At 65.1% G+C, this 57671-nt stretch carries 45 protein-coding genes, 1 tRNA gene, 4 pseudogenes and 1 other annotated feature (1 of these 51 cut by a window edge); of the genes and pseudogenes, 17 read left to right on the top strand and 33 right to left on the bottom strand.

From position 1 onward, the window contains the following. Positions 1-477: 477 nt before the first annotated feature. Positions 478-864: pseudogene (locus BMX37_RS05355) on the bottom strand (IS6 family transposase); the annotation flags it as partial. An 859-nt stretch (positions 865-1723) separates the two neighbouring features. On the opposite strand from BMX37_RS05355, the gene BMX37_RS05350 reads away from it, so the two are divergent. From BMX37_RS05350 to BMX37_RS05340, 3 genes are all read left to right on the top strand, one after another. Continuing rightward, on the top strand, positions 1724-2110 hold the full coding sequence (locus tag BMX37_RS05350; protein ID WP_170841854.1) for a type II secretion system protein N: 387 nt from the start codon (positions 1724-1726) through the stop codon (positions 2108-2110). 91 nt (positions 2111-2201) lie between these two features. Beyond that, positions 2202-3197: a glycosyl hydrolase family 18 protein gene (locus tag BMX37_RS05345; RefSeq protein ID WP_093664453.1), complete on the top strand. Its 996-nt coding sequence runs from the start codon at positions 2202-2204 to the stop codon at positions 3195-3197. A gap of 94 nt (positions 3198-3291) precedes the next feature. Next, complete coding sequence (locus tag BMX37_RS05340) at positions 3292-6081, top strand: TonB-dependent receptor (RefSeq protein WP_212611395.1); 2790 nt, start codon at positions 3292-3294, stop codon at positions 6079-6081. 147 nt (positions 6082-6228) lie between these two features. Here the strand turns inward: BMX37_RS05340 and nagA are convergent, their stop codons facing one another. The 6 genes from nagA to BMX37_RS05310 form a co-directional block, all read right to left on the bottom strand. Beyond that, complete coding sequence (nagA, locus tag BMX37_RS05335; RefSeq protein ID WP_093664452.1) at positions 6229-7389, bottom strand: N-acetylglucosamine-6-phosphate deacetylase; 1161 nt, start codon at positions 7387-7389, stop codon at positions 6229-6231. Next, complete coding sequence (locus BMX37_RS05330; protein WP_244501403.1) at positions 7386-8420, bottom strand: SIS domain-containing protein; 1035 nt, start codon at positions 8418-8420, stop codon at positions 7386-7388. The genes nagA and BMX37_RS05330 overlap by 4 nt, the downstream gene beginning before the upstream one ends. Then, positions 8404-9321 carry a glucosamine kinase nucleotide-binding domain-containing protein gene (locus BMX37_RS05325; RefSeq protein WP_093664451.1) on the bottom strand — a complete coding sequence of 306 codons (918 nt, stop codon included), beginning with the start codon at positions 9319-9321 and terminating at the stop codon, positions 8404-8406. Before BMX37_RS05325 ends, BMX37_RS05330 begins: the two co-directional genes overlap by 17 nt. Then, positions 9318-10592 (bottom strand): sugar MFS transporter, encoded by a 1275-nt coding sequence (locus BMX37_RS05320; protein WP_093664450.1) that lies wholly within the window; start codon positions 10590-10592, stop codon positions 9318-9320. Before BMX37_RS05320 ends, BMX37_RS05325 begins: the two co-directional genes overlap by 4 nt. Before the next feature lie 86 nt (positions 10593-10678). Next, complete coding sequence (locus BMX37_RS05315; RefSeq protein ID WP_212611394.1) at positions 10679-11824, bottom strand: acyltransferase family protein; 1146 nt, start codon at positions 11822-11824, stop codon at positions 10679-10681. A 287-nt stretch (positions 11825-12111) separates the two neighbouring features. Continuing rightward, positions 12112-12846, bottom strand: coding sequence for a GntR family transcriptional regulator (locus tag BMX37_RS05310; protein ID WP_244501430.1), 735 nt, complete (start codon positions 12844-12846; stop codon positions 12112-12114). Between BMX37_RS05310 and BMX37_RS05305 the strand changes: the two genes are divergently transcribed. Next, positions 12754-15792 carry a family 20 glycosylhydrolase gene (locus BMX37_RS05305; RefSeq protein WP_244501402.1) on the top strand — a complete coding sequence of 1013 codons (3039 nt, stop codon included), beginning with the start codon at positions 12754-12756 and terminating at the stop codon, positions 15790-15792. The genes BMX37_RS05310 and BMX37_RS05305 overlap by 93 nt on opposite strands. Beyond that, complete coding sequence (locus BMX37_RS05300; RefSeq protein ID WP_093664447.1) at positions 15789-16898, top strand: lactonase family protein; 1110 nt, start codon at positions 15789-15791, stop codon at positions 16896-16898. Before BMX37_RS05305 ends, BMX37_RS05300 begins: the two co-directional genes overlap by 4 nt. A gap of 615 nt (positions 16899-17513) precedes the next feature. Here the strand turns inward: BMX37_RS05300 and BMX37_RS05295 are convergent. After that, positions 17514-18542 (bottom strand): cupin-like domain-containing protein, encoded by a 1029-nt coding sequence (locus tag BMX37_RS05295; RefSeq protein ID WP_093664446.1) that lies wholly within the window; start codon positions 18540-18542, stop codon positions 17514-17516. 235 nt (positions 18543-18777) lie between these two features. Between BMX37_RS05295 and BMX37_RS05290 the strand changes: the two genes are divergently transcribed. Together BMX37_RS05290 and BMX37_RS18440 are read left to right on the top strand one after the other, a co-directional pair. Next, the gene (locus BMX37_RS05290) at positions 18778-19824 is read left to right on the top strand and encodes a glycosyl hydrolase family 18 protein (protein ID WP_170841853.1); all 1047 of its coding nucleotides are present in this window, start codon (positions 18778-18780) and stop codon (positions 19822-19824) included. 214 nt (positions 19825-20038) lie between these two features. Continuing rightward, entirely contained in the window at positions 20039-20281 is a 243-nt protein-coding gene (locus BMX37_RS18440; protein WP_139198024.1) for a hypothetical protein, read from the top strand. Here BMX37_RS18440 and BMX37_RS05285 read toward each other — a convergent pair. Then, a complete protein-coding gene (locus BMX37_RS05285) occupies positions 20268-21746 on the bottom strand; it encodes a tryptophan halogenase family protein (RefSeq protein WP_093664444.1) in 1479 nt (492 codons plus the stop codon). The genes BMX37_RS18440 and BMX37_RS05285 overlap by 14 nt on opposite strands. Before the next feature lie 150 nt (positions 21747-21896). Between BMX37_RS05285 and BMX37_RS05280 the strand changes: the two are divergent. Further along, positions 21897-22127, top strand: a pseudogene (locus BMX37_RS05280) (IS110 family transposase); the annotation flags it as partial. A 323-nt stretch (positions 22128-22450) separates the two neighbouring features. Next, positions 22451-24391 (top strand): energy transducer TonB, encoded by a 1941-nt coding sequence (locus tag BMX37_RS05275; protein ID WP_093664443.1) that lies wholly within the window; start codon positions 22451-22453, stop codon positions 24389-24391. Between the two features lie 149 nt (positions 24392-24540). Here BMX37_RS05275 and BMX37_RS05270 read toward each other — a convergent pair. The 4 genes and pseudogenes from BMX37_RS05270 to BMX37_RS05255 form a co-directional block, all read right to left on the bottom strand. Further along, positions 24541-25700, bottom strand: a pseudogene (locus tag BMX37_RS05270) (IS3 family transposase). Between the two features lie 698 nt (positions 25701-26398). Then, a complete protein-coding gene (locus BMX37_RS19110) occupies positions 26399-26704 on the bottom strand; it encodes a ParB/Srx family N-terminal domain-containing protein (protein ID WP_244501400.1) in 306 nt (101 codons plus the stop codon). Between the two features lie 61 nt (positions 26705-26765). Then, a complete protein-coding gene (locus BMX37_RS05260) occupies positions 26766-27191 on the bottom strand; it encodes a hypothetical protein (RefSeq protein WP_139198022.1) in 426 nt (141 codons plus the stop codon). A 444-nt stretch (positions 27192-27635) separates the two neighbouring features. Continuing rightward, positions 27636-27725: transfer RNA gene (locus tag BMX37_RS05255), tRNA-Ser, on the bottom strand. A 154-nt stretch (positions 27726-27879) separates the two neighbouring features. Between BMX37_RS05255 and BMX37_RS05250 the strand changes: the two genes are divergently transcribed. Beyond that, on the top strand, positions 27880-28626 hold the full coding sequence (locus tag BMX37_RS05250; protein ID WP_093664441.1) for a DUF1134 domain-containing protein: 747 nt from the start codon (positions 27880-27882) through the stop codon (positions 28624-28626). 15 nt (positions 28627-28641) lie between these two features. Here BMX37_RS05250 and BMX37_RS05245 read toward each other — a convergent pair whose 3' ends face one another. Beyond that, the gene (locus BMX37_RS05245) at positions 28642-29964 is read right to left on the bottom strand and encodes a dihydroorotase (protein WP_093664440.1); all 1323 of its coding nucleotides are present in this window, start codon (positions 29962-29964) and stop codon (positions 28642-28644) included. Positions 29965-30031: 67 nt separating this feature from the next. Between BMX37_RS05245 and ygfZ the strand changes: the two genes are divergently transcribed. Then, complete coding sequence (gene ygfZ / locus BMX37_RS05240) at positions 30032-30772, top strand: CAF17-like 4Fe-4S cluster assembly/insertion protein YgfZ (protein WP_093664792.1); 741 nt, start codon at positions 30032-30034, stop codon at positions 30770-30772. Positions 30773-31218: 446 nt separating this feature from the next. Here the strand turns inward: ygfZ and BMX37_RS05235 are convergent, their stop codons facing one another. The 13 genes and pseudogenes from BMX37_RS05235 to BMX37_RS05180 form a co-directional block, all read right to left on the bottom strand. After that, the gene (locus tag BMX37_RS05235) at positions 31219-32325 is read right to left on the bottom strand and encodes an OmpA family protein (RefSeq protein WP_093664790.1); all 1107 of its coding nucleotides are present in this window, start codon (positions 32323-32325) and stop codon (positions 31219-31221) included. A gap of 114 nt (positions 32326-32439) precedes the next feature. Continuing rightward, complete coding sequence (locus tag BMX37_RS05230; RefSeq protein WP_093664439.1) at positions 32440-32940, bottom strand: DUF2793 domain-containing protein; 501 nt, start codon at positions 32938-32940, stop codon at positions 32440-32442. After that, positions 32937-34454, bottom strand: coding sequence for a GTA baseplate fiber-binding domain-containing protein (locus tag BMX37_RS05225; RefSeq protein WP_170841852.1), 1518 nt, complete (start codon positions 34452-34454; stop codon positions 32937-32939). Before BMX37_RS05225 ends, BMX37_RS05230 begins: the two co-directional genes overlap by 4 nt. A gap of 69 nt (positions 34455-34523) precedes the next feature. Next, positions 34524-35006 carry a terminase large subunit domain-containing protein gene (locus BMX37_RS05220; RefSeq protein ID WP_093664437.1) on the bottom strand — a complete coding sequence of 161 codons (483 nt, stop codon included), beginning with the start codon at positions 35004-35006 and terminating at the stop codon, positions 34524-34526. After that, on the bottom strand, positions 35003-35377 hold the full coding sequence (locus BMX37_RS05215) for a hypothetical protein (protein ID WP_139198020.1): 375 nt from the start codon (positions 35375-35377) through the stop codon (positions 35003-35005). Before BMX37_RS05215 ends, BMX37_RS05220 begins: the two co-directional genes overlap by 4 nt. A gap of 571 nt (positions 35378-35948) precedes the next feature. Further along, positions 35949-36224 carry a hypothetical protein gene (locus tag BMX37_RS05210; RefSeq protein ID WP_244501399.1) on the bottom strand — a complete coding sequence of 92 codons (276 nt, stop codon included), beginning with the start codon at positions 36222-36224 and terminating at the stop codon, positions 35949-35951. Positions 36225-36263: 39 nt separating this feature from the next. Next, a complete protein-coding gene (locus BMX37_RS05205) occupies positions 36264-37373 on the bottom strand; it encodes an ABC transporter permease (protein ID WP_093664435.1) in 1110 nt (369 codons plus the stop codon). After that, positions 37370-38542: an ABC transporter permease gene (locus BMX37_RS05200; protein WP_093664434.1), complete on the bottom strand. Its 1173-nt coding sequence runs from the start codon at positions 38540-38542 to the stop codon at positions 37370-37372. Before BMX37_RS05200 ends, BMX37_RS05205 begins: the two co-directional genes overlap by 4 nt. Beyond that, positions 38539-39549 (bottom strand): HlyD family secretion protein, encoded by a 1011-nt coding sequence (locus BMX37_RS05195; RefSeq protein WP_093664433.1) that lies wholly within the window; start codon positions 39547-39549, stop codon positions 38539-38541. Before BMX37_RS05195 ends, BMX37_RS05200 begins: the two co-directional genes overlap by 4 nt. Then, positions 39546-41135, bottom strand: coding sequence for a TolC family protein (locus tag BMX37_RS05190; RefSeq protein ID WP_244501398.1), 1590 nt, complete (start codon positions 41133-41135; stop codon positions 39546-39548). Before BMX37_RS05190 ends, BMX37_RS05195 begins: the two co-directional genes overlap by 4 nt. A 234-nt stretch (positions 41136-41369) precedes the next feature. Next, the gene (locus BMX37_RS05185; RefSeq protein WP_093664432.1) at positions 41370-42380 is read right to left on the bottom strand and encodes a sugar kinase; all 1011 of its coding nucleotides are present in this window, start codon (positions 42378-42380) and stop codon (positions 41370-41372) included. Positions 42381-42924: 544 nt separating this feature from the next. Further along, a pseudogene (locus tag BMX37_RS19105) lies at positions 42925-43049 on the bottom strand (RNA polymerase sigma factor SigJ); the annotation flags it as partial. 283 nt (positions 43050-43332) lie between these two features. Beyond that, entirely contained in the window at positions 43333-43944 is a 612-nt protein-coding gene (locus BMX37_RS05180; RefSeq protein ID WP_093664431.1) for an FMN-dependent NADH-azoreductase, read from the bottom strand. A gap of 90 nt (positions 43945-44034) precedes the next feature. Between BMX37_RS05180 and BMX37_RS05175 the strand changes: the two genes are divergently transcribed. Continuing rightward, a complete protein-coding gene (locus BMX37_RS05175) occupies positions 44035-44412 on the top strand; it encodes a winged helix-turn-helix transcriptional regulator (protein WP_093664430.1) in 378 nt (125 codons plus the stop codon). 58 nt (positions 44413-44470) lie between these two features. Next, positions 44471-45124, top strand: a complete 654-nt coding sequence (locus BMX37_RS05170) for a Rossmann-fold NAD(P)-binding domain-containing protein (protein WP_093664786.1) — start codon at positions 44471-44473, stop codon at positions 45122-45124. Between the two features lie 99 nt (positions 45125-45223). Here the strand turns inward: BMX37_RS05170 and BMX37_RS05165 are convergent, their stop codons facing one another. From BMX37_RS05165 to BMX37_RS05145, 5 genes are all read right to left on the bottom strand, one after another. Further along, on the bottom strand, positions 45224-46708 hold the full coding sequence (locus tag BMX37_RS05165) for a SulP family inorganic anion transporter (protein WP_093664429.1): 1485 nt from the start codon (positions 46706-46708) through the stop codon (positions 45224-45226). A gap of 66 nt (positions 46709-46774) precedes the next feature. After that, positions 46775-46830 (bottom strand) — a sequence feature (sul1 is cis-regulatory element that is thought to sense ions involved in sulfur or methionine metabolism; They are found in Alphaproteobacteria). Between the two features lie 170 nt (positions 46831-47000). Next, positions 47001-48185 carry a histidine-type phosphatase gene (locus tag BMX37_RS05160; protein WP_139198018.1) on the bottom strand — a complete coding sequence of 395 codons (1185 nt, stop codon included), beginning with the start codon at positions 48183-48185 and terminating at the stop codon, positions 47001-47003. Between the two features lie 26 nt (positions 48186-48211). Next, on the bottom strand, positions 48212-49300 hold the full coding sequence (locus BMX37_RS05155; RefSeq protein ID WP_093664427.1) for a Ca2+-dependent phosphoinositide-specific phospholipase C: 1089 nt from the start codon (positions 49298-49300) through the stop codon (positions 48212-48214). Further along, a complete protein-coding gene (locus BMX37_RS05150) occupies positions 49300-51891 on the bottom strand; it encodes a TonB-dependent receptor (protein WP_244501397.1) in 2592 nt (863 codons plus the stop codon). The genes BMX37_RS05155 and BMX37_RS05150 overlap by 1 nt, the downstream gene beginning before the upstream one ends. Positions 51892-52244: 353 nt before the next feature. Further along, a complete protein-coding gene (locus BMX37_RS05145) occupies positions 52245-52979 on the bottom strand; it encodes an SDR family NAD(P)-dependent oxidoreductase (protein ID WP_093664425.1) in 735 nt (244 codons plus the stop codon). A gap of 75 nt (positions 52980-53054) precedes the next feature. Between BMX37_RS05145 and BMX37_RS05140 the strand changes: the two genes are divergently transcribed. The 4 genes from BMX37_RS05140 (at position 53055) to BMX37_RS05125 (ending at position 57277) form a co-directional block, all read left to right on the top strand. Next, positions 53055-53465: a winged helix-turn-helix transcriptional regulator gene (locus BMX37_RS05140; RefSeq protein ID WP_093664424.1), complete on the top strand. Its 411-nt coding sequence runs from the start codon at positions 53055-53057 to the stop codon at positions 53463-53465. Between the two features lie 349 nt (positions 53466-53814). After that, positions 53815-55998 carry a TonB-dependent receptor gene (locus tag BMX37_RS05135; RefSeq protein ID WP_093664423.1) on the top strand — a complete coding sequence of 728 codons (2184 nt, stop codon included), beginning with the start codon at positions 53815-53817 and terminating at the stop codon, positions 55996-55998. Continuing rightward, positions 55998-57101, top strand: a complete 1104-nt coding sequence (locus BMX37_RS05130) for a PepSY-associated TM helix domain-containing protein (protein ID WP_093664422.1) — start codon at positions 55998-56000, stop codon at positions 57099-57101. The genes BMX37_RS05135 and BMX37_RS05130 overlap by 1 nt, the downstream gene beginning before the upstream one ends. Beyond that, positions 57098-57277, top strand: a complete 180-nt coding sequence (locus BMX37_RS05125) for a hypothetical protein (RefSeq protein WP_244501396.1) — start codon at positions 57098-57100, stop codon at positions 57275-57277. Before BMX37_RS05130 ends, BMX37_RS05125 begins: the two co-directional genes overlap by 4 nt. Before the next feature lie 32 nt (positions 57278-57309). Here the strand turns inward: BMX37_RS05125 and BMX37_RS05120 are convergent, their stop codons facing one another. Beyond that, positions 57310-57671: the 3' portion of an Lrp/AsnC family transcriptional regulator gene (locus BMX37_RS05120; RefSeq protein WP_093664420.1), read on the bottom strand. It continues 79 nt past the right edge of the window; only the last 362 of its 441 coding nucleotides appear in the window; its start codon lies beyond the right edge, outside the window; the stop codon is at positions 57310-57312.

Genomic DNA, 57671 nt, shown 5'->3' with positions numbered 1-57671 from the left:
GCGGAGCGCACGGGCACTATTCAGGGCGCGCATCATCCCGCCGCAATTGCCGAACATGCGCCGACACCCGCTGCATCGCTGCGCCTGCCCGGAGCGGGCGTGAGATGGGTCAGGGCTCTCCCCGCCGGGGCCGCTTTGGCGTGAGTCTCGCGAGCGTGCGCGGCAGGGTTGGAACATCTTCTTGCCGGCTTTCTTGGACAGCATAATTGGCACCGCCTTCGCCGGCCGAAAAGAGAGATTGAGGTTGGCGAAGTCCGCTTCCGGTCGGGCTAGCCGGACTAGCCGGCAACGTCAGCAATCCACCAATCTCGACGGCTCGCGATCGGCTAGGCGACTCCCGAGCGAATTCAGGCCGCTAATGCCCACAGCAGCGCCCGAAAGCGGCCAGGGCTTTCACCACCATGACGCATGTCCGCGTGTCATCAGTATTCATCGCACCCAGCCACTCGGGATCGGTGTCATGGAAGCCCAGTTGACTGTCAGTGCTGCTGCCTTGTCGCGGGTTCTGGTGACGAAGCTCTCAAGGATCTCGCCCTCGTGGTCCACTGCTCGCCACAGGTAGACCATTTCACCATTCACCTTCACGTACATTTCGTCCAGCTGCCAGCGCCATTGGCGAAAGCCCCGCATCCGGCTCACCCGCTGGCGGCGTATATCGAGGGCAAACAGCGGACCGAACCTGTTCCACCAGTGGCGCACCGTCTCGTGGCAGATGTCGATGCCGCGCTCCAACAGCAGGTCCTCGACGTTCCTCAAGCTGAGCGGAAAGCGCACATACATCATGACCACCAGCCGGATCACCTCGGGCGAGGAGTTGAAGCGACGAAACGGATCTGGCGGCAGTGCCCGTGATTTGCGGCTCATCACCGCACGCTATCAGCACCTGCCGCTCCTGCCACGTTGGTTTGACAGGTCCGCCCCGACACATCGCCGTCTTCGGCGCAATCAGGCAGCTGGGGCCGACACTATGCCGGCCCTCCGGTGCCGGCTTGCACGTTTGGGAGATCGCGCACCTTAAGGCGGAAACATCGACGAGGAGCGCATGCCAATCGCGCGTGGCTCAGCAGTCTGCCGTCACCGCTGCGGCCAGTGGAAAACGTGTTGATATTGCGTGGCATGCAGAGCAGCGACCGCGAATACTTCCTGGAGACAGTGACGGAAGATGGACGCGCGAGACGCTCCGTGTAGACCGCCAGATTCTTGCAGCCGCCGCGCGGAATGCCATGCACCCGGATGTTGTTGGCGGTGACGCCGGCGGACGAGTCAGCGCACACACCAGGGATGCTGCATCGCCTCCGTCAGATTGCCGATTGCGCGCAGGTGCAGGCCCTCGTCGCTCAGCGTGACAACACGGGGTCACGGGCATGACCATTCGATTGCCGCCCCGCGACGGCATTACTACCGCTTTTCTCCGTATCGGCTCTCACAAACGCAACGTTCAGTAGTCACGCATCGGTATTGACCGGTTATGTCCTTTGCATTACCAAGGGTTCAGGAGGATCGGACACGATGAAGAGGACATCTTCATTCCCTGCGGGTGTTGTGCACCGTGATCCTGCTGCGACATTACCCAATCCGGTATCCGGCAAGCCGGACCTCGTCGTCCTAGCGGCCATCCTGGGGATTTCGGTGATTGGGCTCGTCGCCAGTCATGCACGTCCGCAGCGGCAGGACTGGTTTCAGTGGTATTAAGGTGGTTACATTGGCTGCCCCTGCGCACCCAATGACTGTGGAACAAACGTCTCCCGCCGCTGTCACTCCCCATCTGAAGCTGTTCGGTGTCATCAACACCTCGGCTGGCGGTCGCGCGTTCATCGGCTTCACCGGGGACGACCAGCATGTCTACGAGAACGGCGATCGCATCTCCGCAGGATCGTTCCTTGCCGAGGTTCGGCCTGATCGCGTCAGGATTTCCCATGCCGGATGGTCGGAGTGGCTGTCACTTGCCGGGAACCCTGATGCTTCCCCGCTCCGCCCGCGCGATCCGGAGTCGCTGCGTCGGGAATCGGAGAGCCGGAACGCCGGTGCGCTTCCCTATTCGCAGGGGGTACGACATGGCCGGCTGCGTGCAGGATCGCCGAGCGTGATCTCCTCACACGAAGCTAGGTGAACGTTCAGCGGTCGAACCCGCACATCAGGCACAGGCGAGCGGTTGGTAGCCGGTTGCAGAGCAAGACTACGTCCAACCAGGAGAGAAGATCATGAAAAAAGCGGTTCTTCTGTTGATGGCATTGTCCCTGCCCGCGACTGCGCTGGCAGCACCTACCAAGCTTGCTTACTATACGGGAACCAAGTCAAACACATCGCTGCAGAACAACGCGGCGAAAATCGCAACGCTTGCGACCGACTCATATGCAATCGACGCGAGCGGCGCGATCACCGGGTCGGTACCGGCAAATGTACGATCAACCGCCAACGCAAACGGCATCGCGCTGTATCCGGTCATCTCGAACTTCGGCACTTCCGATTTCGATCCCGCGATCGCACATGCCGTGCTGAAGACCGGAACGGCTCAGACCAATGCGATCAACAACATGGTCGCGCTGTCGCAGCAAGGCGGGGCGGCCGGGGTGAACCTGGATTTCGAGGCGGTAACGAACACCGATCGATCGCTGCTGTCGGCCTTCGTTCGGAAGCTGGCCAATGCCCTACACGCCAAATCGCGCAAGCTGATCGTGTCCGTGCCCGCGACCTCCTCCAACGACCCAAACGACTCCTGGACAGGCGCCTTCGACTATTCGGCGATCGGTGCGGCCTGCGACCTAGTGCAGGTCATGACCTACGATCAGAACGGTCCCTGGTCGCTCGATGGACCCGTCGCGGGGCTGAACTGGGTCAAGGCGGCGATCGGCTATGCGGAAACGGTGATGCCGAAATCCAAGATCAGCATGGGCGTCGCCGCCTATGGCTATGACTGGAACCTGACGGACTCGACAGGCGTGCAAGTCGACTGGAAGGACTTGCCCGGACTGATCGCCTCCACCGGCGCGACACCGGCATGGGACACGGCCTCGTCCAGCCCAAAATTCTACTACCAGGCCGGCGGCAAGGAGCATGTCGTCTGGTACGAGAACGCGCGCAGCATGAAGCTGAAGGCGCAATATGCGGCAGGCGAGAACGTCGCCAGCGTGTCGATCTGGTCGCTTGGACAGGAGGACGCCTCGTTCTGGTCCACTCTCGCCAGCGGCGGACTGTAAGCCAAGAACTGACCTACGGCGCTGCCGTTCATGCACCGGGCACACGGGCAGGACGACAGGGCATGCATACCAACACAAGAGGGGGGTTAAGGGGATGACGCACCCGCATATCAAGTTCAGCACATCGTTGATGGCGCTGGTCGCCGGGCTGTCCTGGTCGTCGATAGTGTCGGCGCAACAAGTGCCCGATACGGCGCCGGTGCCGGAAACCGGACAGGCGATGTCCTCTGACCAGGCGAACCCACCGTCGCCCGGCCCCGGGGCCACAGACGGCGAGGATATCGTCGTGACGGCAACGAAGCGCGAGACCCGCCTGCTCGACACGCCGATCGCGATCACGGCGCTCAGTCAGGCCAGCCTTGATGAAAAGGGCATCCGCACGGCGCGCGACCTGAAGGGCAACGTGCCCAACCTGCAATTGGGCGCAACGGCGGACTCAGGCAGCTTCTTCAGTCTGCGCGGCGTATCTTCGACGGACTCGACCGAGGTGTCGGAAGCATCCGTCGCGCTGCACCTCGATGGCTTCTACTCACCCCGGCCGCAGAGCGCGCTTGCATTGATCTACGACGTAGAGCGGGTAGAGGTACTACGCGGCCCGCAGGGCACGCTGTTCGGGATGAACTCGCCAGGCGGCACGATCAACATCATTCCCGCGCGCCCTGTGTTCGGCGAATATTCCGGCAAGGGCGAAGCGGAAATCGGCAACTACCGATCGCGCCAAATCCGTGCCGCGCTGAACTTCGGCCTGAGCGATCGGCTGGCGCTGCGCATATCCGGCTTTGTGTCTAAACATGACGGCATGCTGCGCCAAGGGCGGGACACGACAGATGCGTCCTACACGCCGTCGGACAAGCTGCTGGCCGAAACCAACGAGGACGGGACGCCGCTCGTCGGCGTGGTCGCGGTTCCCAAGGACGGGATTCCCGATGTCGATCAACGGCGCAATCGAGAGGTGGGCCGGTCCGATTGGTACAACAATGCGGACACCAGCGGCATTCGCGGCATCGTGCGGTGGAAGCCGGTCGACGAGGTCGAGACCAGCCTGCTTGTTTCGCATTTCGAGAACAACGGCGCCGGAGACATCAACTTCACCGATTGCCGCCAGGCGGAAGGCACGGTGAACGCATGTCGCCACCCGCTGCGTTATGTAAACATCAACGTTCCGGGTTCGCTGCACCTGACAATCGACACTTATCAACTGAAGATGTCGGGCGACGTTTCCGATCACATGGTGCTGGAATATCGCGGTGGCATCCAGCTGGAACGCCGGCGCCAGCGTGTCGACAACGATGCCGGCAATGGCCCGGCCGCAGAATGGTCGTCGATCGGCAATCCAGGGCCTCAGGTCTTCGCAGACGGTACGCTGAATGCCCCGGCCATCACCAACTACTACGCTGTCGCGGACGATAGCACCAACACCGATTCCAGCCGGTACTTCAGCCAGACGCAGGAGTTGCAGCTGAAATCGACGGGGGCGGGATCGTTCCAATACGTCGTCGGCGCGTTCCTCCTCCATGAGAACAAACGTATCCGTTACGATCAGGATTCGGTGGAGAGCAAATCGTTCGGCTTGCTGGGCGACGGAACTTTCCAGCCGGACGGACTGCCCTATTCCACCCGCTACAACCAGCAGAAGCGGACCACTACGTCCCGGGCGCTTTTCGCACAGGTAGACTGGCGCGTCATACCAAAGCTCGGCATCACCGCGGGATATCGGCAGACGTGGGACAAGAAGGGGGACCTCAACGGGCTGACCTATTATACCGGTGACGACCGCAACCTTTGGTATCGCGGGCTCTACACGCCGACACCGGGTGCGATCCGCGCTCATCAATCGAACAACCTGCAACCCGGCATGGGTATCGATGCCCCGCTGGGCGTCACCGTGCCGTTGCAAAGCGACCCGACCGACACCACGCGCAGCTGGAAGAACGGATCCTTCCGACTGGGCATGCAATATCACGCCAGCCCCGACGACATGATCTATGGATCGGTATCCAGTGGCTACAAGATGGGCGGCTTCTACGAGCTCAACGATACCTGCAACAACGGCTGTTTCTCACCGCTCGCCTACGACCCGGAATATGTCACCGCCTACGAGCTGGGGTACAAGGCGAAGGCATTGGACGGTGCCCTGCAATTCTCGCTGGCAGGGTTCCTGACCAAATATCGCGACATACAACAGACAGGTGAATTCTTCGTCGGCGTCGATCAGCGGCAGTTCTACCGCGACGCGAACGGTCAGCTGACCATTCCCAACGTTAATTTCGGGAAGGACATTTCCGCTTACACCACGGTCAACCTGACCAATGCCGACATCAAGGGCGTGGAACTGGAGTTCACCGCCCAGCCATGGGCACATGGCACGTTCAGCGGCTTTGCCACTTACCTGGATGCGAAAGTGACCAAAAGCGGACGCTTCATCGACAACTACGCCCGGGACGCCCGCGCGATCTATGGTCAGACCCCGCTAAACGTCATCGACGAGAACGGTATCACCACCCAGCGCTTCGGCGACCAGACGCTGCTCGGCAAGCGTCTACCCTTCGCGCCGCGGTTCTCGATCTCAATGAACTACCGGCATGAGATTGATCTCGGCCGCGTGCAACTGTCGCCCTTCGTGTCAGCCCGCTACCAATCGCGGATGTGGCTCGACATCCAGAATTATTCGGGCGCGCATCTCGGGCAGTACCAGGACCGGTATGCAAAGGTCGACGCCAGTGTCCGGGCCTCGATCGATGACGAGCGCTATTTCGTGGAAGCGTTCGGCGAGAACCTGACCGACATCGCCACCAAGGGGTTCAGCAACGTCTCATACGGAAAGGTTGTCGCCTATTACGATACGCCGCGCACCTATGGCGTGAGGATCGGGGCGCGTTTCTGACGGAGTTCGTGAGGCCGGGTGGGGCTGTCTGCGATGGCTCCGTCACGGATCAGAATGATGCGACACGGACGCGGCAGGCGGGAAGTCCGCCTTGCCGCGTTATTCCTTTTCGTGAACCGGGCTGCCGTATTGCGCCGAAGCGGGTCGCTACGCCGCCACCGCATGCGATGCGAGCGGATTCCCGTGTTGCCACACACCCTTTGGCATGCCTTCGCGCCCCAGCCACACAAGATCTGCCACACGGCCAACGGCGATACCGCCCGTGACATGGTCCAGGCCCAGAAACCGGGCGGGCGCGCCGGATGCCATCACGGACGCATCCGCCATGCCGATGCCCGTCATGTTGATGATGTTGCGCAGCGCGGAGGTCATGTCGAGGTCGCATCCGGCCAGCGTACCGTCGCTGGACATGCAGATGCCGTCGCGGGCCTCGATGCGCTCGCCGTTCAGCACGAACGACTTGGTCGCACTGCCGACGGTTGGCATGGCGTCGCTGACCAACATGAAACGGTCCAGCGGCCGCGAACGCAACGCGATGCGCAGCACGGGTGCGTCGACATGGTGGCCGTCCGCGATCAGCCCGCAAAAGCTGGTCTGGTCGTCCAGCGCAGCTCCCACCACGCCCGGCGCGCGATGCCGCAGGGGTGACATGGCGTTGAACAGATGGGTGAATCCGGTGACCCCCGCGTCCAGGGCAGCGCGCATGGTACGGTAGTCGGCATCGGTATGCCCGGCGGACACGATGACACCCGCCCCGGCCAGTGCGGCGATGTCGGCCGGGGTGCACATTTCCGGCGCGAGCGTCACCATCAAGCGCCCGCGTCGCAGCCCGCTGAGCAGCGCAATGCTGTCCCGGTTCAGTTGCACGAACTTCGCCGGATCGTGAATGCCCTTGCGGGTCTCCGCGAGAAAAGGGCCTTCGACATGGATGCCCAACACGCCCGGGATGCGCTCCTCGATCGCCCGCTCCACCGCGCGCATTGCCGCATCCACGACTTCCAGATCGTCGGAGATCAGCGTCGGCAAGAAACCGGTCGTGCCGAACGCAGCATGGGCGGCGCCGATCGCGGCAATGGCTTCGACGCTCGGATCGTCGTTGAACAACACGCCGCCGCCGCCGTTCACCTGGGTATCGATGAAGCCCGGCAGCAGGTGATCCCCCCTTAGGTCGACGACCTCACCACCCGGGCGATAGTCCGCCATGTCCCCCAGCGCAGAGATCCGGCCGGCCCTGATGCTCAGATAGCCGTTGTCGATGCTCCGCCCCGCTGCGATCAGCCGGGCGTTGACGAAGTCAATGTTGTTCATCGGGTGGACGTGACCTTGTTCAGATGCGGCGGAAGATCGGGATTCATGCCGCGCGCCAGCGACAGCGCGTTGGCGAACCGGTAAAAGCTCTGGATCATCAGCACGGGCTGCAGGGCGGGGTGCGCGTCCAACGCTGCCAGCGTACCGTCATGTGCCGCGACCAAGGCCGTCGACGCACCCCGCTCAGCGAATTGCGACACGATCGAGCGCACATCGTCGCCCGCTTCATCCGAGGTGGCGAACGCCAGCACGGGAAAACCTGGACCCACAATGGTCATCGGCCCGTGGCGCACCTCGGCGGACGAAAATGCCTCGGCATGCAGGCCGCACGTTTCCTTCATCTTCAGCGCAGCCTCCTGCGCGATCGCCAGGCCATAGCCGCGTCCGATCACGAACAGACTACGATCCGCCTCGAAGATTGGAAGCGCCGTGCTCCAGTCGATGGCAAAGGCCTGTTTCAATTGCGCTGGCAGCGCCTGCAATCCGCCACGCAGGTCGGCGTCGTCCGACCAGGCCGCGACCAGTGCAGCGATGCCCGCCAGCGCGGTGATATAGGATTTCGTCGCAGCAACCGATCGTTCGGGACCCGCCGACAGGGGCAGGACGTGATCGGCCATGCCGGCGAGCGGCGATGTCTCATCATTGACCAGCGCGATCACCGTCGCGCCTGCCACATGCTGTGCCTCCACCGTCGCCAGCAGATCCGGGCTGCGTCCGGATTGCGAGATCGCGATGCACAGATTGCCGCCGCCGCTGACCGGCGCATCGAAGATCGACGCGACCGACAGCGCCGCGGAGGAGGTCGGTATCCCCAGAAACGTCTCGATCATGTACTTGGCATAGGTCGCAGCATGGTCGGACGATCCGCGTGCACAGGTCACTACTGCCGCCGGTGGATGGGTGCGCAGGTGCATGGCCAGCGCGCCGATCGCGTCGGCATTGGCCGACAGGAACCGTGTCACGGCGTCACCGCCCTCCCCCGCCTCCCGCAGCATCAGAGTAGACTCTCGCACATCAGCCTCGGGCGACATGGTATTCTCCATCAGCATCTTGGACGTTCGGCGCGGCAAGACGCCGCGACAGCAGGATCGCCCCGGCCAGTGCATCACCCTGGGGCGCTTCGAGGCGGGAACGGACCGACGCCGGCAACCAAGGTCCGATATGCGCGGCCATGCCCCCCATCAGGCAGACCCGAACCGCGCCGACCTCCACCAGCCTGTCGATCATCCGGGCTATGTCATGCGCCGCGCGAGCGATGATCGCGCACGCGGCGGCATCCTCCGCGCGCGCGGCCTCGATTACCATCGGCGCGAGCCCACCGAAATCGCGCGGCCGCGCGGCGGTGATCCATCCCACCATCGCAGACGGGCGGCCGCCGATCCGATCGCGGACAGCCCGGGTGAAGTCCGTATCGTCGATCAGACCGTCCCTCGCCTCCAGCGCCCACTTGATCGCCGCGCGCCCCAGCGCGGCGGCGGAGCCCTTGTCGTCAACCTGGAAACCCCATCCGAACATCGGCCGGCCGATACCGTTCACGATCGCATAGGCCGCGCTGCCGGTGCCGGTGATCAGGATCGCGCCATCGCCGCCTCCCCACGCACCGAGACAGGCGATCTCGCCGTCGGACACCGCGACCGCCCGCAGGAAATCGGGTCCAGCCGCCAGCATAGCAGGGCCGTCGTCTTCCTCGACGATGCCGGCCAGGCCCAGCGCGATACTGGTTCGGCGCAGCACATCGCGCGAGAGGCCCGCCGCCCCCAACGCTTCGTCGATCGCCGCGTTGACGTTCGCCCAAGCCACGGCCTGTCCCAGCCGGATATTGCCGGGGCCGCCCTGCCCCTCACCCAGCACCGCGCCATGGCCGTCGCACAGCCTTGCGCGCGCATGGGTGCCGCCGCCGTCGACGCCGATCACATAGTCCGCCCGCGTCATGCCAGCCGATCCCGGCCCACCTGGCTTCCCACCAGCGCGAAGAACAGGATGTAGCAATAGGCCGGCGCCATCAGCAGCAGGAACACCAACTGGAAATCATGGTGCTGCTTCAGCACCGCGAACAACTGCGGCATCACCGCCCCGCCGCAGATCGCCATGATCATGATGGCCGAACCGGTTTCGGTGTGACGGCCCAGCCCGCGGATCGCGAGCGGGAAGATCGCCGGCCACATCATCGCGTTGGCGAAACCGAGTGCTGCGACGAAGCCGACAGACACGTAGCCGCGCGTCAGATAGGCGCCGAGCACCGCCAGGATGCCGAACACGGCGGACAATGCCAGATACCGCTCCTGGCTGATCACCCGCGGGACCAGTGCCACGCCCAACAGATAGCCGAACAACATGCCGGTCAGCGTCAATGAGGTGAAGTAGCTGGTCTGCGCGATCGGCATGCCCAGGCTGGCGCCATAGGTGCCGATCGCATCGCCGGCCATGACCTCCACACCGACGTAGAAGAACAAGCAGATCACGCCCAGCCACAGATGAGGAAAGGACGTGAGGCCCCTACTGTTTGCACCGTCGGCCGACGGCCGATCCGCCCCGCTCAGTTCCGGGAGGGGAGAGCGCAACACGCCGAACGCCAACACCGCCAGCACGGCTGCCATGGCCAGATAGGGCCCGTGGACCTTTTGCGCGAAATCGGCGAGCAATGCGTCCCGCGCCCCGGCGTCGGGCGCCGCCGCGATGGACGCCCCCAGGTCACCCACGCCCCGCATCACCACCAGGCCGAAGACGACGGGCGCAAGGATGCCCGCCACCTTGTTGCAAATGCCCATCACCGCGATCCGCTGAGCGGCACTTTCGATGGGGCCGACGACCGAGATGTACGGGTTGGCCGCGGTCTGCACCAAGGCCAGGCCGGCCCCGATCACGAACAGGCCGGACAGCGCGCCGGCGAACAGGCGCATGGTCGCGAACTGCCCGAACAGTGCCGCGCCGATCGCCATCACCAGCAGGCCGGCCGCCATGCCCCGCTTCATGCCCGTGCGCCGCAGGATCGCCGCGGCCGGAAGGGCGAACACGAAGTACGAGGCGTAGAACACCATCGGCACCATGAACGCCTCCACCTCGCTCAAGGTGAAAGCCAATCTGACAAACGCGATCAGCGGCCCGTTCAGCCACGTCACGAAGCCGAAGATGAAAAAGATCACGCCAATCAGCGCAACCGTCGATCGTTGCGAAGTGGATCGTGGTGCCACGAGTGTCGCCATTGCCGTCCCTTGTCCCTTGTTCGAGCACCGGGAGGCGTGGACACACGCCTCGACCTTGCCGGTATGCGCCCCGTAGGCGCCCTACATCAGACCTTGATGATCCAGTTGCGCCGCCGAAGCCATGTCATCGCCGCACCGATCAGCGCCATGTAGAGCAGCACCGGCACCAGCGCCGCCGCTTGCGGAGACATCCACGTCATCGCCCAACGATACGGCAGCAACAGCGCGTCCCAGGTCAGGGTGATGGCGGTGAGCTCGTGCAGTATGTAGGCCGCGATTGCGTTGCTCCCGAATGCGAGCGCGATCGTCGCTGGCCAACCGACAGGCTTCGACCGCCGATCAATGGTGGCGTGCAGAACACCGAGCACCAACGTGGTCAATCCGGAGGTGACGAGCACGAAGGGGCTGGACCAGAGATCCTTGACCATCGGGAATACCAGGCTCCAGACCAGGCCCACGACAAGCATGATCGCCCCGGCGAGCATCAGCGTGCGTGCGCCGCCGCTGACACTATCGCTGCCGCGCTGCCGACGCATATATTCGCCGATGACCACGCCAATCAGACCTTGAGCGATCGCCGGCAGCATGCCCAGCAACCCTTCGGGATCGTAACCCTGCGCCCCCGGCACATAGATGTGCTTGCCCGCACCCAGCATCGCACGGTCGACCCAACCGGCAAAGTTCAAGCCGCGCACCCACAGGTCGGTCGGCTGCCCATCGGGTTGGGGCACCATCAGCAGCGGCCAGTAACCCGCCAGCAACAACGTCGCGACGGTGATCCAGGTGCGAGGGCCGGATTTCAGGAAAAGCAGTGCGCAAACGCCGTACACGATGCCGATCCGTTGCAGCACGCCCCAGAACCGCCAATCCGCCGTCGCCGAATGCGCCAGCCAGTGCAGGTTGGAAAGCAGGAAGCCGATCAGGAACAGGCGAAAGCAGCGCCGCGCGATCCGGATGCCGACATCGCCCTGCCCAACACCGCGCTTATCCCGATCCAGCGACATCGGGATGGCCACGCCCACCATCATCAGGAATCCGGGAAAGACGGTATCCGCCAGGTGCAGCCCATTCCAATGCACATGGAGCAGGGTGGCATATACCTGAGCCTTGTTGTCATAGAACATCCCCGCGCTCGCATTGGCAAGGATCATACCCATCACGGCGATGCCGCGAAGTATGTCGAGCGACTGCATCCTCCCGGGCGCACGGTTCTCCACCTGCTCTTCGCGCAAAGCCTTTCCCCTCCAGACTATGGTGTCATGCTAGCGCAGTTGCTCGCCTCTGGATAGAGCCAATGTAGACCTATGTATTATCGAGTGTTGACGCTGCGCCGCTTTGTCGACCTCCTCCCCTGACACATATTAGCTGGCAGTGTTCGGCCGAGCGCTTTCGGCAACCGGAATGGTCATGCAGTCGTCAATCGACGATCACGGGGCTGTGGGCGAGTCGGGAGGCCAGCGCCGACAGGCGCTGTACACCCCGCCTCTTCGTGGCGATCGCAGCTGCCCATTACAAAGCGTCAGTGCCCACCAGGCTGGCCGCCGCCTCTGTCGGGCGACGAAAGACGGCGCTGAAGGTCGCTCAAGTCAGCCGCCAGATCATAAGCGTCACCGCGATAGTAGGATTGGGTAAACTCAACCGTCCGGCCATCAGCCAGGAAGCTGCGGCGCTCAATGAACAGGCTTGGCTGGCCGGCCTCAACACTCAAGGCCTGCGCCTGATCCGCCGTGACGGCCACCGCCCGCAATCGCTGCAACGCCCGGACCGGACGGAATCCGGCTTGGCCCGGCACCTCGTCCAGCGATTCCTGCACCACATTTTTGGAGGCCAGGCAGAACCCCGGTACCGTGGAATATTCGAACGCCATCGAGGTACCGTCCGCATAGCGGATGCGGTTGACCCGGTAGACCTGCGATCCCGGCCACAGCCCGAGTGACAGCGCCTCCTCCGCCGTGACCGCGCCTGCCGTCCTGCTGACCCAAATGCTCGACGGAGTTCGGCCACGCAGTTCCATGTCCTCCGAAAAGGAAGACAGCTTGGAAAAGCTCTTTTCGACACGTCCGCCGACCACGAACGTGCCCGCACCCCGCCGACGCGCCAGCAGCCCCTCGCTGACCAGCCCTTCCAGCGCCTTGCGCACCGTGATCCGCGAGACGTCGAAATGGACCGCCAGATCACGTTCCGTTGGGATCCCCTCGTCGGATCTTACAATGTCCCCAGCGATAGCGTCGCGGAGCACTTTCTGGAGTTGCAGATAGAGCGGCGTGGCCTGCTCCTTCTGCGGCCCCCCATGGCTGGAATGAGCACATGCGCCTCTCTTGCTGCCGTGGACTCCCCTGAACCGTCCCTGAGGTGCAGCGGCCACATTGTCCAGTCAGTCGACCCGGAAGGACGGCCATTCGCGACCGGCACCATAGCCTGCCTCCCTATACAAGCCACCGTATTGCTGTTGACGGCAAGCACTGGGCATGACAAGTTCATAACAAAAGGGGAGGATTGGTCAATGTCGTCGGCCACTGCACTGATCGCGGCTTTAGCGGCACCTTTGTCCTTTCAGCTTGCTCAGGCCGCACCTCCCTCGCTGGCGTCGACGTCCGTTGAGGAAACTGCCCGATCGGTCGATGCACTCACGCAGAGGGATCTGGACAGCTTGGCCGCCGATCTCGGCTACCGGATGACGATCGTCAGCAACCGACCCGGTAATTGTCCCACCGGCAAGGTCGTTTGCTTCGACGTCGACCTAGCGATAACGACGCCGGCCAGGGTGCCGGCCGGAATCGCCGCCGCCGAAATCCGCTTCGGCTTCATCAACGGAATCGTCGCGGCCAGCAGCGACGTGTTCGACGTCAGGCTGATCAACGGCGACCTTCACAGGCTGTCGATCAAGCCCGGTCAAACCTGGGCAGCAGCCACGACCTACCATGTCCGGCTGGTCGGCGCCGGCAACTGGTTCTCAACCTATCACGCCATGCCCAACGCGCACATCGTGGCGCCCGGTTTGCAGGGCCGCGTGATTGCGGCAAGCAAGCCGCGGGTCGACGGACAAAGCGGGCTGGAATCGTTGCCGTTCGTGGCCCCCATGACCGATGAAGCGTTGCTCGCTACCCAGGCAGTCGACGACGTCACGCGCTGGCTCGCCCCGGAACGGGCTCTGGAGCGTTATGCCACGCGCGGCCCCGCTTCTACGCCTGACACCGTGATCCTACCGCTCCCCGCGTCGATAAACCGCCCAGCGGGCGAACCGCTGGACCTCACGCGCGGTGTCCAAGTCAAGCTGTCCGGCGTGAACGCGCGCGATGTCGCACCCGCGCTTGCCGCCATAAACGCGGTCGGGATCGGCAAGGGCCCCGTTCCGTTGCGCATTCTGGTCCATCCCGCTGCCGACTTAGGTGCAGAAGCATACCGGTTGTCGATCCGCCCCGCCGGCGTGGATATCCGTGCCGGCGGCGCTGCCGGCGCGTCCTACGCCCTGCGCTCTCTGGTGCAACAGGCTGCCGGGGAACAGGGCCGACCACGCCCCCTTGAGGTGCAGGACGCGCCGCGACTTCCGTTTCGAGGGTTACACGTCGATCTGGGGCGGAATTTCCACAGCCGCGACGAAATCCTGAAGCTGATCGAGCAGATGGCCACCTACAAGCTCAATCGGCTCCATCTGCACCTTGGCGACGACGAAGGGTGGAGATTGGAAATTCCTGCTCTGCCCGAACTGACGCGGGTCGGCGGGTACCGGTGCTTCGATGATACCGAGCAGACGTGCCTGCTGCCGCAGTTGGGCGCGAATCCCGATCCGGCTGCGCCAACCAACGGTTTTCTGACGCAGGCGGATTATGTAGCCATCCTGCATGCCGCACGGGATCGGCAGATCGAAGTGATCCCTTCCTTCGACATGCCTGGACATTCCCGTGCCGCGATCCGGTCCATGGAGGCGCGGTACGCACGCCTGATGGCGGCGGGCCGCCGATCGGAGGCGGAGCGCTATCGCCTTGTCGATCCGAACGACGCCACCCGCTATCGCAGCATCCAGAACTACAACGACAACACGCTGAATGTTTGCAGCGAGAACACGTACCACTTCGTTGACACGGTGATCGACGCGATCCGCGCCATGCACAAGACCGCGGGCGTGCCGCTCAGGACGTATCACATCGGTGCGGATGAGACCGCGGGCGCCTGGACCGACTCACCCGCCTGCCGGGCTCGCATGGCAAAAACCGGGGAAAAGCCGGCGGACTTGGGCGCCGCGTTCATAGAGCGCGTCGCGGGCGACTTGGCCAAGCGCGGCATCATGGTCGCCGGCTGGAGCGACGGGCTCAGCCACACCGCCGCCGACCGCATGCCCGCAAAGGTACAAACCAACATCTGGGGGGGCATGTTCACGGGCGGCGTGACCGAGGCGCACGAGCAGCTCAATCGCGGCTGGGCCGTCGTACTGTCGATGCCGGACGTCACCTATCTCGACATGCCCAACGCCGTTGACCCGATGGAAAGTGGCTACGACTGGGGCGCGCGAGAAACCGACAGCTTCAAGGCCTTCGCCTTCATGCCGGAGAACCTGCCTGCCAATGCGGCGCTGATGACGGACGTGAAAAGCCGCCCGAGCACTATTGCCGACACCGCGCCGGTCGCGCAGAACCGCCGCATCGCCGGACTTCAGGCGCAGGTTTGGAGCGAGACCGTCCGCGGCGACGCTCAGGTCGATTACATGCTGTTTCCCCGCGTCCTGGCGCTAGCCGAACGCGCCTGGCACCGCGCCGCGTGGGAGCCGACCTATGTCGCCGGAACGTCCTACACCTTTGGCGATGCTCGTGTACCCATGTCGGACGTGTACCGGGATTGGCGCGACTTCGCAGGACGCGCAGGTGCCGCACTGTCGGCTATGGACCGCGCGGGGATCGCCTATCGTCTCGCGCCGCCGGGCGCCCGCATCGCGAACGGACAACTGGAGGCGATGGCAGAGCTGCCAGGGGAGACCATCGAGTATAGCGACGCCGGGGGACAGTGGCGTCCTTATGCCGGACCAGTCGCCGTTACCGGCGATGTGGTGGTACGAACCCGTTCCCCCGATGGCCGCAGGGTCGGGCGCTCCGTCACCGTAACGCAACGGCAAGAAGCGACGAACGGTAGCCAGGTCGCAGTCGCCGCGACGCGCCCTTCCCCCGCCGCCCCTGCCCAGCCCGCAAATAGCGTCCCGACCCAGTGAGCAGCTCGGACGCCCCGCAACTTGCACCGACCCGCCGCCTGGTCATCGGGGGAGCGTTGGCCATTGGCCTGTCGCCGGTCGCGACCGCGGGCGGCAGACGCGACACGCTGATCGCCGGCAGCTACACGCGCGAGGGCGGACCGGGGCTGCTCACGCTGGCACACAGCGCGCGGGGCTGGCGCCGGATTGCACTGGCCGACGGCATCCGCAACGCCTCGTTCGGCGTCTGCTCCGTCACGGGACTCCGGTACCTAGTCGACGAGCAGGAACATGGTGCGATCGGCATCTATGATCGCGATCTGCGCCGTCTGGCGGTCCTGCCAACGCTCGGCGCCGATCCATGCCACGTTGCGTTGCGGGGCGATGGCGGCGCCCTCGCGGTCGCCAATTACTCCAGCGGCACGGTGACGCACTGGCGGCTGGACCCGGCCACCGGCCTGCCGATCGGACAGCCGCAGTCGATAAGCCATGCCGGCTACGCACCCGCTGGCGGTGTGCAGGCACCCCATGCACATTGGGTCGGGTGGGTCGCAGACGGCTCGTTGCTGCACTCAGTCGACTTGGGTGCGGACGCGATCCTGGCCCATGACATCGACCCGGGAACGGGACGGTGCCGGGCCACCGCGATCGCCTATCGCGCGCCCGCCGGCTCGGGACCCCGCCACCTCGTGCGCAATCCGCATCGCCCCGTCGCATACCTCATCAGCGAACTGTCGAACACCGTCACGCTGCTCGACGCGCAGGCGGACGGCACCTTCAGCGCACGCGCGATCCTATCCACCCTTCCCGCCGACTTCGTGGGAAAGTCCGCGGCGGCGCATATCGCGATCAACCGGCGCGGTACCCGGCTCTACGTGTCCAATCGCGGGCACGACAGCATCGCGGTGTTCGCGCTGAGCGCGCACGGGGACATCACGCCGATCCAGCATGTCGCCTGTGGGGGCCACTGGCCGCGCATGTTCCTCCTGCGCGAAGATGCAGGCGAACTGCTGGTCGCCAACGAGCATTCCGGCGACATCGGGCAACTCGTTGTCCGCCCGGACGGCCGCCTGGGCGCCGCGACCCCGATCGCATCCGTTCCGGGCATCGCGTTCCTGGCCACCTGATATTCGCGCCTTTCCAGCGGATGCGATCGGTGAGTGCGCGCACATGGTTCGGCGGTCACGAGGTACGGCCGGATGACGGCGGGTGATGCGGCATTCTCCGCCCGCTCGCCCGCTCGGCCGCGCTGAAAAGGCGCTCCGCGGTCTCCTGATGCCATGCAATGTAAGGCAGGGGTCGTCGTCGCGGAACGTCCTTATGGGGAGACATGGCTTGTTGGCGGATTTCCGCATGATGAAGCCCGGTCTGCACCTCGCTGATCGCCCGATGGTCGTGCGTGGCCCAACACGTCATTCCGGATCGATGGAAGCGGCAGCGTTCCCCGATAGCGCTGACTTCAGGCTTGCGGGTGTCCGTCTTGCATCGAACGCACAGAAGTCTGTTTCCTGTCAGCGCAGATCGGCGGGGCAGGTTATGCGGCGGATGTTGCGGTACGCCAATTCGATCCGGCTGCCACCATGGATAACGTAAGCCAGCCTGGCGCGCTCCACCCTCTGCGGCGCGATGGCGCGATCACGCTGCCCAACTCATGAACCGGGCGGTTCAAACGATTTGACCAAGCCGCCGGGACCGATGCCATGGCGATCAGCCGCGCAGCCCATGCGCGACGGCTGTGACGATCAACCATGCTCCAAGCGCTCAAGCTCCTCGTACAGCAGATGTCTCGTGAAATAGCGCCGCTGTTCACTCGACGATCCCAAAACCCCGCGCGCATGATCAGGAAGATGGTCGCCCACGGCCGACGCTTCGTCGCCGAAAACATAATGGTCGAACCAGCTTCGCCAGGCGTCGCGCTCGCTGGCGGGCAGATCACGGATCGCGGAAAGGCTGTGGATCATCGCGTTCAGCGGCGATGCCCTGGAGGTTTGCGGTTGCCAGTAGTTCACCAGGATATTCAGCTCGTCCAGCGCGCTGACCTGGTGCCACCACAGCGCCGGGATGTAGATCGCGTCGCCGGGTTCCAGATCGGCGACGAGCATAGCACGCTGCGCCTCCGCGAAGTCGGGATAACGGTTCAGATCGGGAGCGAGCGGATCCACCATGCTGACCGGCTGCCCCGCTGGCGTGCGCTCCAGCGGACCGACATACAGGTTGCCGACCTGCTCGGGCGGGAACAGGGTGAAGCGACGGCGGCCGGCGGCCACACAGGCGATGTTGTTCGACATGTCGAAATGCGTCGCGATGCGGGAGCGATTGCCGATCCAGATGCGCGAGGTCGCACCGGAAAGCGTGATCGGAAGCGGATGATCGTGTTCGAACCCCGCCAGGTTTTCCGCGGTCGGCGCCGCACCGGCATACAGGGCAGGCGGTTCATCCTCGCCCGCCAGTTCGACCAGCGCTGCCAACAACCGGGTCAGCGTCGCCTGCTCTGCGTTGAAGTTGAGGCCGCGCATGTCGTCCGCATAGAAAAAGCGCCCACCCTGCGCGTAAGGCGCCGTGAAGACGTTCAGCGGGCGCCCGCTGTCCAAACGGACAAGCTGCTCCGCGACCGCGCCGATGCCCTTCCGGGCCGCAGCCACCAATGGCCATGCGGACACCAGTCCGCGCATGACGACGGGCATGGCGTGCGGCACGATCTCACGCGCGAACCTCGCCTGGTCAGGAACCGGCACGCTGGGCACCGTGCGTTCGGGAGGCATGCTGCTCATGCGTGGCGGTCCTTACCGTGGTGTTCACTGGTCCACACAAACATAGTCCAACACGAAGGTCGCGGGAAAGATTTAGGTCCAAGTTTGTCCGGATGGTGAGCACGGCTCGGCAAGCGCCGCAACAGCTTATGCGGTCACCGCCCGATACAGGGCGCCATGATCCTTCTCGCATGACATGTTCGAACAGGTCATGCTAGCCATCACTGCCAGGCAGGATCGGAAGAGGGTGCGCCGGATGCGTCAAACATTGGAACGCGGTGCGACGTGGCTGATCGGCGCCATGCTGGTCACGTGCGGTTCGATCGCAGATGCAGCACCACGATCGGTGTTCATCGGGTACATGCCCGCATCCGCTGGCCTGCCCAACCTGCCGGCGAAAAAGGTGCTCAGCCGCTACTCCCACGTCGCCATCGCCTTCGCCAACCCGAGTGACGAGGCGGCGTTCACCACCGGGGATGCGATGGCGTGCATGCCCGGAAAGGATGCGGCGCCAACCAGTATCGCGCAGCTGCGCCTCACGGTCGACGCGGTTCATCGTGCAGGTGGGAAGGCGCTGATCTCTGTCGGCGGAGGTCTCATACCGTCTTGTTCGGGGGACTGGACCGCGTTGCTGCGCGGAACGGCGCGCGATCGAATGGTGTCTGGGCTTGTGGCGCTTGTCGAGGCGGTGAACGCCGATGGCGTGGACGTCGACCTCGAAGGAGAGTTGCTGAACGGCATCGACCGGGCCGGCGACTACACGCCGTTCGTGGCCGCGATCGGCGCACAGCTGCATCGGCGCGACAAGCTGCTGACCTGCGCCACGGCGTCCTACGAAGGTGGCATGATCCCCCAATCAGCCATTCCCTCTTTCGATTTCGTATCCGTGATGTCGTACGACCGGATCGGGGCGACGTGGGGACAGGCGGGCGACGAGCATTCCACCTTTGAAAAGGCGGAGGCGGACATCGCATTGTGGCGCCAGCGCGGCGTGCCCAAGAAGCGGTTGGTGCTTGGCGTACCCTTCTACGGCTACGGGTTCGGCACCTATGCGTCGAGTTACGGCTATCGCGATCTGGTATCTGCCTTTGGGTCCACGGTCGAAACCGCCGACGTGATCGGCAATCGGTGCGCGGGATGCAGCTATATCACCTACAACAGTCGCGCCACGCTGCGACGAAAGGCGCAGCTTGCCCGGAACAAAGCGGGCGGGATCATGGCGTGGAACGTGATCATGGACACGGACGACGGGCGCCTTTCCAGCGATGTCGGCGCGGCGCTCGGCCGAGCGCCGCGCAATTGACGTGGAATGGTAAGTCCTAATTACCTCTGGGAGTAATCGGTTTCTATGCCCCAAGCGAACGTAGTTCGTCGTTGATCAAAGCAGCGGAAGCGCCAAGCAACCAAGGGGCCACCCCGATCCACTTGCGGTAGCGGCTGCGCGTTTCGATCCGTTCCAACGTAATCAGGATTGATGAAGCAACACCCGCCGAACGAACCTCGCCAAGAGCTTCGACGTGCCGCGCATCACGGTGGAGACACTCGAAGTGGTCGAATATCGACCCGGGCGCGCTTTGCAGGGCCTGCGGCGATCCTGCTCACCGACGACAGCCGGGATCGATGGACAAACCCCGACGGCTCAGCCGGCCTTGTTGATTGAGCGTCGCAGCTTCCTCGCCGATGAACCAAGGGCGGAGGTCGCCCGGTCCTTACATCGCGGCAATGCCTGTAATCTCGTGGCGGAACTCAAAGCGACCTGACGCCCCTGTCCATCAGGAACGATGCATGGGACGGCAGGGACGCTGCCATGGCGGCGGCCCGGTCGCGCAGTTGCTTCAGCCGGAGCGCAACAGCATCCTGCGGCATCGCGGCGGCAATCGGATGATGATCGAGCGGCCACAGCCCCTGACCGGTCAGGACCGCCAGCCAGTTGGTGGGTCCGAACAGGTCGCCTCGTTCGTAGAGGATCGTCCCCGTCGCGGTAAACGCCTCCAGCCGAGCGAGCAGGCTGTCGGGCGGAGACTGATCCCGTACGGCGGCCCAGAACGCCGTGTCCATACCGTCGCTTGTCCGATAATGGGCGATGACGAAGTCGCGTACTGCCTCATATTCGGCAATCGTGTCGCGGTTGAACCTCTCGACGAGGCGCGTATCGATGGACCGATGCGGAAACAATGCGAGCAGTCGGATGATGGCGGTCTGGATCAGGTGGATCGACGTGGATTCTAGGGGTTCCAGGAAGCCGGCAGCCAGACCGAGCGACACGCAATTGTGCGACCAGGGCGCGCGGCGGTGCCCGGCGGTGAAACGCAGCAGGCGGGGTTCGGCGATGGCGTCCGTGTCAAGCCGGGCGCTGAGGGCGCGTACCGCGTCGTCCTCGCGCTCGAAGCCGCTCGCAAAGACATAGCCGTTGCCTGTGCGGTGCTGCAGCGGGATGCGCCACTGCCAACCCGTCTCCCGCACCTCTGCACGCGTGAACGGCGGCATGGTGTCCAGCCGCGTTGACGGCACGGCCACCGCACGGTCGCATGGCAACCAGCGGCTCCAGTCGACATAACCCGACCCAAGCGCCTCGCCGACCAGCACCGCGCGAAAGCCCGAACAGTCGACAAAAAGGTCGGCGGAGATCCGTCTGCTGTCGGCTAGGACCACTGCGGCGACATCGCCGGTCGCAGGATCGCGCTCGACGCCGATGACCTCGCCCTCGATCCGAACGACTCCGTTCGCTTCCGCCTGTTCGCGCAGCAAAGCGGCATAGCGGGCCGCGTCGATGTGAAAGGCATATTGCAACGCGCCGTGCGGCGTGGTGCGACCGAACCGGTTGTCGCGGGCGGCTGACGCTTCGGGACTGATCGCGACCAGATCGCGAGAGCCGCCATCGGCAACGTGTCGCAGCCAGAGATGGTGGAAGTCGACTCCCGATGTGTCGGGACCAAGGAAGCCGAAGGGGTGGAAATAGCGGCTGCCTGGCCCGTTCCAGCCTTGAAATTCAATGCCCAGCTTGAAGGTGCCGCCGGTTGCGGAAACGAACTGATCCTCGTCCAGCCCCAGGTAACGGTTGAAGTCGCGGATACTCGGCACAGTTGCCTCGCCGACGCCCACGGTGCCGATGCGATCCGATTCGATCAGGGTCACGCGCTGGTGTCGCCCCAAACCGCGTGCGATCGCCGCCGCCGCCATCCAGCCGGCGGTTCCCCCGCCCACGATCACCGTCTGTTCGATCACCGTGTCCCGATCCGCGCGGACGTGTCGGAGTGTCGTGGCAGCGTGCGGACCATCGCACCGACCGATCGCAGCGCTGACTGGAGTGCAGTCGCCGTATCATGTTCCGACACGGCGGCGACACGTGGATCTACCGTTCGCGGCACCACCCCCAAGCGCGGCAACATCTACCTGCGGACCCTGCTCATCCATGGTGCGCGAGCAGCGCTGCCGTCGCTTTCGGAAGCCGAAACGCCGTTGGGAAGATGGCTGAAGGCGATGCTCGAGCGAGGCGTTCACCGCAACGCGGTTGTCGTCGCGCTCGCCGACAAGCTGGCACGGATCGCTTGGGCAACCTTGCGTAACGGTACCACCTTCGAGCGGGTCTACCCCACCGCCGCGTGATCAGATCGGCAACGCGCTGAACCGCGTGTAGCCTACGGTGTTTGCAGGAGGGATCGAATAGATGGCCTGACAGTCGATCGGCGTTCGGAAAGCCCGGTGAACGAAGTGGTACTCATGCCGTGGCCGTTAGGGGGCACTGAACGCGCGGATGTCCATCTTGGCCGTGGGCTCACCCACGAGACCGCATACGTTGACGCAGACTGATCAGATCATCCGAAAATCCAGCTTGCAAACGGGGCGAGCCATACGTTCGTTCATCGCAGCCCTGAGCGGCTTGACGCTCGATCTCACCTCGGGAATGTTCTTGGCGGGGGGAAATCGAGATGGCGAAATTTGGGCGAATCTGCACGGGCATCCTGCTTGCCGGGACGTGTTCGATCACACTTGCCGCTTCGCCTGTACCGCCCGGCGACGGGCGTGCGGTCGACCAGGCTCTAACGGCGCACGACTATCGACGTGCCGCGATCGAGCTGAACACCTTGGTGGCGCAAAGACTACCGCCGACCGACAAGGCGGGCCCAGACCCTCTGCTCGACCGCCTCCTCGCGCAGCTCATATCGGTGAACGGATCGCCGGCAAGCGCTATCACGCTGCTGACCAGGCTTACCTCCGATGCCAAGCTGCGCGACCTCCCTCATCATCGTCTCCTGCTCGCGACGGCGCGAGAAGAGGCCGGCCAATTCAAACAGGCGGAACGGGACTACCAAACAGTGCGCGCCGACCGCGACGCGACTGCTGACGATCGCCTCAGCGCCGCTCTCGGCTACGCGCGCCTGCGGATGATGGAAAGCCCGGACGAGGCAGCAGCCGCTTTGCAGGCCACGCAGGCGCTGCCGGGGCAAGCTTGGGAAGTCGATCTCCAGCGGGCACGCGCCGAGGCGCTCGGAGGGCACGAGGACGCATCGAGGGCGTCGCTGGGCCGCGCATGGGCCGAGGCACCGCTTGCCGGCGCGGAGCAGGCTGCGGCGGCGCGAGTGGCTTCCGACATGTTGGTGGCTGCGGGCAGGACGGGCGAGCGCAACCGGCTGATCGCGCTGCTCACGGTGGACCGGCTCAATCGCGGCGTCAGCACGGGGCAGGACGTGCTGGCCGCTGACGTCCCGGTCTGCGGTTTTTCAGGAGTGAGGCCGGAGGACAGTGTCGCCATTCAGTTCGTCCGGCAGGCAGCGCCCGGACGGCCGAGGTTCTCACTCATCTGGGCAAGTCGCCCCGGCATCGCCACGGTTTTCCTGAATGCCGTCGCCCGCGACCCGGATTACAGAATCCAGGACGGGCAGGCCACGGCAATCGTCCTCAAATGTCGCACCGCGCCGGCCGCCGACTACCAAGTCAAAGCGAATCTGGAAGATCAGGTTCTGAGCTGGAGCACCGCTCGGGGCGCCTATCCCCTGCTGGATACGGGCGACGAAACCGACGCAGCGGCATTGGCCAGCGCCCTTGCGGAACGTGAGCGGCGGTACGGGCCGACATCAGTGATGCTACTTCCCGTGCTGCAGCGCATCTTGGCGGCTACGGTCGCGGGCGGCTTCGGTAGTCAGGAGGCACGGACGCGAGCCGCGGCGCTGTCACACCGGATCGCCGACATCATCGGGTCGAACGGCGGCCCACCAGACCTCGCCCTCCTGAGCACACTTTCTGCAACGTCGCTTGACGTCGCAGCGCAGAACAAATCCGTCGCAGCCGCGCAGGCCGACTTCCAGATGCTGTTGGAGCAGGCTGGCAAGAACAACGCCGTCTCGCTAGACACCCTCTACACGCTTGTGAGCGGGGCAACTGCCTTATCTCAGGCCCCCAGCGTTCTTCGCACCCAGCTGCTCGATCAAGCGCTCGCGGTGGTCAGGGCACACTCCAGCGCGCAGGACCCACGCACGCTTGCCTTGGCTTTACGCCTGATTGGCGTTCGAAGCGAGCAGGGCAATGCCGAGGCTTTAAGCGGTCTTGTTCGCGAGTACGGGTTGGCGCAGGACCTGTGCAGCGTTGCCGCTCCTGCGGTGAAGTTCACTTCCTCGAACATCACCGCCGACGACTATCCACCGGACCTGATCCAAGCACTCCTGCAAGGACGAACTGTGCTGGAGTTCAGCATTGACCCGACTGGCGTAGCACGAACCCCGCGCATTCTTGTCTCGGATCCGCCTTTCGCTTTCGACGCCGTCGCCGTCGCGAAAAGCTCAACGCTCAACTATGAACCGGCGAAGAGGGCCGGAACGGCCTACACGTGCCGTGCTCAGACCCAAGCGGTGCGGTGGCAGCTGCCGTACTGATACGTTAACCCAGTCGGCCGGCTCGACCCAAGAAGCGACATTTGGCGGCCCGTCGCCGCTCTGACGTGCTCCCCAAAGCTCTACCAGTCATAACTGGAGTTTGGGGTTGGTTTGAGCTGCTACCCGTTCTTGGACCACTCGGCTGGCCGTCATCCAGCATCTGCCGGCAGCGGCGGGCCATGTGCCGCTGACCAGTTCACCAGCGAAATCGGCGTCTTGTTTCCGATCGCGCTGTGTGGCCGCACCTCGTTGTGGTCTTTGCGCCAAGCTTCGCATTTTCGGACCGCGTCGTCGAGGCTCATGAACCAGTGCTGGTTCAGGCACTCCGCCCGGAACTTGCCGTTAAAGGACTCGATGAACGCGTTGTCCGTCGGCTTGCCGGGCCGGCTGAAGTCGAGCGTGACGCCGCGGGTGTAAGCCCATAGATCCAGGTCACGCGAGATGAACTCGCTGCCCTGGTCGACGCGGATCGACGCCGGATAGCCCACCTCGGCGCACACCCGTTCGAGCACCTCCACGACGTCCGGCGCCTGGAAGTTGAACCGCGGCACGACCGCCGGCGAAAACCGGCTGAAGGTGTCGACCACCGTCAGGATGCGCAGTTTCGGTCCCGTCGCAAGTTGGTCATGGACGAAGTCCATGGCCCATACCTCATTCGAACAAGACGCCGCGCAGCGGCCTTCTCTCAGCTTCGCCTTCACCCGGCGCTTCGGTGGCTTGTGCCGCAGCTGCAGCCCCATCTCCTTGTAAAGCCGATATATCCGCTTCGCGTTCACGTCCCAGCCCTCCCGCCGGAGCAGCACGTGGATGCGGCGATAGCCGTAACGCACCCGCGTCTCGGCGATCTCCTTCATCCGCTTCTTCAAATCGGCCTGATCGGCACGGCGCCCACGATAGTGGTAGCTCGACCGCTCCGCCCGGAGCACCCCGCAGGCCCGCCTCATGCTGACCTGCCAAGTGTCGCGGACATCGTCGACGAGCTGCCGGCGCCGGTCAGGCCTCAGAGCTTTCGCGACCCATTCGGCCTACGATCAATCCCCCGGATTGATCGTCAAACGGCCTCATCCTGCAACATCGCCTTCTCGAGGCTGAGGTCAGCGGCCAGCCGCGTCAGCTTGGCGTTCTCCTCCTCAAGCTGGCGCAGCCGTCGCATCTCTGACGGCATCAGCCCCGCATACTTCTTGCGCCACGCGTAGAACGTCGCCTCGCTGATGCCAGTCTTGCGGCACACTTCGCCAACGCTCGTCCCATCTTCGGCCTGCTTCAGCACGAAGGCGATCTGCGCCTCCGAAAACTTCGATCTCTTCATCGCTCACTCCGCTTCCCTGGCCCTCCTCCATAACTGGAATTTTCCAGCTCAAAGCGGTCCAGAAAACGGGCAGCAGGTCACACGCGCTGGCGACTGGCCGTACGGCGTTCAGCAGCTAGTCGAGAAATTGGCCACCATCGATACGTTAAAAGGCGATCCGCGCCTGGTGGAATTGCAGCGGCGGATCGCCGGCATTTAGCTCGGGACCAACCGCACGATCTCGACCGATCCTACCAGCGCGTCCACTGAAAAGGTCCGAGGAGGGGGACTGATTGCTGTGGAAGCACTACACTGGGCAAATGTCCGGGGATTTTGACGACTTCATCGAGCTCGATCGCACTTTCCGCGACCTCGCCATATCTGAGGAGGAAGCTGACGACGCCAAGATGGTGCGCCTGTTTGCACGCGAGGCACCGACGGGCTGGGCGGAATTGCTCGCCGAGCCGCGCGTCATCATCCTGGCGGAAGCCGGGTCGGGCAAGACCGAGGTGATTGCCAAGCAGCCACATGTCGCCAGAACCAGTAACGGCGAGCGTGTCAGCGGCTACCTCCGGAACTTCGTCGGCATCGTTTACGCCCGGATCGCTGGCGCTGAGCAGCGCTTCCAGTTCACCGCCGTCGAACCCCGTAAGGGCAAGATCGAAGTCGGCTTCGGCAGCGAGGATAGCACCGAGTTCAAGCTGCAGGAGTTCCTTGTCTCAGCCGGCGAGTTCGGCAAGACGGTTGTCGGCAATGACATACGCGCGCCGCTCTGCCTCAGACAGATGTTCAAGCCGCAGCACAGGGACACGCTCCAGCTTCAGCAGCCTGGCTGCTGCCACCCTCCCATGCCCGGCGATAATCGTGTTCGTGCCATCGATAAGCACCGGATTGGTGAAGCCGAAGCGCTCGATGCTGCGGCAAATCTGCTCGATCTGGGCCTTGGAGTGCGTACGCGGATTACGGTCGTGGCTGCGCAGCGACGTAACCGTCGCGGTTTCGAGTTTGTCGGGTAGATGGATCACAGGCCTGCTCCTCAATGTGGAGCCGAACTGTTGATCCCGCTAACGGCGCCACGCTGTCAGATCAAAGGTGGGTCGTTTTCATGCGGGAGATCTCGTTAAGCAGATGATTACGGGAGATGCTTCCAAATCGGGGCGCCACCCGATCGGCGGCAAGCTTCATCGGCTCGAGATCGCCTCGCATCCGCTTCGTCGGATCTGCAGCGCGCTCAGCTCGAATATCCTCGGCCTCGAGTTCGATCCAGATATCCGCGATCCTCAACATGGCGTGCGATAGCTTCGAAACCGGACGCCCCGTCGGCTTGCGCAATTCGCCGTGCAACGCCCGGAGCAGATACTCGCGCAACGTTGCATCGGGTACGCAGTCCGGCGTGTTCTCAAGGATCAGCATGAGGTCTTCTGACAGAATAACCCGCTGATCGTTCGCGCGGGGCGTCAGGCTTCCGGGTTGCGTCGGGTCCCATTTAGCCCAGGGTGAAGACAGCTCCATCTCACTTCTCCTTCCCGCACTTCATCGCGCGCAGAGGTGAATGCCACAGTTAACGGGCACTAAAAATCCTTGCGCCTCGGATGTACTACCCTGATCCCGTTCCCGAATGTCCCTGATCAGGCGCCTTTTCTTCACCTGCTGATTTGAAGCAATAGATGCCCCAGTTTCGCCAAAAATGGCGGAATTCTCCCGTCTCTGGCGGGGAAAACATGTAACGCTAGTGTGCGATTTACCGTTTTACCCCTGTTTCTTGATGAAAACAGGGAATTGGCCTTGATCGCATAAACGGTACTGCCGGCCCTGCCGGCGGAGAAGATGGAAGGGATCTCGGCGTCGATCGATGCCTCGGCGCATTCTCGAGGTATCGCAAAGGGGTAGAACCGCGCGGAACTGCGCCGTTTTAGCCCTCCCGCTGAGGCTCGATATGCATATAAATAGACTAAGTGGCGGAGACGGAGGGATTCGAACCCTCGGTACGGTTTCCCGTACGACGCTTTAGCAAAGCGTTGGTTTCAGCCACTCACCCACGTCTCCGGCTGCGGCGGATTGGCCTATAGCGACAGCCTCGGCACGGATCAACCATGGTCTCGACACAGACTTGGCGAAACGAAAATCGTTGCCAACATGCTCGTTCATTGCACCGCAAGGAGCATAGCCGTTACCATGGGTCTGAAGCGGAGACATTGGAATGAAGATGCGGGCACTCGCGAAGGCGCTGACGTTAACCCTAGCCCTTGCAGGCAGCATGGCGGGTGCACAGGTTCGCACCGTTGACCCAAACCAGGCGATCGATCGCGATCTTGGCGCGCCATCAACGGCGGCCAGCACTCCACCCACATATGCGACCGCTTCGGACCCGGTCGACCCCGCCCCCAGTCAACCTGCCGTTCAGGCGACCTCCCCCGCCGTGTCGCCGTCTCAGGCGAGGGCGGACGCAACCACCCAGGCGGAAAACACCTACGAACGAGACGACCTTCTTGCCGCTGCGGAGGGCGTTTTCGGCAAAGGTGCGCAGGGGCTTGCCGGCATCCTCGAAAAGGTGCTGAAGGAACAGGGCCGGCCCAATGCATATATCGCGGGTCGGGAGGCGTCCGGCGCCATCGTTGTCGGGCTACGCTATGGCTCCGGCGTGATGACGCACAAGGTCGAGGGGCAGCAACCCGTCTATTGGACAGGCCCGTCGCTCGGCTTCGATGTGGGCGGCGACGCGAACAAGGTCTTCGTCCTGGTGTACAACCTGTACGACACCGAGGATCTGTTCCATCGCTTCCCGGCCGCCGAGGGCCGGCTTTACTTCGTGGGCGGCTTTGCGGCGACCTATCTGCGTCGTGGGAACGTGGTGCTGATCCCGATCCGCCTCGGCGTTGGCTGGCGGGCCGGTGTGAATGTCGGTTACATGAACTTCACGCACAAATCCCGCCTGCTTCCCTTCTAAACAGGCAGAGGCCGGTCATCCGAACTCGACGGAGTCGAAACGGATTGGCCGGCCGGTGGCGTGGTCGCCCAGGCTGCCTTCCCACATTGCCGTCGCACCTCGCACGATCGTACCCACCGGCCGACCGGTCAGCCGCATGCCGGTAAAGGGCGACCAACCCGCCCGCGACGCCAGCCACTGCTCCTCCACCGTCCAAGACGCCTTCAGATCGACGACGGTCAGGTCGGCATCGTACCCTACCGCAATGCGTCCCTTCCCGGACATGCCGAAAATCCGCTGCGCCCCTGCACTGGTCAGGTCGATCAGCCTGCGCATCGTCATGCGGCCGTTCGCGACATGGTTGAGCATCAGCGGCAGAAGAGTCTGCACTCCCGGCATGCCGCTCGGGCTGTCCGGGTAAGGCTTCGCCTTCTCCTCACGGGTATGCGGCGCGTGATCCGATCCGATAACATCCGGCATCCCCTGCCCCACCCAGTACCATAGACCGTCACGATGAGCCGCCGATCGGATGGGCGGGTTCATCTGGGCAAGCGTGCCCAGGTCGCGATAGGCCTCCTCGCCCGCAAGCGTCAGGTGCTGAGGCGTGACTTCGCAGGTTGCGATGTCCCGGTGCTGTGCGATCAGCTCCAGTTCCGCCGGCGTGGTAACGTGAAGGATGTGGATGCGCCGGCGCGCCGCGCGCGCCAGTTTCAGGATGCGCGTCGTCGCGATCAGCGCGCTTTCATCGTCACGCCACACCGGATGGGACGCCGGGTCGCCAGCCACGCGCTCGTTGCTCCGCGCGTTCATGCGATCCTCATCCTCGGCATGGATGGCAACGCGACGATGGCCCGATGCCAGGACACGTGCCAGCTGCGCATCGTCCGAAACCAGCAGATCACCCGTGGAGGCACCCATGAAGATCTTCACCCCGGCGGTACCGGGCAGACGCTCCAGTTCCGCCAGCTCCGCTGCATTGCGGTTGGTTGCCCCCACATAGAAGGCGTGGTCGCACCACATCCGGTCGCGCGCGCGATCCAGCTTGTCGGCGATGGCGTCTGCGTTGTCGGTGTTCGGCTTCGTGTTGGGCATCTCGAACACGGAGGTCACGCCGCCCAACACGGCCGCGACGCTGCCGCTTTCCAGATCTTCCTTGTGCACCAGCCCAGGCTCTCGGAAATGGACCTGAGTGTCGATCACGCCCGGCAGGATGTCGAGCCCGGTGCAATCGCGCACCTCGCCGGCATCGCCACGCGCACCGATGGCGGCGACCTTCCCACCCGTGATGCCGATGTCCGTGACGATCGGACCGTCGGGAAGATGGACCGTACCGCCCCTCATGATCAGGTCGAAGGTCATGCATCCCCTTTCACAGCGTTCCCGTCATCCCTAACGTCTCCCCATGGATGAGGCTACCCTGGGAACCATGCTCGACGACCGCGCAGTGCTGCGCCTGTCCGGGCCGGATGTGCGCGCTTTTCTACAGGGTTTGGTGACCCAGGACGTCGAGGGCACCTTGCCCCGCTGGTCCGGCCTGCTCAGCCCGCAGGGCAAGGCCCTGTTCGACTTCCTGCTTTGGGAAGACGACGAGGACATCCTGATCGATTGCGAAGCTGCGGCAGCGGAAGCCCTCATCCGCCGCCTGTCGATGTATCGCCTCCGCCGCGCGATCACGATCGAACGTGATCCGGATCTGGCGGTGCACTGGTCGCCGACCCGACCGGCCAGTGATCCATGCGGCAGCCTCGACCCCCATCCCGATCCGCGTCTGGCAACGCTCGGCTTCCGTTGGCTGGCGGCTCCTGCGACACCGGCACACGGTTGGCTGGAGCATCGCCTACGCCTCGGCGTGGCCGAGGGGCAGGCTGAGCTCGGCGATGGAACGACGTTGTGGCTCGAGTGCAATGCCGAAGAGCTGAACGGGGTCAGCTACAGCAAGGGCTGCTATATCGGGCAGGAGAACACCGCCCGAATGCACTACCGTGCGAAGGTGGCCCGACGCCTGTTCGTGGCGCCGATTGAACCCGACGATCGGGCTCGTGTGCGTTATCCTGAACTCGGACTGATGGTGACACACCGAAGGATAGACACACTCGGCAACGTTCTCTTGCCCGCATGGCTGCCCGATCAAACAGCGCCAGGCGATGAGAGCCAGTCACACACGTGAGCCATAGAGCAGGCGCGTGAGCCTGTGCTCACGCCACGACTCTTAATTTCCCTGGAGGCCCTGTTCAGGGCCGGGCTTACGTGCAGTCTGCTGCCGCAACGACTTAGTCTGGGGCATAGTGTTGACCATATTCGGGGGCTGTCTCACTAGCGCTCGCTCGCCTTCAGCACTCGCCTAGTAGCAGAATTCACCTGCCGGCCGTTCATCCCTGTGGCCGCCTGGTTCTGCGCCCAGTGTGGCTCGAGCGCTGCCTATGATTGCCCGATGACCAGCAAACCAGCGCTCGAGTGGTCCGTCGTCCGCCGCAGCGGTGAATCAGGAAAGCCGGGCCGCCTCAACTCGCTGATTGGGCTTGAGACCTTAAACAGCCAAACCGCACCGTCACTTCGCAACAAAAAAGGGGCCGGCTTTCGCCGACCCCTCTTCTGGTCTTCCGAAGGAAGGTCTTACTGGCCCGAACCCGGACCGTAGGTCACTTCCACGCGACGGTTCTGAACCTCGCGGACGCCATCGGCAGTCTCGACGCGCGGACGGCTTTCGCCGAAAGCTTCCGTCGTGATCACGCCATCCGGGATCGCGTGGCTGCTGAGGTACGCCTTGACCGAGTCCGCACGACGCTGGGACAGGCCCACGTTGTAGCTCGCGGAACCCGAACGGTCGGCGTGACCGGCCAGCATGACCTGCGCGTTGCCGCAGCTCTGATACTGGGTGACGGCGTTGTCGAGGATCGACGCGGCCTCCGGCGTGATGTCCGACTTGTCCCACTCGAAGAACACGATGAACGGTCCAGGAGCGCACTGCACCACCGGCGGGGGCGGAGGAGGCGGCGGGGGAGGAGGCGGGGGCGGCGGGGGCGGAGGCGGAGGCGGCGGTGCAGCCGGCTCGCCGAAGTTGTAGGTCACGCCGCCCAGGATGCTGTGCGAACGGAACCGACCCTCGCTGGTGCGGCCCAGCGTATCACCCAGCTTGACGTTGTCGGCCGAGAAGAAGCGATACTTCAGGGTCGCGTCGAGGTGATCGCCCAGCGGCGCACGAATACCGGCCAGGCCCTGATAGGCGAACACGGTGTCCGAATCATCAATGAAGCGGGTGTTGCTAGTCAGACCGTAATCGGCCTTGACGCGAGCGACACCGACACCGCCGCCGACGAAGCCCTGGATGCCGTCATCGTCACCGAAGTCGAGCAGGCCGTTCAGCATGAAGCTGAGAGCCGAGGTCTTGCCACCGGCATAGTCGTAGGTGCCGGCAACCAGCGGCGTGCCACCAGCCGGATTCGGCGTGGTACCAGTCGAGCGATAACCGTCGACAGTCGCGCGACGATAGCCAACTTCGGTCTCGACGCGGAACGCGCCGAAGTCGTAACCGACGACGCCGTCGACATCCCAACCATAGTCGTGATCGACAGTGGCCGTGGTCGTACCGATATCGTAATCGATATCCTCGACAATCATCCCGCCGCCCTCGACGCCAACATACCACGACTTGTCGCGGGCCAGCGCGGGCGAAGCGAGTGCGGTCGAGGCGAGTGCCAAGACGATGGCAAGCTTCCGCATCATAATCCCCTTTCTAGGATGTCCTGTTCGGACTGGCCAAACCACCTACAGAAAGCTTGGTTGCGGCGCAAGGTGACAAAAGCTGGAACTGTTGCTGACATGCAACAACTTCTTTCATGCCGCAATCAGCCCATGACCCACTAGCGCCTCGAGTATCGCCTCTATCGTCACGCGCGCTTCGACATCGACGACGGAGCCGGAGCGTGGCGGATTGATGACACTGCGGCGTTCGCCGACAACCTGCCGTCCTCCGATAAGAAGTTGTTTTCCCGCCAGTTCTCCGGTGATCCATCGTCCGTCATGCCATCGGCTGTGCAAGGCGACGGCCTGGTTCCACACCAACATGCCCTCGACCGGCGCGACGTAATGCCACCCGCCTTGCGTCCAACTCGCGATCATGTTCCCGCGCGTCTGCCAAACTCCGGTCGCGATTGCAGGAACGATCCAGCATTGGCCGGCTTCGGGATCGGACGGCGGGTTCGTGACAGAGTCCGAAACGACCTTGGCGTGCAAGACCGTGTCGATCACCGCCAGCGCCTCGTTATGGGTAAGTTCCTTTTGCGCCTGCCCGGCCTGAAGCATGGACATGGAAAACCGCGCCGTTGTGTCGTTCATCGATCAACTCCTGTCAGGATGGTTCGAGCGGGTGGTGACTCGCCAAAGGTTCCGCGCTGGCGCACCTCGACGGACAGCCCCGGGAACGGCCCTTCCGATCCGGGAACGTGCAGTTCCGGCGCCGCCGTCTCGACCTCCGCGTTTCCACCCTCCCACCGCAGGGACACGCGGTACCGCTCGCCCTCCTCGGCAAGGGGAACGTCGGTTCCGTCGATCCATCGCCAGCCAGCCCGGCTCCGGCGAATCCAGCGGATCGACAGCGTGCCTGGCTCATCCAACTCCGCCGTCAATCGAACGGGCGCAGGCGGGACGACGGACGTGCCGACAATCACCGTTTCCGCGATCGACCCGCCGGCGTCATCCCCCACCCCGCTCGCCATCACGCGTACGGATGTTCCCATCGTGGAGAGCGGCAGGTCGAGAAGCCGCACGCTTGCCTCTTCGATCAGGACGAAACGATCACCCGCGCGTTGGGTCCCGACCGCCGCCTCGGTACCGCCCTTGCCTCGCAGCAGCCTCGACAACCGCCATCGTGATGAGCCCAGCGGCTCCGCCCGCGCGAACTGCACCAACTCGTCGCCCACCAGCGCCAGGTTGCGACCGCCATCCAGTTGCCCATCGTCTGCGTCGACCAGCATCATGTCGCCATTAGCCAGTTTGACGATCAGGCTGCCGTCTTCATCGATCATCAGCGCGGTTCCCCCACCCGACGGCTCCGCCACCCTCCCGATCACTCCAGTCGCGGCAGTTGCCCCGCTTTCCCGCCAACTCCCGCCCCCGTCGAAACTGAGCAGCAACGCGGCGCGGCGCCAGCCCGGCTCGGTACCCGCCGCGACAACTGCAAGCCTCGGCGCCACGGCGGGAACATCGTCCAGGGTCGGCATCTCGAACGCGGCGATCAGCGTACGACCGGCCTGCACATCGGCCGCAATGACAGCTTGCCCCCCGTCAGCACGTGACGCGGAACCGCCGGACTCCACGATCGGAGTCAGCGTCAACCGCGTCGCCATGCCCTCCGCGCTGGCGCTCACCACGCGCCACCGACCTGTCTCGCCTTCGACTCCCACCACGCGACCGGGCCCGATCGCCAGCCCCTCCAGACCCAGCGCCACCACGCGGCGCACCCGCTCGGCTTCGGCCCGGCGCAGCATGCGCTCCGCATGCGCCTTGGCATCCTCGGGCAGCATCGCGGCGGGCAGTTCGATGCGCTCCTCACGCGTGCCCGCTCCCGGTCGCCGCGCGCGTTGCACGCCCATCTGATGATCGCGCTTGGGATCATAGTGGCTCACCGCGAAAACACGCGGCACTGTCTGACCGGGCGACATCGACCGGCTCGTGCGGACGCCCCTGCCCTCCACGGCGACGCCCGCGTCGCGCACGATGACGGCCTCATCGTCGACACCATCGCGAAGGAGGACCGCACCGCCCTCCGACGCCCACCACCCACCGCCGAGCATCGCCAGCGTGTCCAGCACGGCCGCCATGCTGCTGCTCGCGGCAGAAAGGCCTGGCAAGGCTGCACCCACCTCACCCCCCGCTTCGCCGCAATCTCGCGTGCGATGTCACCGGCCGTCACCGCTCCCTCATCCGCCACGACCTCGAACGTCAGCGAAGGTAGGCGGGTCCGGCGCCACCGCCGAATAGACAAAGGCCTTGGCACCCGATGCGAAGGTGAACACGCCCTGGTCGCGGCTCCAGTGATAGCGTTCGCCCGCATGCGCCACCGCGATCAGGCCGCTTTCCCCCTCCACCATCACGCGCGCCACGTCGCCGGCGGTCGCTCCGACCAGCGCGATCCGCCCCCCCGGCGTCGCCCGCGCTAGGGCGCTGACCCACTCCGCCCCGGCCCGCGTCTTGCCGAAGCCGCGACCGGCGCGGATCAGCCACACGCGCCAGTCACCGGCCGGTGCCAGTTGCCCGTCATGCGCCCAACTCGGCCAGTGATGCACCAGGCTGCGCTGCCCACCCTCGGTCAGCGCCCGCAACAGCCGGACCCGCTCCTCGACCGGCAGGGCTGCCATGCGGCGCAACAGCGGTCGCAATCCCGCTCCCTGCGCCACCGTCATGCCTCCTTCGCCAGCCGCTTCTCGATCGCGCCGATCCGTTTCAGCAGCAACGCCTCCACCGCGTCGATCGACATGCACGGGATCGCACCGCCACGGCCCATCCGCTTCTGGCGCGCATCGTGCCCAGCGATGATCGCGTGCGCCGCCTTCAGGTCGACGACGCCGGTCTTGCCCTCGGCCGTCGTCAGCGCCTGTTCCAGCGCCAGCATCTCCAGCCGGGCGACACCGGCATCCAACGCCTCCTCCCACCGGTCCCGGAACACCGGGTCCGCGGTGCGCCGTCGATAGATGCTGGCATGCGGCAGGCCCGCTTCCCGCGCCGACGCCGCGACATTGGCCGTCTGCCCCAGATGGTCGAAGAAACGGGACATCTGCCCCTTCGTCCACGCCCGCCGGTTCTTGGCTCCACCGTCCATACCGTCGTCGTCCTTATCGGGAGAGGCGGTCGGGCTAACGTCTACCGTAGCCGCCGCCTTTTCGCGCGGAGGGCGCTTGGCTGCGCCCCGCCCGATCGTCGCGACCTCCTCTTTATGCCCCCCGACCCGGTTGCTGCCCTTTGCGGTAAGGCTCGCAACACGCGTCGACCGCTTGGCCGCCGCACCCTTGCGGCCAGTCGCCTTAGCGCTCGACGTGCTTGCGGCTTTCTTGCGCGGCGCCTGAGCGGCGGCACGCGGCGTTCCAGAACCTGAACCGTCCTTATCGCTGAGGCCTGCCATTGCGGCGGGCTCTTGCCCACTCACGGCCCCGCCCTCGCTCATCTCGCCCCCCGGCCACGACGCAAAACGGGCCGGGACGATCGGGGAAGCCCCCAGCCGTCCGGCCCGAATCACAATTCTTCAGCGTTCCTGTTATGTACCTAAGGAGCGTGACGCTGTCAAGAGGAATTAGCCGATCTGGTTAGCTGACACCGTGGCGTAAACCACGGCGCCAGCTGTAATCCGATCAGTTGCTGTCGGAACCGTCGTCATTGTCGTTGACGATAACAAAGACGCCGATCGCCGCAAAACCCGCGAGGATGATCGCTGCCAGCACGCCGCCGCCGCCGGCCAGCTTGTCGCCCTTGGCGGCCGGGCCGCTGGCGCGGACGCTCTTGGCGACCGACAGGCTGGACGCCGGGTGGCGAGCGGTGCTGCCTGCGCGATGGTGGGTGCGGCGATCAGCGACAGGCCGGCCAAGGCCGTGGATACCGTCTTCATAAGCGGCACTCCTTTGTGACACATGAAGCCGGCGGCTAGATCATCCGACTAGCCCACGCGCCTAGGCGCTTCGCTGGCGATTTAGGCCCATCCCTACCTCACATCGCCACAACCATGTCGCGCCATAGGCGAAAACGAGCGCCATCATCACGATCAGCGGACCCGCCGCCTCATCCACCGTCGCACCCATCTGGTTGAACCGCACCAGCAGGTGCATCGCCGCCGTCGCGGGTGACAGCCACGCGATCGCCGAAACCCATCCCGGCATCTGGTCCAGCGGCCACGCAAATCCGGCCAGGAACACCAGCGGCACCGATGTCGGCATCAACAGCTTCAGCGCGTCGTCGCCGTCGCGGAACCAGCTGCCGATCGACAGGCCCAACGCCGCTACCGCCGCGGAGAACAACGGCATCGCCAGCAACAGCCCACTTATGTTGCCGCCCCGCGGCACGTCCTGCACCCAGTAAGCGAATCCGAAGAAGAACGCCTGCCCCGCCACTCCCAGGACCACGCAGGCCAGCCAGGTACCGATCGCCTCCCGCATCCCGCGCCGCCACGCGCCACGCCTGCGCCGCTCCGCGATCAGCCGCGCCGCCGTGAACAACAGCGTTTGTTGCAGGATGATGTTGGCGATCGCGGGAAAGACGTAATCGCGATACCCGCCGGTCGGATTGAACAACGCCTCCGTCCGGATCGGCAGCACCACCCTGTCGGGCGCGAGACCCAGCGCCCTGCCCACCTGTTCCGCCTCGGCGGCGACCACCTCGCCCAGCGCCCGCGCGATGCCCTCGGCGCGCACGAAATAGCTGCCGTTCAGGATCACCGCCACGCCTGCTCCCGGCCGACCGGAAAGAACCGCCGCCGACAGCCCCCTCGAGATCAGCACGATCCCCTCCGCCCGCCGCTCGCGCAGCAACTCCCGCGCCTCGGGCAGATCATGCGCTCGCGCGACGATCCGCACCGCCTGCGTGCCCGACAGGCCCCGCACGACGCCGCGCGACAGGACGCTGTTGTCGCCGTCCACGACCACCAGCGGCAGCGCGACGACCTGTTGCTGCGAATAGGGCGCGGGATAGTAGAAGGCGTAGAACAGGACCGACACCACTGCCAGCGACAGCAGTTCGCGCACCGACAGGATTTCCAGCAACGTGCGCTCGAACGCGTCCCTCATGTCCGCGCGCGTCCCGCTCTCGCGATCAGCAGCACCGCGCCGCCGCCCGCGATCAACGGATACAGCAGCATGACCGCCGTCTCCCGCATCAGCGGCCCTGGCGCCGCGCCGATCACCGTGTCCATCTGCAGGCGCAGGTAATGGGTCAGCGGCAGCGCCGCGCTCCACAGCCTCGCGATCAGCGGCGCGCCGTTGATCGGCAGCGATGCGCCCGAATAGGCCAGCGCCGATCCGGTGATAATCACCGCACCGGACAGCGACGTCGCGACGTTGCGCGTCACGGCCAGCAGCAACAGGCCGACGGATGCGGTGGCGACGAACAACAGCGCCAGCCCCACGCCGACGACCCACACGCTGCCCTCCAGCCGGTACCCGCGCGCCAGCGTCAGCCACACCAGCCACCCGGTGCCCCACGCAGTTCCGGCCAGCACGTGCGGCGCCATCCGCCCCGCCAGCACCGCCGCGACGCCGCGGGCGCGTTGGCGCCTTGCAAAGGCCGCAAAGGCCCCGTCCCGGATCAACAGGCCCGCCGACCCGATCGCCGTGATCGCGACCGACAAATGCAGGATGCCCGGCCCCAGCAACAGCCCCAGATACCATTCCAGGCTCAGCGTCGGATTGCCAATCAGCCCCACATGCACACCCGGCAGCGCCCGCCGGACCAGCGTCAGCGCCTGAAGCCCGCCACCCCCCTTCGTCTCGGCCAGGGCCGTCCCCACCGCGACCTCGAGGAAGGTGGAGGCCAGCGTCCCAGGTGCCAGGAACTGCGCTTCGTAAAGGATCTCGATCGGTTGCCGCCCGGGGCGGCCATCACCCACGCCATGGGGCACGACCAGGACCGCCACGGCCTGCTCCCGCCGCACCGCCGACAGGGCCGCGCCGATGTCGCCCGTGACGTCGACCACGGCCAATCGCGACGACGCCCGCACGCTTCGCACGATCGCGCGCGCCGTGGTGCCGCCGTCGCGGTCCACCACGACAACCTTCAATCCCGTCAGCGTTCCCGGAGAGATCATCCCCGCCATCAGCGCCAGCAGAACGGCCGGCAGCACCGTCATCAGCGCCAGGTCGAAGCGACGCCGCACCAGCCGCCGCACCTCTGCGGAAAATGCCGCAGCGAACCCCTGCGGCTCGGGCGCATCGGCGCTGGCATGCGCGTCTGCCGTCATTGCGGCCAGTCGAACAACACGCTCATGCCCGGCCGCAGCCCGTTGACGCGCTCGACCGGCCTCAGCGTCACCTCGAATGCGCGCACGTCATATCCGCGCGCCTGCCGATCGGCGCGCACCGTCGCGAACTCCCCCTGCGCGCCGATATGACGCACCCGGAACCGCACGACACGGTCCAGTCCAGGTACGCGCCCCGCCAGCACGCGTCCTTCGCTCAGGCCAGCCAGATTGTCCTCCCGCAACGTCAGCAGGACCCGCGGATGGTCGATGTCGACGATCTGGATCGCGGGCAGAACCGGACTGACGATCTCGCCCGGCTGCACCAGCCTGCGGGAGACCTCGCCCGCGATCGGCGACAACAGCCGCGTCTCTCCATTCAGTGCCGTTGCCGTGGCCGCGCCCGCCTCCGCCACCCGAACCTGCGCGTCTGCTACCGCTTTCGCCTCCGGCCGTACCCCTGCGATGGCCTTGGCGTACTGCGCGTGCGCCGCCTCGGCCGTGCGCCCGCTGCTGTCGCGCAACGCATTTGCCTCGTCCCGGCGCTGCGCGGCGATCACACCCTGCGCATACAGCCGATCGGCCCGCGCGCTGCTCGTCGCCGCCAGCGTCGCCTGCGCCTTTGCCGCCAACCATGCCGCCCTCAGGCTGGTCACATCCTCCGACCGCGCGCCCTGATCGGTCAGCGCCCGAGTCGCGCGCGCGCCGTCCAGCACCGCCTGCGCCTGACGCTGCGCGTTCGCCAGTTCCGGGCTGGACAGCACGGCCAGCACCTGCCCGGCGCGGACCCGGTCGCCCTCCTCCACCAGCATGCGGTCGACCCGCGCCAGCGCCTTGGTGGCGACGTTGGCGGTGTCGGCCTCCACCTCGCCCTGCAACGGGATGTGCGCCGGCCGGCTCGCCAGCCACAGCCCGATCGCGAGCAGCACCGCTACGACCGCCAGCCCGACCCACAACAGCACCCGCGCACGCCGCGATGGCGGCCGGTCGGGATCATGGTCCCCGCTCATCGCACCGGTTCCGGCAGGACCCGCTGGTCCGCCCGCGCCAGATGATCGCCGAACGCCTCCAGCCGGTTCGACGCAGCCAGCAATCCCGCCAGCGCCAAGTCATATTCATAAGCGGTCGCGATCCGCTGCGTCCGCGCCGCCGACAGTGCCGCCTCGGCGGCCAGCACGGCCGTGATCGTCGCCTCCCCTTCCCGGAACGAGACCTGTTGCACCCGCAAATTCTTCTCCGCCGCCGCGATGCTGCTGTTCAACAACAGGAACGACCGCCGCGCCCCCTCCACCAGGTCCCACGCACGCGCAGTCGCCGCATCGGCGGCCTTGCGCGCCTGCGCCTCCGTCGCGGCGGCCGCGGCCTCGCGCTCCTTCGCCGCGGCGAGCAGGTGCCCCCGGTCAACATTGGACAACAGCGTGATGCGCGCACCGACGCCCACGATCCAGTCCGGCTCGGTCGGCAACGCGTTGTTCCGGTTCAGATTGTACTCGCCGAACGCGAACGCCTGCGGGCGGTACCGCGACCGCGCCAGATCGACGCCCGCCCCCGCCAGGTCGCGGCCCGCCGCCGCCTGCCGCGCCTGTGGCCCCTCCCCCGATCGACCGAGGAAGCTTGCCACCGGCGCCAGAGGGCGGGAATCGACGAACAGCGGCGTCGTCGGCCTGACCCCTGTCATGTCGAGCACTTCGGACAGGTCGCCCCGCGCCGAACCATGCGCCAGCGACGCGCGCTGATACGCCCCTTCCGCCGTGTCGCGCGCCACCTGTGCCTGCAAGGTCACGGCGCGCGGCGTCACGCCCGCCTGTTCCAGCTTCACCGCGTCGCCGTACAGCTTCGCCAGCGCATCGCGCGATTGCAGCGCCGACGCCTCCAGCGACTGCGCCGCCAACTGGCCGAAATACACCCGGATCAGGTTGATCCGCGCCACCTCCCGCGCTTGATCGGCCTGCGCCCGCGCCAACGACGTGCCCGCCGCCGCGCCCCGTTCGATCGCCGGGATGGCGCCGCCGGTGTACAGCGGCATCGCCGCCTGCACGGTCGGCCGGAACACCGTTTCGCGATACCGGTATGACAGCGTGTCCGGCACCAGTGCGAACAGCCCGGGCAGCGCCTGCGACAAGCGCCCCGTGATCTCTGCCGCAATCTCCTGAAACGGCGCGGGCACCGTGGCGGGCAGGCCGGCGAGCAGATCCTGCGCGCCATTGACCGCATCGCCCTTCGCGTCCGACAGATCGACCGAGAACGTCTTCTGATATTGCAGGTACTGCGCCGACGCGCTGACCACCGGCCGCCGCAGCGTCGCCAGCGCGGCCTGCGTCTCACGCGCCGCGTTCACCGCATGATCGGCGCCGGCCAGTGCGGGCGAGGCATGTTCCAGCCGGGCTTCCGCCGCCTGAAACGTCAGCGCGACACCGTCCGCCGCCATGGACTGCGCATTGGCAGGCCACGGCGTCATGGCCCCGGTCAGCAGCATCGCGCGAAGCAGGAATGGGGCCGGGCGGATCATGGTGTCCGCCTCCTTGCACAATCGGGCCGACACGGCCACTCCCAGCATCAGGCGGCGGGCGCCCTTCCCGTCAGGACGGCGTGCCACCGCTCCGCGGCCAACCAGGACATTTCTGCGCTCAAGGGAGCCGGCTTGCGCCCTCTCACCTCTCGACCTTCGCTGACAGTCAGCAGGCTGTATGATCCGGCTGTTCAAGCGTACTCAATCGACAGTGTCCCCTAACCCAGCCAGCTCGCCTGCCAAGTCCGACCTGACAACCACCTTTTCGGCTCAGCCACTCACCCCGTCCCGGAGAAACCCGTCACATCCGTTCAAAATCGATCAGCGTCGCACATCCAGCCCGCCGTCCAGGAACGCGTCGATATCCGCCTGACGGAACAGCGCGGCGTCACCCGGCAACGAATGCTTCAACGCCGCGAGGGCCAGCCCCGTGCGCGCCGAACCGGCAATGTCCTGACCCGTGCGCAACCCATGCAGCACACCGGCCGCAAACGCGTCGCCGCCGCCGATCCGATCGACGATCCCGGCCAACACGACCTCCTCGGTTTGCGCAAACCCGTCCGGCGTGTCGATCCTCGCGGACAGGCGGTTGACCTCGACATGCTCGACATGGCGCGCGGTGGAGGCGATCATGCGCAGCCTGGGAAAGGCATCGAACGCCGCCTCCGCCGCGGCTCGGCGACGATCCTCTCCTTCGCCCGCAAAGTCGTCCCGGCCGAGCAGCAACGCGATGTCGCGATGGTTGCCGAACATCAGGTCGGCACGCGCCACGATCCGGTTCAGGATGGCGCGCGGGTCCGCGTCCCAGCGCGCCCACAGCTTGCCCCGCCAATTGCCGTCGAACGACACGGGGATGCCCCGCTCGGCGGCCGCCTCCGCCGCCGCGATCGCGCTGTTCGACGGCACCGGACCCAGCGCGGGGGTGATCCCCGACAGATGCAGGCGATCGACGCCCTTCAGGATCGCGTCCCAATCCCATCCCTCTGCCGGCGCTTCGGCGAAGGCCGATCCCGCCCGGTCATAAATGACCTCCGTCGCGCGCAGACCCGCGCCGGAGGTGACGAAATACAACCCCATCCGCTCGCCGCCCAACTGGATGTGGCCGACATCCACGCCATGTCCGCGCAACGTGGCCACCGCGCCCCGACCCAGGTCGTTGTCGGGCACCCGGCTGGCAAACCCGACATCATGGCCCAGCCGCGCAAGCTGCGTCGCCACATTCGCCTCCGCCCCCGCCACCCACATCACCAGCTGCGGCGACTGCATCAGCAGCTCCCGGCCCGGCGGCGACAAGCGCAGCATGACCTCACCGAACGCCACAATCCTACCCATGGCCACCCGGCTCCTCTACGATCCTGTTCCGCGATCGCCCTATGCTGGCAACCGCCCGCCGACGTCCACCGTCATGTGGAGTGCAAGCGGGATTATCGAGGCTCTTCCGACGAGGTCTTGCGCCATCAAGCGATCGTCACCGGACATCGCCGGAACACATCCCAAGGCACGGCACCGGCCGTGCACGCAGGTAAGATTGGGAGCATGAAGAAAAGTGGTGCGCTTGCAGGACTCAAACTTGTTCGTACAGGCCGCAGAAAAGCTAGGGTTTTTTCTGACCCGCCAATCCGTGGCCCCTGCGTAGCCCACATGGAATTCGGTCCCTTTTCTGGCTTCAAACCCGTGCCGGAAGGGAGCCCGTGCGTCGCTTTGAAAGCCTGTGGGAAGGGTGATTCGGTTCGTGTTTTGACCCTTTCGCTTGGTCGGCCACTGACCTCGATGAAAGTCATTGGATGGTTGCCGGGCGAGCCCCCCCCTCGCACCCGCTGTCGGGCACCAGGGCCCTTGTACCCGCCGCCCCACAATCGAGAAGCGAGCCTTCCGGGTGCCGCAGCTTGTCAGGATTGCGTATTACATAGACCGCTCTCACTGTGCCTTGCTCGATCAGCATGGCAATCGTGGTAGCAGTCCGTCAGACTGGCGGGTCACGAAGCCGGGTAGACCGTTGATGTAGGCTTAGCGGACCGCACGCTGGGCGAAGCGGAAGAGCATCTGCCGACGCATGATTACTGCACTTACGATCTAGAGGTGGAGCATGTTGGATCGTCTGCGCTCGTCGCCAGACAAGTGGCGGATGCTTGGCACGGTCGCCATCGGTCACAGCTCGGCTGTCATCGACCCAAATGCTATCATTGGGGAGCCTTGTTCTACATCCCGAAACTGGCCCGTCGTTCAAGAAGCTTTTCGCCGGCCCACGGCCAATCGCCGGGGCCGGCTCTTAGCTCTACCGCCCTCAGACGGCAGCCGCTACGGCACCGATCTGCTCGGATGCACTCTGCATCGCGGCCTGGTCCTGCTCAGCGCCGTACGCGATGCCCTCAGCGCGTATGGTCTCGATATCGCTGATGCCGAGGAACCGGAGAATCGCCTCCAGATAGGTCGCAAGATGGTCGTTGGCGGCGAACGGCCCCTGCGAGTAGACGCCACCCGACGACAGCACGAGATAGGCCTTGCCGGTCAGCAGGCCACGCGGGCCCTCGGCAGTGTAGCCGAAGGTCTGCCCCGCTATCGACACATGGTCAATCCACGCCTTCAGCGTCGAGGGCACGGTGAAGTTGTACATCGGCGAGCCGATCACCAGCACATCGGCCGCCTTGAGCTCCTCAACCAGCGTCTTCGAACGGTCCCGCGTTTTTGCCAGCAAGGGATCGTCGGCGTTCTCGGGCAGCCAGGCGTGACGGATGGTCATGTCGACATGAGGGAGCTGGTCGGCGACCAGATCGCGGTACACCACCGTGGCATCAGCGTGGTGCGCCTTGATCCGCCCGACGAGTTCGCTCGACAGGCGCCGGGTGTGCGAGGTCTCGGCGGCGCTCGCGCTGGCATCGATGTGCAGGATCTTCATACGGTGGTCTCCGGTCTGGAAAAGTGACCTGCACCAGCTATGTGACCCGATGTGCGGCGCCAAGAAGGCATATTGCTAGGACCTGGTCACATGGAACTGACTACCCCCGAACCACTTCACATCGAGTGCGGCCGGTTCAGCAGCGTTCTCAGCTCGATTGGCGACAAGTGGACGGTGATGATCGTACTCACGCTCACGGAGCGACCGCGGCGTTTCAACGAGATGAAGCGCGCTATCGGCGGCATCAGTCAGCAGATGCTTGCCCGCACCCTGCGCGCCCTCGAGCGTGACGGCATGCTGAAGCGTACCGTTCACCCGACGGTTCCGCCCCAGGTAGAATATGCCTTGACCGACCTCGGTCAGTCGCTGGCGGACCCGATACGGCAGCTCGGAACCTGGGCAGCAGCGCATATAGAGCGGATCGAGGACAACCGTTCCATCTTCGACGCAGCGAGGGCGGCGGCGTGAGGGCGCAGGAAGCTCCTCACCGGGCGGGTCCGGATCCCTGGCTTTCCGGACGGTGCCGGTGACGACCATCCTCCTGGCGGGCGCGACCGGCATGGTCGGGGCAGAGGCACTCGCGCTGCTGCTCGCGGACGAGCGCGTGCGGCAGGTGGTGGCACCGACGCGACGCGCGCTCCCGCCGCACGCAAAGCTGCGCAATCCGATCGTGACCAGCCACGACCTTCAGCCGGGCGCGGACTGGTGGGCGGCCGACGGCGGCATTTCCGCGCTAGGCACCACCCGGGCGAACGCCGGGTCCGCCGCCGCCTATCGCGCGATCGACTACGACTACGCGCTCGCCATCGCCTCCCAAGTTCGGGAGGCAGGCGCGACCCGCTTCGCGCTCACCTCGTTGATGGGTGCCGATCCGCGGTCTCGCTTCACCTACCCGAGAACCAAGGGAGAGCTGGAGGACGCGGTTGAGCTGCTCGGCTTCGGATCGCTGACCCTGGTACGTCCCGGAGTCCTGAGCGGCCACCGTCAGGAGCATCGAACAGCCGAGTCTTTCCTCGGCTCCCTGCTGCGGGCGATTGGTCCCATCCTACCGCCCGCCGCCCGCGTTAGTCCTGCGATAATTGTAGCGGCTCTGCTGGTTGAAGCAGTCATAACCGGCACGGCGGGCCGCCATGTCGTCAATTCACGCATGATCGCGCTCGCGGCTAAGGGCAGATCTTAAGCGGGGCGGAGTAGCGACGCAGAGCGCCCTCCAGACCCATGGTTGAACCACGGGCGGACACTCAACATCGAGGATGGGCGTCTCGAAACCAGCCGTTGCTCAAAGTGCCGCAGCGGCTTCTACCCCCGGTGCCAGTCGGTCGACCAGCACGGCGCTTGCTTCGTTCAGCCCAATGACCTGGACGATGATGCCATGGTTCCGCATCCTGGTGACGACCTCCTCCAGCGCGCCGACCGCTGTAATATCCCACAAATGGGCGGCGGTGAGGTCGATGCAGACTTTGGCGGCCGTGTCCCGCAGGTCGAATCGATCCGCAAATATGGCCGCGCTGGCGAAGAAGATCTGACCGGTCACCCGGTAGGTCCGCACATCGGCAGCCTCGTCATAGGTGGCCTGAACGTCCATCAGGCGGGTCACCTTGGCGGCGAAGAACACGCCGCTCAGCAGTACACCTACCGCGACGCCGGCGGAAAGATCATGGGTCGCAACCGTGACGATCACCGTCGCGATCATGACGGCGCCAGAGACTTTGGGGTGCCGAGACAGATCGCGGATCGATCCCCACGAGAACGTACTGACCGATACCATGATCATGATCGCGACCAGTGCTGCCACCGGCACCTGCGCGACCCATGGGCGAAGCGGCACCATGACGACCAACAGGAAGACTCCCGCCACTAGAGTCGAGAGACGCCCCCGCCCGCGGTAACGAACATTCCCTACCGTCTGGCCGATCATTCCACAGCCGGCGATGCCGCCGAACAGTCCTGCAGCCATATTGGCAAGGCCAAGACCCGTGCACTCCCGCGCCTTGGAACTTGTGGTCTCGGTAAAGTCATCGACGACGCTGGCCGTCATCATCGATTCGAGAAGACCGACCGCCGCCATGGCCAGCGCGAAGGGAGCGACGATGCGGATCGTTTGCCAGTCCAGCGGCACCGTCGGAAATGTCAGCGATGGCAGGGCGGCAGGCAGGCGACCAAGGTCGGCGACGGTGTGGATCGGCATTGGGAATGCGATGCTGATCCCGGTCAGGACGACGATACAGATCAGGGGAGACGGGACCGCCGTCGTGATGCGAGGCGCCAGATAGATGATGATCAGGCCCAGCCCGATCATCGCGTAGGTATGCCAGCTGACGTCGAGCATCTGCGGCACCTGCGCCGAGGAGATGAGGATGGCGAGCGCATTGACGAAGCCCGTCCGGACGGATCGAGAAACGAAGCGCATCAGCACGTCGAGCTTCATCAGACCAAAGGCAATCTGGAACAGCCCGGCCATCAGCGTGGCAGCGAGAAGGTATTGTAAGCCGTAGGAATGCACGAGCGCTGCCGCGACAAGCGCGACCGATCCAGCCGCACCGGAAATCATGGCGGGTCTGCCCCCCGCGATCGCGATGACGATCCCGATAATGAACGAGGCGAAGAGGCCCACCTCCGGATCGATGCCAGCCACGAAGGAGAAGGCAATGACCTCGGGAATGAGGGCAAAGGTGCCGACCATCCCAGCAAGGATGTCGCGGCGGGCTTCGCCCACGCCGCTGAACCATTCGGCGCGGTAGCGCGAAAGAGCAGTGTTATTCATGTTGAGAAACCGACGACCGCCGCTAGCGATGGTCCAGAAGGCCCGAACCAACTGCAGTGCGACACGCGTTGTCCGGCGGATCGGCGGCCGGAATAGCCACCCGGAATTTCACCGGGTCCATGCGAATTTGGTCCTCATAGGCTCGGGTTATTCGTAATTGCAACGCCTGACCAAGGCGCCACGACCCGCAAGGCGACATTCGGCTACCGTAAGCGGCTCCCCAGAACCGCCGCCTTTTGATGTTCGTACTTGAAGGTAGGCACGAAGGGGGAAGGAACTGAGGGCAGCGCGCTCACATCTCCACGATTGTATCCGCCAAATTGGACCGCAGCCGACGATAAAATATGTTTGCGCGACACAGATCCGTGGCGCAACCGGGTATCCGCAACAGCGTACTCTGGTTGTCGACCGTGCCACTGCGCAGAGCTCGAAGCGGCTGAGTCCGGTACGAGGCGCGGATGTAGACCAGGCCCGAACGGATGTCGCGGAGTCGTTCGAAGAACAATGCGCCGCCCGGCGGCACATCGTTGGTGGCGTAACCGGGTGCCTTAAGATCAACGCGGAGCGCAGCGGCGAGCGCGGTGACGTTGGTGTCATGGCCCATCAGCACGTCAAAGCGGACGTGCCCGGTGTCGGATAGGGCGGCAAGCACCTCACGACCAAGGACCGCCGCTTGGTGCGCGGCCATGTAGCTTGGCCGCGTGAACACGGAGAACAGCGCAGCGTGAAGCGCGCCAAGGCGCTCCAGCGTCGCCGGATCGGTGCGGGCCCATCCGGGGCGAGGCAGACCTTCGGCATATTCGAGCTGCAGGACCTGAGCGATACCGGAGCTGGCGCGGATCGGGCCGGCACGCGTGATGTCTTGGCCGTCAGCACTGGCAGTCACCGTAGCAGCGGCAGCAGGCACGCAGCCTCGGACCGGCGCGCGGCAGCCGAGCATGCGGTCGAGCAGTGCCAGCGCACCTTTATGACGGGCGACCAGCGCCGTCATGCCGCCGGTCTCGCGATTGATCGACGCTACGGCCTGACGCGGGTCGAAGCGGGTGGCGCGAGCCCGTAACGGCTCGAAGATCGGGTCGGCTTCTCCTAACGGACGGTGCTCGACCGCGAGCGCACAACCGGGCGCGAAGCCCCGCACGAAGGCCTCGCCGCTGGCGATGGTGCGATCGGAGCTGTTGGCGCGGATGCGAACCCTACCCGGACGCGGGCAGCCGCCGCGCATCAGCAGACCTTGCGCTGCAAGCAGCCGGCGATACCCGGCGGCGGCCATGGCCAGCGCGCGCTCGCCGTGCGGGGTGATCCGGCTCGGGGCGACAGGCCAGCGCGGCCAGGGTGTACCGGAGCGGGTGCCTTCGGGCACTTCACCGTTCAGCGGGGCTCGAATGCCGTGGCGCATCACCAGAACGGCGCGTTCCAGCACCAGCCGGGGTCGGGTTTCCGCCCTCGACGAAATGGCGAACAACGCGGCGAGGCTCACAAGGGCGGTGAAGCGTCGAAGCTTAGTCACCGTCGCAACGCGCAGCCCGGCGGCACCCGAACCGGGCTGCACCGCGCCATCACCCCGGCCGGCAGAGTCACGAGGAAGTGGCGGCCCAGCGGGTCGGGCGCGCCGGGATAATAGTCGGTGCTCACCGCCTGGGCACCGCTCGCCATGGCGGCGCGTGCTTTGGCGAGGTTGCCGGTGCGAGCCTCAACGGTGTTGGCGTCGGTGCGCGTGCGAACGATGAAACCCTCAGCCACCCAGCGGCTGATCTGTTCGCCATCGATCAGGGGGTCTTGCACGATCTCGATCGCCGCCTCGGGCTGGTCGTCGGGGTACCAGCCGAACATCGCCCGCCCCGCGAGCGAGGAATGGCCGGTGCGATACACGTCCGACACCGGCCTGCGCACGTCGAACAGCACGTAAATGCGCCCGCGCGCCGCCGACAAGGAAGGCCAGCCCCGCGTGCGAACCGCGTCGCGCAGGGTCGCGGCCGACCCGCGCACCTCGTCGGGGGTGATCAGGCGTTTGCCCGGCAGCGCCGCGCGGATCTCCCCGTCCAGAGCGTCCAGCAGGACGGCATCGTCGAGCGGAAGTGGGTCGGAGATGCCGGGGCGGTTCGATGGCGTGTCCGCCGCGTTGATCGTGATCATGATCGGCAGGTGGTTCGGGTGCGCCAGCGACCAGCGGTTCACTTCGCCCAGGCATCGCACCAGCGTGACGCAGGTGCTGAGATAGTCCACGTCCGGAATGTGGAACACCTTGAAGCCGGCCCTCAGCATCGCAGCGCGATCGAAGCCGGTCCGCTCGCCCGCCGCACGAGCCCAGGCCTCCCCCTTCGGACTGGCGTAGCGTCCACCCTGGGGATCGGCGAAAATGTCGATCTCCAGCTGGCGCACGCCCGCGTCAAGCTGCCGGGCGAGCGGCAGGTGATAATAGTCCAGCCCGTCGGCGAGCTTGGGTTCCATGGCGCGTATGCGCTTCATCAATGCGGTCGGAATGCGCGCCTTGAAGCTGTTGTGCGATCCGACGACCTGGACATCGTTCATCGCGCGGGGGGCCGCCGCGCCCGTGGAAACCAGCGCGGCGGCGAGGAGCACCCCTTTCAGCATCAGAACTCGGTCCTGACGCCGAACAGGATCGTGCGACCCCAGAAGTTGATCTCGCCATAGCGAAGCGGCAGGTCGCTGTAGCTGTACTGCTTGGCACCGGCGATGTTGATCGCCTCCAGGCTGACCATGGTCCTGTCGGTGACGCGGAACGACAGGTTTCCGTCGAGCGAGCCGAACGCATCCTGATAAGTCGGCGCCTGCGTCGTGCTGCCGTTGCCCGACAGGTATTTGTCGCGCCAGACATAGGACAGGCGGGCGGAGACCGGACCATAGTCGTAGAAGCCGACCAGGTTGAAGCTGTTCTTCGACAGGCCGATCAGCTCGTCCTTGATGGGTCGCGCACCCGCCGTATAGTTCGATTGCACCGAGGTGTGGGTGTACGACGCCTGGATGCCGAGGCCGTCGAGCGGCTTGGGCAGGAACGTGAACACCTGGTTATAGGCGGCTTCCACACCGTAAACCTTGGCATCGCCGCCATTGACCTGCGTGCTGAGAAGCACCGTTCCGCGTCCGGGAATATCGATGTTGACGTTCTGGGCGGTGATGTAATCGTCCATCGCCTTGTAGAATAGCGCGCCAGTCAGCGAGCCCCGGCGGCTGAAATACCATTCCAGCGAACCGTCGAACTGGGTGGCCAGGAACGGCGCTAGGTCGGGGTTGCCGCCGCTCGCGGTCGGCGCATCGGTCGACACGCTGATCTGTGGCGAGCTTTGGGTCACGTTAGGGCGGGTCAGCACGCGACTGGCGGCGAGACGGCCTACCAGCGTCGGCGTCAGCGCAGCGCGCAGGTTGAAGCTGGGCAGCCAGTTGCTGAACGTCTTGGGAAAGCTGGCCGCGGTCGGCACGGTGCCTAGCGTCAGCGTCCCGCTGGCAACCTGGTCGGTATGGACGTAGCGCACGCCGATATTGCCGGTGATGACGGATCCGACGGCGTAATCCGCACGAACATAGGCACTCGCGGTCTTTTCGGTCACCAGGTAGGAGGCGCGCATATCGCCGGCGGTGAGCGGCGCGTTGGCGATCGCGTCAGTGAACAGCTTGTCGTAGAACACGCCCGTGATCGGCACGATCCATGTGCGAGGACCGTTGCCCGACACCGTGTCGAGGAAGTCGTCGAAGGGTGTCTGCTCATAACCGTTGGGCGCAAAGCTGTTGAGGAGCACCTTGCCCGGATCGACGGTGAAGTCGCGGCGTGCATAGTCGCGCTTGCGCCAGTGATATTCGCCGCCAGCCGCGATCTTGCTCAGGAACCCGTCCATGCTGTGCCCGGCGTCGAGGCGGGAATAGAAATCCTCGTCCTTGCTGTTCTTGGGCGCGATGTTGAACGGGTACAGCACGTAATTGGCCGGATTGGTGACGTCGACCGGCGTGGTGAAGGTCGGGATCACCTTGTAGCCGCCCGACGTATCGTAGGTGAGCGGCGCGTTGAATTGGATACGGCTGCGAACCGTACCCTCGGCATAGCTCGGGTGGAAGCTGTGCGCGTAAGACCAGTTGACGTTGCCGCTGACGGTCCAGCCGTCGGGGTTCCAGTCCTGCTTCAGGCCAACGGTGACCAGGTCGTGGCGATTGAGACTGTACTCGCGCGTGCCCATGAAGCGGACCTTGTTGATCGTCGCGCCCACCACCGTGTCGCCCTCGATCTTGGCGGAACCGGGAACGATGCTGGTGCCGGGATCGTCGGGATAGATGTCCAGGCCGAATTCGTCATAGGCGACATCCAGCCGTGTCGCGAGCACGTCCAACGTAGTTAGCAGTTCGGGCGAAGGCTGCCACTGGGCAGAAACCAGGCCCGAGACGCGCTTGCGGTTCTCGGTCTCCACCGTTGGACGCGTTCGCGTCGGTGTGTAGAGGCCCGCCGGCAGCCCGCCGGCGGCGGCGGAGGTGAACTTGTTGAGGTTCCAGCTGGTGTTGTACCAGCGGTCGTTGCGGACCTTCTTGCCCCAATATTGCGCGCCGGCGAGCAAGCCGAAGGTGCCGTCGGCACTCTTCCAGCTGGCGATGCCGGTCACGTTCGGCGTCACCCTGTCCGTCATGGTCGTGTAGGTGCCCCGCAGGTTCAGCGTGGTCTTGGTGCCGACCTCCAGCGGGCGGAAGGTGTGGACGTCGATGTTGCCGCCCAGCGCGCCCTCGGTCATGTCCGGCGTAGGGGTCTTCACCACGTCGATCTGCGAGACGAACTCGGCTGGCAGCATCTCGAAGCGGAACTGACGCCCGTTGGCGCCCCCATTTTCGATCAGGTCGTTGATGGCGACCGTGCGGCCATTCAGCAGAGTACTTTGAAATTGCGGGCCGAGGCCGCGGACACTGACGTAGAGGCCCTCCCCGCGTGGCCGGGTGATTGCAACGCCGGTGACGAGTTGCAGCGCTTCGGCCACATTTTGGGTGGGGAATTTGCCGATATCGGTGGAATTGATTGAGTCGACACCGAACGCCGCCTGGCGCTTGGTCTCGGTCGCGGCGGCGAGGCTTCTGGCGTAGGAGCCGGTAACAACGATGTCAGCACCGCCCTGCTCTACCGGTGTTTGCCCCGCGTTCGCGTCCTGCGCCGATGTGGCGGTCTGCGCCAGTGTTGGCAGAGGAAGACCCAAGGCGACAAATGGAAGTGACGCCCCCCACAGGCGCGAGCGATGCAACACGTTGTATTCTCCCCCTCGGCTTCCTTACCGATGGACAATTCCGATAACGGGACGATGCGACTGTTTCGCAACTGAACCATTGCGAGTACGTTACAACCGCGCTGCGGATCAGTGACGACTACGGGGGGTTCAGTACGCTTGTATTAAGCCGCAATTGACCCATAATCGGTCGTTCACGCACCCTTACGCAGTTCCGAACTTCGGCCATTCGTTATTGTCGATCTCACGGCTATTTTGGCGAGCAGGGTAAGCTGTGCGGCCCCACTTTCTAGGCCAGCGGGCTTACCGCCCGCTGGCAGAGTTTCTCAGATCTGGGCCAAGCCTCCGTCGGTGAACAGCTCACTGCCCGTCATGAAGCTGCTGTCGGAGGATGCGAGGAACGCGGCAGCCGCCGCGACTTCGGCTGGATCGCCGACATGACCGATCGGTGTGGTCGCGCCCATCTCGATCATCGCGTCGCGACCGACGACCTCGGCCGCTAGTTCGGTCAGCGTCGGCCCCGGTGACAGGACGTTGACGCGAATACCCGTACCACGCAGGTCCTGCGCCCAGCTGCGCGCGAGGTTGCGGACAGCAGCCTTCGACGCGCTGTAGATGCTGAACGCAGGCGTTCCCATTACGCCGGTGGTCGAGCCGGTGAGGATGACCGAACCACCCTTACCCATTAGCTTCAAGCCCTTCTGCACCGTGAAGATCGTACCCTTCACGTTGATGTCGAAGGTCTCGTCATAATGCTCGGGCGTGATGTCGGTGAGCGGCACCAGCGCGCCGGTTCCGGAATTGGCGAACAGGATATCGAGCGCGCCGCGCTCCTGCTTCACGGTGTCGAACAGTCGGTCGAGATCGCCGGAATCGGTGACTGATCCCGCCACCGCACGCGCATTCGCGCCGAGCGTGGCCACCGCTGCGTCCAGCTTCTCCTGCCTCCGGCCGAAGATGTAGACGAACGCACCTTCCTCGATGAAGCGCTTTGCCGAAGCCAGGCCGATGCCCGTGCCGCCGCCGGTGATGATCGCAGTCTTGCCTTTCAGTCGGTTCATACGTGCCTCCAGTTCTTGGTTGCACGCAGCTGGCCTCGAACCCACCTATCGACAAGTATGCACCTTTAGGTAAGTATAAAGAATGCCCCAAGCGGTTCAGTCCACCACCGTCGAGCCACTCCGGTTGCTCCCCGCTTCACCTGCGGCCTCGACGCTACGCTCAAGATCATCTCGGGCAAATGGAAGCCGCTCATCCTGTACTTCCTCTTGCGCGGGCCGACCCGTTACGGCGAGCTGAAGCGCGCCGTTCGCGATGTCAGCGACAAGGTGCTGATCCAGCAATTGAAGGAGCTGGAAGCGGACGGCGTATTGCGCAGGAACGACTACAAGGAGGTGCCACCACGCGTCGACTACACGCTGACGCCTCTCGGCCAGAGCCTCGCCCAGGCGCTTGAACCCTTATGCACCTGGGGAACCGAGAACATGGCAGAGATGCAGAAGATTTTCACCGGGCGCGATAGTTGGCTTCGCGAGAAACGCGCCTAGCTACCGCCCGGCGAGCGCAAGGCTGATGGAACAAGGAGAGCCGAGCCAATCCGCGTCGGATTGTCTCGAGAAGCTGCGCAAGACGCTGTCGGCGACCGAAGTTGATGATCCGAGGTCGGCCGCTCAGTGGCTATGGGGCTTCAAAAACCATCAATTCAGTTCCCGGTTGCGGCTTGCTTGCTGATTGCAGACTGCTCAGGGCGGGGTGGCGAACTCCCAGACACTGCCATGCTGACCTCTAGTCTCACCAATCAGTGAGGTCGATCCCCTTACACGTCACCACTACCTCTGCGGATGTTGCGAACGCGAAGCAATAGCCTATAGACTTCCTCCACAATCGGGGGTGTTGATGAACAAGTCTGCGTTAACGGTTTGTGCGATCGTACTCGCCTCGGGATCAGCCGCATCGCGTGCGCAGGAGTATGAGCAGAATGCCGCCATCGAGCAGGATGTTGTGGTCACCGCACAGCAGCAGCGTCGGCAGGTGACGAGCGACGGGTCGCTCGGCGCACTTGGCGACCTGGGCGCGCTGGAAACGCCGTTCAACGTGCGCAATTACACCGCGCAACTGGTGCTCGACCAGCAGGCGGAAACGCTGGGCGAAGTGCTGGAAAACGATCCGTCGGTGCGCACCACGCAGGGGTTCGGCAACCAGTCCGAGCTGTTCGTGATCCGCGGCTTTCCCCTGAACGGCGACGATGTCGCGCTTGACGGGCTTTATGGCATCACGCCGCGCCAACTGGTGTCGCCCGAACTCTACGAGCGGGTGCAGGTGCTGAACGGGTCCAGCGCCTTTCTGTTCGGCGCAGCACCGGGCGGCAGCGGCCTCGGCGGCGGCATCAACCTGACCCCCAAACGCGCCGACAAGACGCTGTTGCGCGCCACCGTCAGCTATGCGGGCGACAAACTGTGGGGCGGAGCGATCGATGTCGGCACGCGCTTCGGCGCGAACGACGCGTTCGGCTTGCGCGTCAACGGCGTTTATCGCGACGGCGACACGGCGGTGGACGACGAACGGCGCAGCGTCCGCGTCGTCGGCGCCGACTTTGATTTCCGCGCCGGGCCGGGGCGCTTCTTCCTCGACTTCGGTTACGAGGATCAGCGCGTGTACCAGCCACGGCCTCAGGTGCGCCTGGCGAACACCAGCCTCGCGATCCCCCGCGTACCCGGTGCCGACGCCAATTACGCGCAGCCCTGGGCCTTTACCAAGCTGCGCGACGTCTACGTCCTGGCGCGGGCGGAAGTCGACGTGGCTCCGGACTGGACGGTGTATATCGCGGGCGGGCTGCGCGACGGGCGGGAGGACGGCGACTATGCGACGCCGACCGTGACAAACTCCACCACGGGCGCCGCGACACAGGCCCGGCTGTTCGTGCCGAGGGAGGACAACAACGAAAGCGGCCAGCTGGGTCTGCGCGGCAAGTTTGCGCTGGCCGGCACCACTCACGCGATCAGCGTCGGCGCGACGCTGGTCATGGCGGAAAACCGCAACGCCTTCGCATCGGGTGGCTACCGCACCGCGACCGGGGGCTTCACCGCGACGACGCCGACCAACATCTACGAACCCGTCGCGGTGCCACGGCCGGCGAACCTGCCGGGCACCGGCACCGGCGGCAATCTCGCCGATCCGCCGCGCGCCTCCTACACGGAGTTCGGCAGCCTCTTCGCCTCCGATACGATCGGGCTGTTCAACGATCGGCTGCTCGTCACCGGCGGCGTCCGTCAGCAGAAGTTGATCGTGGAGGGCTTCAACCGCGCGACCTTCGTTCGGGCGACCCGCTACGACCGGTCGGCGGCCACCCCCGTTGTCGGCATCGTGGTGCGGCCGACCTCGACCTTCTCGCTTTACGGCAACCGCATCGACGGGCTGGTACAGGGTCCAACCGCGCCGAACACCGCGACCGTCAACCCCGGAGAGATCTTCGCCCCCTATCGCACCACCCAGTACGAGGTGGGCGCGAAGTGGGAGGTCCACCGCCTCACCACCACGCTGGCGCTCTACCGTACGACGCAGCCGAACGGCTACACGATCGCCACCCCTACTCCCGCCAACCCTGTCGCCACGACGTTCGTGGTCGACGGGCGCCAGCGCAACCAGGGCATCGAGCTGGGCTTCAACGGCGAACCGACCGACTGGCTGCGCGTGATCGGCGGCGGGACGATCAACGATGCCACGCTGCGCCGCACCGCCGGCGGGCTGACCGACGGCAACACGGCGATCGGCGTCCCCGACTATCAGGTCAATTTCGGGCTGGAGGTGGTGCCGCCCTTCCTGCGCGCGGCGACGCTGACCGGTCGCGTCGTGCACACGGGGCACCAGTATCTGGACGCGACCAATCGCCAGCGGCTGGACGACTGGACACGCTTCGACCTTGGTATGCGCTATATTCTGGTCGCCGACGATCACCCGGTCACGCTCCGCGTGAGCGCGGAGAATATCGCCAATCGCCGCTACTGGACCTCGGCATTCGGCGGCTACCTGCTCCAGGGGCAGCCGCGCACCGTCAAGGCATCGATAACGGTCGAGTATTGATGCGCACGGGGACGGTCAGGACGTGGTGCTGGGTCCACAAATGGACCAGCCTCGTCTGCACGCTGTTCCTGCTGATGCTGTGCCTGACTGGCCTGCCGCTGATCTTCCACGATGAGATCGATGCCGCCTTCGATGACCGGGCGCCGCTCGCAACTTTGCCCGCGAACGCTCCGAAACTGCCTCTCGACGCGTTCGTGCGCACCGCCAGGGCGATGTATCCGGGCGAGCGGCCGCTGTTCATCAGCTTCGACGAAGACCGCCCCGTCGCCAACGTCACCACCGCGACGGTCGCGCGGCCGGGTCGCGGAGCCTATCACCTCACTGCGATCGACCGCCGCACCGCGAAGCCGGTGGGCGCGCTCGATGAAGAGGGCGGCATCATGGCGGTGATCCTGCGGCTCCATGTCGACATGTTCGCGGGACTGCCGGGCAAGCTGTTCCTCGGCTTCATGGGCCTGTTGTTCTGCATGTCGATCGTGTCGGGGATCGTCGTCTACGCGCCGTTCATGCGCAAGCTGGCGTTCGGGGAGGTTCGCAGGAACCGCAGCCGCCGTGTCCGCTGGCTCGACCTCCACAACCTGTTCGGCATCGCAACCGCGACGTGGATCGGCGTGGTCGGGCTGACCGGCGTCATCAACACCCTGTCGGAACCGCTGACCGCCATCTGGCGGGCCGACCAGCTCACGGCCCTGACCCGCCCATATGCCGGGGAGCCGCCGCTGCCGGTCGCCGCCTGGGGGTCGCTCGACCAAGCAGTCCGTACCGCGCGGGCGGCGGCTCCTAGTACCGACCCGCAGTTCGTCGCCTTTCCCGGCACGCGTTTCAGCAGCGAGCATCATTATGCCGTGTGGCTGAAGGGTGCTACGCCGGCAACGCGGCAACTGCTCACTCCCGCGCTGATCGACGCGCATACCGGCAGGCTGACCGCGATGCGCTCGATGCCGTGGTACATGCTGGCGCTCCGCCTGTCGCAGCCGCTCCACTTCGGCAATTACGGTGCCATGCCGATGAAGATCCTATGGGCGCTGCTCGACCTGGTCGCGATCCTCATACTCGGCAGCGGCCTCTACCTATGGCTGAGCCGCAAGCGGACGGCATCGTGAGGCGAACGGGCGGCACGTTCGGCATTCCGGCGGTGCTGGCCGTAGCGAGCGGGTTCGCGCTTGTCGCCGGGTTGCTGGGTGACGGCGCTGTCGACGTCGTGGCATGGATTGGTCTGGCGCTACCGCTCATCGTCACCGCGAGAGCCGTTTGGCACCCGCGGCCGCCGGGCCGCTAGCGAAGCCGAAACAGCGCGATTACGGGTCGTAGCTATACGGTGCTGAGCAATAGGCTTGTTTCGCTATTCGCGACCCCCTCGATCATCCGCACTTCGCGCAGGACTCGGTCGAAGTTCGACAGGCTGGACACGTGGATGTCCGCGATCAGGTCCCAATTGCCGTTGGTGGTGTGCAGCGTGCGGATCTCCGCAATGCCTCGCAGCCGCTGGATGACTTGGGTGGTCGACCGGCCCATCACCTCGATCAGCATCACCGCGCGAACCGATCGATCCTCATAAACTTCGCGGACCCGCACGGTAAATCCGAGAAGCGTACCCGTGTCCAGCAGGCGGTCGAGACGGTTCTGCACCGTCCCACGCGCGACATTCAGCGCAAGCGCCAGCTTCGACAGCG

The organism is Sphingomonas gellani (genome assembly GCF_900110035.1).
Lineage (GTDB): Bacteria > Pseudomonadota > Alphaproteobacteria > Sphingomonadales > Sphingomonadaceae > Sphingomonas > Sphingomonas gellani.
Note: the sequence above shows the minus strand (reverse complement) of the source record. Positions and strands in the feature narration are given on the sequence as shown.

Coding starts and splice junctions, on each gene's coding strand:
- BMX37_RS05185 (WP_093664432.1), bottom strand. CDS start 42,380: ATGGGTAGGATTGTGGCGTTCGGTGAGGTCATGCTGCGCTTGTCGCCG.
- BMX37_RS05220 (WP_093664437.1), bottom strand. CDS start 35,006: ATGACGGTGGCGCAGGGAGCGGGATTGCGACCGCTGTTGCGCCGCATG.
- BMX37_RS05305 (WP_244501402.1), top strand. CDS start 12,754: ATGGACCGCCAGATCACGTTCCGTTGGGATCCCCTCGTCGGATCTTAC.
- BMX37_RS05290 (WP_170841853.1), top strand. CDS start 18,778: ATGCGTCAAACATTGGAACGCGGTGCGACGTGGCTGATCGGCGCCATG.
- BMX37_RS05235 (WP_093664790.1), bottom strand. CDS start 32,325: ATGCGGAAGCTTGCCATCGTCTTGGCACTCGCCTCGACCGCACTCGCT.
- BMX37_RS05345 (WP_093664453.1), top strand. CDS start 2,202: ATGAAAAAAGCGGTTCTTCTGTTGATGGCATTGTCCCTGCCCGCGACT.
- BMX37_RS05260 (WP_139198022.1), bottom strand. CDS start 27,191: ATGGAGCTGTCTTCACCCTGGGCTAAATGGGACCCGACGCAACCCGGA.
- BMX37_RS05350 (WP_170841854.1), top strand. CDS start 1,724: ATGACTGTGGAACAAACGTCTCCCGCCGCTGTCACTCCCCATCTGAAG.
- BMX37_RS05230 (WP_093664439.1), bottom strand. CDS start 32,940: ATGAACGACACAACGGCGCGGTTTTCCATGTCCATGCTTCAGGCCGGG.
- BMX37_RS05330 (WP_244501403.1), bottom strand. CDS start 8,420: ATGTCGCCCGAGGCTGATGTGCGAGAGTCTACTCTGATGCTGCGGGAG.
- BMX37_RS05180 (WP_093664431.1), bottom strand. CDS start 43,944: ATGAAGATCCTGCACATCGATGCCAGCGCGAGCGCCGCCGAGACCTCG.
- BMX37_RS05325 (WP_093664451.1), bottom strand. CDS start 9,321: ATGACGCGGGCGGACTATGTGATCGGCGTCGACGGCGGCGGCACCCAT.
- BMX37_RS05200 (WP_093664434.1), bottom strand. CDS start 38,542: ATGACGGCAGACGCGCATGCCAGCGCCGATGCGCCCGAGCCGCAGGGG.
- BMX37_RS05155 (WP_093664427.1), bottom strand. CDS start 49,300: ATGCTGAAAGGGGTGCTCCTCGCCGCCGCGCTGGTTTCCACGGGCGCG.
- BMX37_RS05245 (WP_093664440.1), bottom strand. CDS start 29,964: ATGACCTTCGACCTGATCATGAGGGGCGGTACGGTCCATCTTCCCGAC.
- BMX37_RS05135 (WP_093664423.1), top strand. CDS start 53,815: ATGAACAAGTCTGCGTTAACGGTTTGTGCGATCGTACTCGCCTCGGGA.
- nagA (WP_093664452.1), bottom strand. CDS start 7,389: ATGAACAACATTGACTTCGTCAACGCCCGGCTGATCGCAGCGGGGCGG.
- BMX37_RS05145 (WP_093664425.1), bottom strand. CDS start 52,979: ATGAACCGACTGAAAGGCAAGACTGCGATCATCACCGGCGGCGGCACG.
- BMX37_RS05130 (WP_093664422.1), top strand. CDS start 55,998: ATGCGCACGGGGACGGTCAGGACGTGGTGCTGGGTCCACAAATGGACC.
- ygfZ (WP_093664792.1), top strand. CDS start 30,032: ATGCTCGACGACCGCGCAGTGCTGCGCCTGTCCGGGCCGGATGTGCGC.
- BMX37_RS05295 (WP_093664446.1), bottom strand. CDS start 18,542: ATGAGCAGCATGCCTCCCGAACGCACGGTGCCCAGCGTGCCGGTTCCT.
- BMX37_RS05340 (WP_212611395.1), top strand. CDS start 3,292: ATGACGCACCCGCATATCAAGTTCAGCACATCGTTGATGGCGCTGGTC.
- BMX37_RS05250 (WP_093664441.1), top strand. CDS start 27,880: ATGAAGATGCGGGCACTCGCGAAGGCGCTGACGTTAACCCTAGCCCTT.
- BMX37_RS05205 (WP_093664435.1), bottom strand. CDS start 37,373: ATGAGGGACGCGTTCGAGCGCACGTTGCTGGAAATCCTGTCGGTGCGC.
- BMX37_RS05165 (WP_093664429.1), bottom strand. CDS start 46,708: ATGAATAACACTGCTCTTTCGCGCTACCGCGCCGAATGGTTCAGCGGC.
- BMX37_RS05215 (WP_139198020.1), bottom strand. CDS start 35,377: ATGTCCCGTTTCTTCGACCATCTGGGGCAGACGGCCAATGTCGCGGCG.
- BMX37_RS05195 (WP_093664433.1), bottom strand. CDS start 39,549: ATGAGCGGGGACCATGATCCCGACCGGCCGCCATCGCGGCGTGCGCGG.
- BMX37_RS05320 (WP_093664450.1), bottom strand. CDS start 10,592: ATGGCGACACTCGTGGCACCACGATCCACTTCGCAACGATCGACGGTT.
- BMX37_RS05275 (WP_093664443.1), top strand. CDS start 22,451: ATGGCGAAATTTGGGCGAATCTGCACGGGCATCCTGCTTGCCGGGACG.
- BMX37_RS05175 (WP_093664430.1), top strand. CDS start 44,035: ATGGAACTGACTACCCCCGAACCACTTCACATCGAGTGCGGCCGGTTC.